The sequence below is a fragment of the Streptococcus caballi DSM 19004 genome, assembly GCF_000379985.1.
Lineage (GTDB): Bacteria > Bacillota > Bacilli > Lactobacillales > Streptococcaceae > Streptococcus > Streptococcus caballi.
The window spans coordinates 1-57671 of record NZ_KB904064.1; the positions used below are offsets into that span (position 1 = coordinate 1).

At 40.8% G+C, this 57671-nt stretch carries 53 protein-coding genes and 2 pseudogenes; 44 read left to right on the forward strand and 11 right to left on the reverse strand.

Annotation, left to right across the window (positions count from 1 at the left end):
• Positions 1–183, reverse strand: a 183-nt coding sequence (locus A3GS_RS0101965; RefSeq protein WP_018363747.1) for a helix-turn-helix domain-containing protein, incomplete at its 3' end; no start/stop codon positions are given.
• Positions 184–366: 183 nt separating this feature from the next.
• On the opposite strand from A3GS_RS0101965, the gene codY reads away from it, so the two are divergent.
• The 5 genes from codY (at position 367) to gatB (ending at position 5142) form a co-directional block, all read left to right on the forward strand.
• The gene (codY, locus tag A3GS_RS0101970) at positions 367–1152 is read left to right on the forward strand and encodes a GTP-sensing pleiotropic transcriptional regulator CodY (protein ID WP_018363748.1); all 786 of its coding nucleotides are present in this window, start codon (positions 367–369) and stop codon (positions 1150–1152) included.
• A gap of 63 nt (positions 1153–1215) precedes the next feature.
• Positions 1216–1767, forward strand: coding sequence for a cysteine hydrolase family protein (locus tag A3GS_RS0101975; protein WP_018363749.1), 552 nt, complete (start codon positions 1216–1218; stop codon positions 1765–1767).
• Between the two features lie 164 nt (positions 1768–1931).
• Positions 1932–2234, forward strand: coding sequence for an Asp-tRNA(Asn)/Glu-tRNA(Gln) amidotransferase subunit GatC (gatC, locus tag A3GS_RS0101980; RefSeq protein WP_026216233.1), 303 nt, complete (start codon positions 1932–1934; stop codon positions 2232–2234).
• The gene (gatA, locus tag A3GS_RS0101985; protein ID WP_018363751.1) at positions 2234–3700 is read left to right on the forward strand and encodes an Asp-tRNA(Asn)/Glu-tRNA(Gln) amidotransferase subunit GatA; all 1467 of its coding nucleotides are present in this window, start codon (positions 2234–2236) and stop codon (positions 3698–3700) included. The genes gatC and gatA overlap by 1 nt, the downstream gene beginning before the upstream one ends.
• On the forward strand, positions 3700–5142 hold the full coding sequence (gene gatB / locus A3GS_RS0101990) for an Asp-tRNA(Asn)/Glu-tRNA(Gln) amidotransferase subunit GatB (RefSeq protein ID WP_018363752.1): 1443 nt from the start codon (positions 3700–3702) through the stop codon (positions 5140–5142). The genes gatA and gatB overlap by 1 nt, the downstream gene beginning before the upstream one ends.
• Positions 5143–5568: 426 nt before the next feature.
• On the opposite strand, the gene A3GS_RS0101995 is transcribed toward gatB, so the two are convergent.
• Genes A3GS_RS0101995 through A3GS_RS0102005 form a run of 3 tightly spaced genes read right to left on the reverse strand, consistent with a single transcriptional unit; the run spans position 5569 to position 8120 of the window.
• On the reverse strand, positions 5569–6441 hold the full coding sequence (locus tag A3GS_RS0101995) for a class C sortase (protein WP_026216234.1): 873 nt from the start codon (positions 6439–6441) through the stop codon (positions 5569–5571).
• Between the two features lies 1 nt (position 6442).
• Entirely contained in the window at positions 6443–7288 is an 846-nt protein-coding gene (locus A3GS_RS0102000; RefSeq protein ID WP_018363754.1) for a class C sortase, read from the reverse strand.
• Entirely contained in the window at positions 7272–8120 is an 849-nt protein-coding gene (locus A3GS_RS0102005) for a class C sortase (protein WP_018363755.1), read from the reverse strand. Before A3GS_RS0102005 ends, A3GS_RS0102000 begins: the two co-directional genes overlap by 17 nt.
• Positions 8121–8496: 376 nt before the next feature.
• On the opposite strand from A3GS_RS0102005, the gene A3GS_RS0102010 reads away from it, so the two are divergent.
• From A3GS_RS0102010 to A3GS_RS0102030, 5 genes are all read left to right on the forward strand, one after another.
• Entirely contained in the window at positions 8497–8769 is a 273-nt protein-coding gene (locus tag A3GS_RS0102010) for a hypothetical protein (RefSeq protein ID WP_026216236.1), read from the forward strand.
• A complete protein-coding gene (gene lepB / locus A3GS_RS0102015; RefSeq protein ID WP_018363757.1) occupies positions 8766–9392 on the forward strand; it encodes a signal peptidase I in 627 nt (208 codons plus the stop codon). The genes A3GS_RS0102010 and lepB overlap by 4 nt, the downstream gene beginning before the upstream one ends.
• A 304-nt stretch (positions 9393–9696) precedes the next feature.
• Positions 9697–14064: a Cna B-type domain-containing protein gene (locus A3GS_RS0102020; protein WP_018363758.1), complete on the forward strand. Its 4368-nt coding sequence runs from the start codon at positions 9697–9699 to the stop codon at positions 14062–14064.
• A gap of 124 nt (positions 14065–14188) precedes the next feature.
• Complete coding sequence (locus tag A3GS_RS0102025) at positions 14189–15682, forward strand: isopeptide-forming domain-containing fimbrial protein (RefSeq protein WP_018363759.1); 1494 nt, start codon at positions 14189–14191, stop codon at positions 15680–15682.
• Between the two features lie 91 nt (positions 15683–15773).
• Positions 15774–16607, forward strand: coding sequence for a class C sortase (locus A3GS_RS0102030; RefSeq protein WP_018363760.1), 834 nt, complete (start codon positions 15774–15776; stop codon positions 16605–16607).
• 103 nt (positions 16608–16710) lie between these two features.
• Here the strand turns inward: A3GS_RS0102030 and treR are convergent, their stop codons facing one another.
• The gene (gene treR / locus A3GS_RS0102035) at positions 16711–17421 is read right to left on the reverse strand and encodes a trehalose operon repressor (RefSeq protein ID WP_018363761.1); all 711 of its coding nucleotides are present in this window, start codon (positions 17419–17421) and stop codon (positions 16711–16713) included.
• A gap of 180 nt (positions 17422–17601) precedes the next feature.
• On the opposite strand from treR, the gene treP reads away from it, so the two are divergent.
• The gene (treP, locus tag A3GS_RS0102040; protein WP_018363762.1) at positions 17602–19617 is read left to right on the forward strand and encodes a PTS system trehalose-specific EIIBC component; all 2016 of its coding nucleotides are present in this window, start codon (positions 17602–17604) and stop codon (positions 19615–19617) included.
• Positions 19618–19745: 128 nt separating this feature from the next.
• Entirely contained in the window at positions 19746–21377 is a 1632-nt protein-coding gene (gene treC / locus A3GS_RS0102045) for an alpha,alpha-phosphotrehalase (RefSeq protein ID WP_018363763.1), read from the forward strand.
• A gap of 234 nt (positions 21378–21611) precedes the next feature.
• On the opposite strand, the gene A3GS_RS0102050 is transcribed toward treC, so the two are convergent.
• Complete coding sequence (locus A3GS_RS0102050) at positions 21612–22232, reverse strand: endonuclease III domain-containing protein (RefSeq protein ID WP_018363764.1); 621 nt, start codon at positions 22230–22232, stop codon at positions 21612–21614.
• 32 nt (positions 22233–22264) lie between these two features.
• Positions 22265–23248, reverse strand: coding sequence for a Gfo/Idh/MocA family protein (locus A3GS_RS0102055; RefSeq protein WP_018363765.1), 984 nt, complete (start codon positions 23246–23248; stop codon positions 22265–22267).
• A 148-nt stretch (positions 23249–23396) separates the two neighbouring features.
• Between A3GS_RS0102055 and A3GS_RS0102060 the strand changes: the two genes are divergently transcribed.
• From A3GS_RS0102060 to greA, 18 genes and pseudogenes are all read left to right on the forward strand, one after another.
• Positions 23397–25292, forward strand: a complete 1896-nt coding sequence (locus A3GS_RS0102060) for a M13 family metallopeptidase (RefSeq protein WP_018363766.1) — start codon at positions 23397–23399, stop codon at positions 25290–25292.
• A 253-nt stretch (positions 25293–25545) separates the two neighbouring features.
• Positions 25546–26385: pseudogene (locus A3GS_RS11335) on the forward strand (Cof-type HAD-IIB family hydrolase).
• 170 nt (positions 26386–26555) lie between these two features.
• A pseudogene (locus A3GS_RS11340) lies at positions 26556–27859 on the forward strand (MATE family efflux transporter).
• Positions 27860–28232: 373 nt separating this feature from the next.
• Entirely contained in the window at positions 28233–28925 is a 693-nt protein-coding gene (locus A3GS_RS0102075) for a protein kinase family protein (RefSeq protein WP_018363767.1), read from the forward strand.
• 370 nt (positions 28926–29295) lie between these two features.
• Positions 29296–29823: a YqeG family HAD IIIA-type phosphatase gene (locus A3GS_RS0102080; protein ID WP_026216238.1), complete on the forward strand. Its 528-nt coding sequence runs from the start codon at positions 29296–29298 to the stop codon at positions 29821–29823.
• Positions 29823–30941 (forward strand): ribosome biogenesis GTPase YqeH, encoded by a 1119-nt coding sequence (gene yqeH / locus A3GS_RS0102085; RefSeq protein ID WP_018363769.1) that lies wholly within the window; start codon positions 29823–29825, stop codon positions 30939–30941. Before A3GS_RS0102080 ends, yqeH begins: the two co-directional genes overlap by 1 nt.
• A 23-nt stretch (positions 30942–30964) precedes the next feature.
• Positions 30965–31282, forward strand: coding sequence for a ribosome assembly RNA-binding protein YhbY (yhbY, locus tag A3GS_RS0102090; RefSeq protein ID WP_018363770.1), 318 nt, complete (start codon positions 30965–30967; stop codon positions 31280–31282).
• A gap of 236 nt (positions 31283–31518) precedes the next feature.
• Complete coding sequence (locus tag A3GS_RS0102095) at positions 31519–32151, forward strand: nicotinate-nucleotide adenylyltransferase (RefSeq protein WP_018363771.1); 633 nt, start codon at positions 31519–31521, stop codon at positions 32149–32151.
• Positions 32148–32744 carry a bis(5'-nucleosyl)-tetraphosphatase (symmetrical) YqeK gene (yqeK, locus tag A3GS_RS0102100; protein WP_018363772.1) on the forward strand — a complete coding sequence of 199 codons (597 nt, stop codon included), beginning with the start codon at positions 32148–32150 and terminating at the stop codon, positions 32742–32744. The genes A3GS_RS0102095 and yqeK overlap by 4 nt, the downstream gene beginning before the upstream one ends.
• On the forward strand, positions 32741–33253 hold the full coding sequence (locus A3GS_RS0102105; protein ID WP_018363773.1) for a cysteine hydrolase family protein: 513 nt from the start codon (positions 32741–32743) through the stop codon (positions 33251–33253). Before yqeK ends, A3GS_RS0102105 begins: the two co-directional genes overlap by 4 nt.
• The gene (rsfS, locus tag A3GS_RS0102110) at positions 33254–33607 is read left to right on the forward strand and encodes a ribosome silencing factor (RefSeq protein WP_018363774.1); all 354 of its coding nucleotides are present in this window, start codon (positions 33254–33256) and stop codon (positions 33605–33607) included.
• An 84-nt stretch (positions 33608–33691) separates the two neighbouring features.
• Positions 33692–34429, forward strand: a complete 738-nt coding sequence (locus A3GS_RS0102115; RefSeq protein ID WP_018363775.1) for a class I SAM-dependent DNA methyltransferase — start codon at positions 33692–33694, stop codon at positions 34427–34429.
• Positions 34430–34678: 249 nt separating this feature from the next.
• Positions 34679–37774, forward strand: coding sequence for a pilus expression-regulating Snf2 family helicase (locus tag A3GS_RS0102120; RefSeq protein ID WP_026216239.1), 3096 nt, complete (start codon positions 34679–34681; stop codon positions 37772–37774).
• Positions 37775–37862: 88 nt separating this feature from the next.
• A complete protein-coding gene (zapJ, locus tag A3GS_RS0102125) occupies positions 37863–38477 on the forward strand; it encodes a divisome accessory protein ZapJ (protein ID WP_018363777.1) in 615 nt (204 codons plus the stop codon).
• 10 nt (positions 38478–38487) lie between these two features.
• On the forward strand, positions 38488–39819 hold the full coding sequence (murC, locus tag A3GS_RS0102130; RefSeq protein WP_018363778.1) for a UDP-N-acetylmuramate--L-alanine ligase: 1332 nt from the start codon (positions 38488–38490) through the stop codon (positions 39817–39819).
• Between the two features lie 93 nt (positions 39820–39912).
• Entirely contained in the window at positions 39913–40407 is a 495-nt protein-coding gene (locus tag A3GS_RS0102135; RefSeq protein ID WP_018363779.1) for a GNAT family N-acetyltransferase, read from the forward strand.
• Positions 40408–40526: 119 nt separating this feature from the next.
• Positions 40527–42182, forward strand: a complete 1656-nt coding sequence (gene mltG / locus A3GS_RS0102140) for an endolytic transglycosylase MltG (RefSeq protein WP_018363780.1) — start codon at positions 40527–40529, stop codon at positions 42180–42182.
• An 86-nt stretch (positions 42183–42268) separates the two neighbouring features.
• Positions 42269–42751, forward strand: a complete 483-nt coding sequence (gene greA / locus A3GS_RS0102145; RefSeq protein WP_018363781.1) for a transcription elongation factor GreA — start codon at positions 42269–42271, stop codon at positions 42749–42751.
• A gap of 126 nt (positions 42752–42877) precedes the next feature.
• Here greA and yidC read toward each other — a convergent pair whose 3' ends face one another.
• Positions 42878–43813 (reverse strand): membrane protein insertase YidC, encoded by a 936-nt coding sequence (gene yidC / locus A3GS_RS0102150; RefSeq protein WP_018363782.1) that lies wholly within the window; start codon positions 43811–43813, stop codon positions 42878–42880.
• Between the two features lie 204 nt (positions 43814–44017).
• The gene (locus A3GS_RS0102155) at positions 44018–44296 is read right to left on the reverse strand and encodes an acylphosphatase (RefSeq protein ID WP_018363783.1); all 279 of its coding nucleotides are present in this window, start codon (positions 44294–44296) and stop codon (positions 44018–44020) included.
• Between the two features lie 32 nt (positions 44297–44328).
• On the opposite strand from A3GS_RS0102155, the gene A3GS_RS0102160 reads away from it, so the two are divergent.
• The 14 genes from A3GS_RS0102160 (at position 44329) to yidD (ending at position 54298) form a co-directional block, all read left to right on the forward strand.
• The gene (locus A3GS_RS0102160; protein WP_018363784.1) at positions 44329–45069 is read left to right on the forward strand and encodes a TrmH family RNA methyltransferase; all 741 of its coding nucleotides are present in this window, start codon (positions 44329–44331) and stop codon (positions 45067–45069) included.
• Positions 45070–45106: 37 nt separating this feature from the next.
• Positions 45107–45610 carry an HD domain-containing protein gene (locus A3GS_RS0102165; RefSeq protein WP_018363785.1) on the forward strand — a complete coding sequence of 168 codons (504 nt, stop codon included), beginning with the start codon at positions 45107–45109 and terminating at the stop codon, positions 45608–45610.
• A gap of 12 nt (positions 45611–45622) precedes the next feature.
• On the forward strand, positions 45623–46312 hold the full coding sequence (locus A3GS_RS0102170; RefSeq protein WP_018363786.1) for a Bax inhibitor-1/YccA family protein: 690 nt from the start codon (positions 45623–45625) through the stop codon (positions 46310–46312).
• A 443-nt stretch (positions 46313–46755) separates the two neighbouring features.
• On the forward strand, positions 46756–48000 hold the full coding sequence (locus tag A3GS_RS0102180) for a diaminopimelate decarboxylase (protein ID WP_018363787.1): 1245 nt from the start codon (positions 46756–46758) through the stop codon (positions 47998–48000).
• Between the two features lie 121 nt (positions 48001–48121).
• Entirely contained in the window at positions 48122–48361 is a 240-nt protein-coding gene (locus tag A3GS_RS0102185) for a YneF family protein (RefSeq protein ID WP_018363788.1), read from the forward strand.
• A 142-nt stretch (positions 48362–48503) separates the two neighbouring features.
• Positions 48504–49319: a glutamate racemase gene (racE, locus tag A3GS_RS0102190; protein ID WP_018363789.1), complete on the forward strand. Its 816-nt coding sequence runs from the start codon at positions 48504–48506 to the stop codon at positions 49317–49319.
• Entirely contained in the window at positions 49316–50326 is a 1011-nt protein-coding gene (locus A3GS_RS0102195; protein ID WP_018363790.1) for a nucleoside-triphosphate diphosphatase, read from the forward strand. The genes racE and A3GS_RS0102195 overlap by 4 nt, the downstream gene beginning before the upstream one ends.
• On the forward strand, positions 50308–50829 hold the full coding sequence (locus A3GS_RS0102200; RefSeq protein WP_018363791.1) for a metallophosphoesterase: 522 nt from the start codon (positions 50308–50310) through the stop codon (positions 50827–50829). The genes A3GS_RS0102195 and A3GS_RS0102200 overlap by 19 nt, the downstream gene beginning before the upstream one ends.
• Positions 50826–51290 (forward strand): cyclic-di-AMP-binding protein CbpB, encoded by a 465-nt coding sequence (gene cbpB / locus A3GS_RS0102205; RefSeq protein ID WP_018363792.1) that lies wholly within the window; start codon positions 50826–50828, stop codon positions 51288–51290. Before A3GS_RS0102200 ends, cbpB begins: the two co-directional genes overlap by 4 nt.
• Entirely contained in the window at positions 51283–52026 is a 744-nt protein-coding gene (gene xerD, locus A3GS_RS0102210; RefSeq protein WP_018363793.1) for a site-specific tyrosine recombinase XerD, read from the forward strand. Before cbpB ends, xerD begins: the two co-directional genes overlap by 8 nt.
• Complete coding sequence (locus A3GS_RS0102215; RefSeq protein ID WP_018363794.1) at positions 52026–52733, forward strand: segregation/condensation protein A; 708 nt, start codon at positions 52026–52028, stop codon at positions 52731–52733. The genes xerD and A3GS_RS0102215 overlap by 1 nt, the downstream gene beginning before the upstream one ends.
• Positions 52730–53335, forward strand: a complete 606-nt coding sequence (scpB, locus tag A3GS_RS0102220; protein ID WP_018363795.1) for an SMC-Scp complex subunit ScpB — start codon at positions 52730–52732, stop codon at positions 53333–53335. Before A3GS_RS0102215 ends, scpB begins: the two co-directional genes overlap by 4 nt.
• A complete protein-coding gene (locus tag A3GS_RS0102225) occupies positions 53325–54050 on the forward strand; it encodes a pseudouridine synthase (RefSeq protein WP_018363796.1) in 726 nt (241 codons plus the stop codon). The genes scpB and A3GS_RS0102225 overlap by 11 nt, the downstream gene beginning before the upstream one ends.
• Positions 54047–54298, forward strand: a complete 252-nt coding sequence (yidD, locus tag A3GS_RS0102230; protein WP_018363797.1) for a membrane protein insertion efficiency factor YidD — start codon at positions 54047–54049, stop codon at positions 54296–54298. The genes A3GS_RS0102225 and yidD overlap by 4 nt, the downstream gene beginning before the upstream one ends.
• Positions 54299–54508: 210 nt before the next feature.
• On the opposite strand, the gene A3GS_RS0102235 is transcribed toward yidD, so the two are convergent.
• On the reverse strand, positions 54509–55948 hold the full coding sequence (locus A3GS_RS0102235) for a TrkH family potassium uptake protein (protein WP_018363798.1): 1440 nt from the start codon (positions 55946–55948) through the stop codon (positions 54509–54511).
• A gap of 3 nt (positions 55949–55951) precedes the next feature.
• A complete protein-coding gene (gene trkA, locus A3GS_RS0102240) occupies positions 55952–57301 on the reverse strand; it encodes a Trk system potassium transporter TrkA (RefSeq protein ID WP_018363799.1) in 1350 nt (449 codons plus the stop codon).
• Between the last annotated feature and the right edge of the window lie 370 nt (positions 57302–57671).

Genomic DNA, 57671 nt, shown 5'->3' on the forward strand with positions numbered 1-57671 from the left:
ATCTTGAACCTGAGAAACACTTCCTCGTTTGATTTCACGACTGATGGTTGAGCGATGACGCCCAAGCAGACGAGCAATCTCAGAGGGGTTCTTGCCCATCTTGAGATAGGCGCTGATTTCTCCGCGTTCAGAGGCTGAAAGGTGTGAATATAACGATTTTTTGGTAGAATGATTAGTGGACATGTTCATCTGCTTTCTATACTGAGTTGGGGAATTCTAGTATATCAGACAAACATGTCTTTTTTGTTGCACTTCATTTTACAACGCGGGAATTGTCAAAAAAATAGATAATTTTCTGATAATTATTTGCAAAAAGCCCTTTCCTTTGTTATAATTGTATCGCAAACTATACGAAGGACGGAGAACATGCCAAATTTATTACAAAAAACAAGAAAAATCACTTCCATTTTGCAGCGTTCTGTGAATAGCTTGGAAGATGAGCTACCATACAACACAATGGCGGCGCAATTGGCAGATATCATTGATTGCAATGCTTGTATTATTAATGGTGGCGGTACTCTTTTGGGTTATGCTATGAAGTACAAAACCAACACTGACCGTGTTGAAGAATTTTTCGAAAGCAAACAATTCCCAGAGTCTTATGTCAAGGCTGCTAGTCGCGTTTATGACACTGAAGCCAACTTGCCTGTCAGCAATGATTTGACGATTTTTCCTGTTGAATCTAAAGATATTTATCCTGATGGTCTGACGACTATCGCCCCTATCTATGGTGGCGGAATGCGCTTAGGGTCGCTGATTATTTGGCGCAATGACCATGAGTTTGACGACGACGATCTGATTTTGGTTGAGATTGCTAGCACAGTAGTTGGTATTCAATTGCTAAACTTGCAAACAGAAAATCTTGAAGAAACCATTCGTAAGCAGACAGCGGTTAACATGGCCATCAATACCCTTTCTTATTCTGAGATGAAGGCTGTTTCAGCTATCTTGGGTGAGCTTGATGGCAAGGAAGGACGCCTGACAGCTTCTGTTATTGCTGATCGTATCGGTATCACTCGTTCGGTGATTGTCAATGCTCTCCGCAAGCTGGAGTCGGCAGGTATTATCGAAAGCCGTTCGCTTGGAATGAAGGGAACTTACCTCAAAGTTATCAACGAAGGTATCTTTGATAAGTTAAAAGAATACAAATAAGATTGACCATCAAAAGAGGCTGAGACGCATTGCCAGCCTCTTTTTCTCTAGAATGGAGGAGACATGACTAAGGCACTGATTTCTATTGACTATACCTATGATTTTGTGGCTGACGATGGTAAGCTGACAGCAGGCAAACCAGCCCAAGCGATCGAAGAGGCTATTGCAGCTATCACACAGAAAGCTTACGGTGACGGGGATTATATTTTCTTCGCCATTGATGGGCATGATGAAGGAGATGAATTTCATCCAGAGACTAAGCTCTTCCCACCTCACAACATTAAAGGAACTAGTGGCCGTGATTTATATGGTAAACTGGCTGATGTTTACGAAAAAATCAAAGATAATTCGCGCGTGTTTTGGATGGACAAGCGTCATTATTCAGCTTTTTCTGGAACAGATTTGGATATTCGTTTGCGGGAGCGTCGTGTGACAACAGTCGTTTTGACTGGTGTATTGACCGATATTTGTGTCCTACACACAGCCATTGATGCCTATAATCTGGGTTATGACATTGAAATCCCAGCTGCAGCGGTTGCCAGCTTGACCAAAGAAAATCACCAATTCGCGCTCGGTCATTTCCAAAATGTCCTTGGGGCAAAAGTGATTGAGTAAATGAGAGAGAAGTTTTCAGTTGAGGCTGGAAACTTTTTCAATTTAGGAAGCTAGTCATGCCTAAGCGCTGAATTTGTGGTATAATCTTAGGGACTATGTAAACTTATAGGAGAAGAAAGGAATTGAACCCAAACGGAGAGTTTGGTGTTCTTGGTATCTTAAACATGAAAATTTCTGAAGAAGAAGTTCGTCATGTCGCGAATTTGTCCAAGTTGTCTTTTTCTGAAGAAGAAACCGCAGAATTTGCGACGACTTTGTCGAAAATCGTTGACATGGTGGAGCTGTTAAACGAAGTGGATACGACGGGTGTGCCCATTACCACGACTATGGCAGATCGCAAGACAGTTATACGTGAAGATGTAGCTGAAAAGGGGACAGACCGCGACCAGCTCTTTAAAAACGTACCACAATCTGAAAATTACTATATCAAGGTACCAGCTATTTTGGAAGACGGAGGAGATGCCTAATGTCATTTAACACCAAATCAATTGATGAGTTGCACGATCTTCTGGTCAAGAAAGAAATCTCAGCAACAGAATTGACTCAAGCAACTCTTGACGATATTAAGGTGCGTGAAGGAGCAGTTGGTTCTTTCATTACTGTTTCTGAAGAAGCTGCACTGGCACAAGCCAAGGCTCTTGATGAAAAAGGGATTGATGCTGATAATGTGATGTCTGGTATTCCTTTGGCGGTCAAGGATAATATCTCAACCAAGGGTATCTTGACCACAGCAGCATCAAAAATGCTCTACAACTATGAGCCGATTTTTGATGCGACGGCGGTTGAAAAGCTTTATAGCAAGGACATGATTGTCATCGGTAAAACCAACATGGACGAATTTGCCATGGGGGGATCAACTGAAACCTCTTTTTTCAAGAAAACTAAAAATGCTTGGAATCAAGATAAGGTTCCTGGTGGGTCATCAGGCGGTTCGGCGACAGCTGTTGCTTCTGGTCAAGTTCGTTTGTCACTAGGTTCTGACACTGGGGGCTCTATCCGTCAACCCGCTTCCTTCAATGGTGTGGTTGGTTTCAAGCCAACCTATGGTCGTGTGTCGCGTTTTGGTCTCATTGCCTTCGGTAGCTCCTTGGATCAAATCGGTCCTCTTTCACAAACGGTTAAGGAAAATGCTCAGCTGCTCAATGTTATTGCAGGGTACGATGCCAAGGATTCTACATCAGCTTTTGGCAAGGATACGGACTTTACAGCCAAACTTGGTCAAGACATTAAAGGCATGAAGATTGCCCTTCCTAAGGAATATCTTGGTGAAGGGATTGACCCTGAGGTTAAGGAAACTATTCTCAAGGCGGCTAAACAGTTTGAAAAATTGGGTGCGACGGTTGAGGAAGTCAGCCTTCCTCATTCTAAGTACGGTGTGGCGGTCTACTACATTATCGCCTCATCTGAAGCTTCTTCAAACTTGCAGCGCTTTGATGGTATCCGCTATGGCTATCGCACGGAAAATTACCAAAACTTGGATGACATCTATATCAATACTCGTTCTGAAGGCTTTGGCGATGAGGTCAAACGTCGTATTATGTTGGGGACCTTCAGCTTGTCATCTGGTTATTACGATGCTTATTTCAAAAAGGCTGGTGCTGTACGTACTTTGATTATCCAAGACTTCGAGAAAGTCTTTGCGGATTACGATTTGATTTTAGGACCAACGGCACCAAGTGTGGCCTATGATTTGGATTCGCTCAATCATGACCCTGTTGCCATGTACTTAGCAGATATCTTGACCATTCCAGTAAACTTAGCTGGACTGCCTGGTATTTCCATTCCTGCTGGTTTTGCCCAAGGCTTGCCAGTTGGTTTACAGTTGATTGGTCCAAAATATTCAGAAAGTACCATTTACCAAGCGGCAGCAGCTTTTGAAGCAACGACTGACTACCACAAACAACAACCTATTATTTTTGGAGGTGACAGGTAATGAATTTTGAAACGATTATCGGACTTGAAGTTCACGTTGAACTTAACACCAATTCCAAAATTTTCTCACCAACTTCTACCCACTTTGGTAACGATCAAAATGCCAATACGAATGTGATTGACTGGTCTTTTCCAGGTGTCTTGCCTGTCATGAACAAGGGTGTTATTGATGCAGGAATCAAGGCTGCGCTGGCACTTAACATGGATATTCACCAGCACATGCACTTTGACCGCAAGAATTATTTCTACCCTGATAATCCTAAAGCTTACCAAATTTCTCAATTTGATGAACCAATCGGTTACAATGGCTGGATTGAAGTGGAGTTAGAGGATGGTTCAACTAAGAAAATTCGCATTGAACGTGCTCATTTGGAAGAAGACGCTGGTAAAAATACTCACGGCACAGACGGTTACTCTTACGTTGACCTCAATCGTCAAGGTGTGCCTTTGATTGAAATCGTATCGGAAGCTGACATGCGCTCACCTGAGGAAGCTTACGCCTACTTAACGGCTCTCAAAGAAGTCATCCAATACACGGGTATTTCTGATGTCAAGATGGAGGAAGGCTCCATGCGCGTGGATGCCAACATTTCCCTACGCCCCTATGGTCAAGAAGAATTTGGTGTTAAAACTGAGTTGAAGAACCTTAATTCCTTCAACAATGTTCGTAAAGGGCTAGAATTTGAGGTGGCTCGTCAGGCTAAAATTCTACGCAGTGGAGGTCAAATTCGTCAAGAAACCCGTCGTTACGATGAAGCTAATAAGGGAACGATCCTCATGCGTGTCAAAGAGGGAGCAGCAGATTACCGTTACTTCCCAGAGCCAGACCTACCACTTTTTGAGGTATCTGATGAATGGATTGAGGAAGTCCGTCAAACTTTGCCTGAATTTCCCAAAGACCGCCGTGCTCGCTATGTGGCTGAGCTTAACTTATCTGCCTATGATGCAAGTCAGTTAACAGCAACTAAAGCAACCTCTGATTTCTTTGAAAAAGCTGTCAGCCTCGGTGGCGATGCTAAGCAAGTTTCCAATTGGCTTCAAGGTGAAGTAGCCCAATTCCTCAACAGTGAATCTAAGACAATTGAACAAATCAGTCTTACACCAGAAAATCTAGTTGAAATGATTGGACTGATTGAGGATGGCACTATCTCATCTAAAATTGCTAAGAAAGTCTTTGTTCACTTGGCTAAGAATGGAGGCTCTGCTCGTGAATATGTTGAAAAAGCTGGATTAGTACAAATTTCAGATCCAGCTGTGCTTATTCCAATCATTCATCAAGTTTTTGCCGAAAATGAAGCAGCGGTCGCCGACTTTAAGTCAGGCAAACGCAATGCTGACAAGGCCTTTACAGGCTTCCTTATGAAAGCCACTAAGGGTCAAGCTAATCCGCAAGTTGCCCTCAAACTCTTGGCACAAGAATTGGCTAAATTGAAAGAAGACTAATAGATAAAATCAGCTTTCGGGCTGATTTTTGTTATGATAGAGAAAATGGAAATATTTGGAGTGAAAAATACTGATCTTATCATTTAATGCTTAGTTTCGGACTCTGTCTAATTTATTTTCGAAAGAATCCCAAATGTCTTTTATGGTTTAATATAATCTCTATTGGCTTAAGCTTTGACTCAACACAAGAGGGCAATCTTATCATAGAAGACGATCAGTGGAAAAATTGGCTTTAGTTAAGGGAGTCATTGACCAAGTTTGGAGATGAAAATGGGGTTGTACTCTGTTTTCTCCTGTTTCAACTAGCTGTGAAGATCAAAAAATTATCAATGGATGAAGAGCTGAGAAGTAAACTCAGCTCTTTTTACCATTTTCAATTTTTGAAGACATAAAAAACAATCGAACCACACGATTGTTTTCATTTGATTATCGAGCATCTTCTTTAGTGCTTTTACTGTGTAATACTTGCCAAAGTTTTCTTCCAAAGAATAGAAGACCAAGAAGACAGATGAGGACAATGAGATAAGGAAGTAATCTTTGGAGCTTGAAGCTAAAGGGAACTTTTTTATTTTTGATAAATTCTCCCAGCCCAGCTGTTGTAGGGTGATTACTTGAATTAGATGTAACACGTTTAGCGTTGACCAGCAAGCGTTGATTATAGCTTGGCGCGTTTACACAAGTCATCAGTGTAATCATGTCCTTATCAGAAATAGGAGCCAGTTTTTCTGTTTCATATTCTCCGATGATTTGACTGTCTGTGACTTCGTATTCCAGGTTTTGATCAAGAATGCTGATATAAATGCGGTCGCCCTTTTTTAAAGATGGTAGGAAATAGAAGGACATGCCATTATAATTAATACGGTGCCCAGCGATGATTGGACGTTGCCCCTTGATACCAAGAGGGGCAGATGTACCAACCAAGGTCGCCACTCCTTTTAGAAGTTTCTCATAATCTGCATCAAGGTAGAGATCAAAATTTTGTCCCAAAACAGGGATAGACATGCGTCCAACCATCTTATTGGTATCAAAGATACTGGAGTAAGGACTAATCTGTTTAGCTGCTTCGGTCTTATCCTGACGAAAGATGTCTTGAACACCGTTAGAAGAAACTTCAGCATCTTCTAGCGCTTGTCGCCTCTTTTCTAATTGACTGGCCTGTCTGCTCTGGTAAATTTGGTAGGCTTTCCCGTTTTTATACTGTGTCCAATCGTCTTTAAGCATGAAACTAAAAGGAGTTGCTAGGATTATAATGCCGGTTAGCAGAATCAGGAGACCAATAACTTGTTTCTTTTTCATCATTCTAAACCTCACTAACCTTTTTCTTACAGACTAAATAGAATACTAGGTAACTGATAATCATGATTAGTAGAATGAGGACAAGAATAATAAACCAACGGTATTGTTGGAAGAAGTGAATCTGTGTTTTTTTCTTAGCTTGCGATTTTGGTAAAGGGATTCGTTCCCCACGAACCAAGAGTCGGTGGGAATTGATCATATAAGGGGTGCAGGTCAAGAGTGTGGCATAATCATGCCCAGGGCTGACCAGGATAGGATTGAAATTATTGGGTTCTACTGTAAGAATCTGATTGACCTTGTAAGCCAAGGTTTCCTTAATATTAGTGATATAAAAGACATCGCCTACTTTTAATTTATCCAGGTCTGTGAACAGTCTGGCTGAAGGCAAACCGCGGTGAGCTGTAATGACAGTGTGAGTACTTTTTCCACCAACAGGAAGACTAGTTCCTTCCAAGTGACCAGCTCCGTCTTGTAAGACGGTTTCACTGGTTCCTGCACGAATGGGGATTTTTTGGTTAATCTTTGGAATGGTGATGTAACCAATCTTTTCCGCCACTTGCAACATGCGCGCATACTCAGCGATGCCTTCTTTTTCCTTAGAGGTAAATGGGTCACCAATTTTGGCAGGTGTTAGGGTGCTGTTGTAAGCTTTAGCCAGTTCAATTCGAGCTTTTATATCTTGTGGCGTTAGCTTGGCGGCATCTTTGTCGAATTGATTGGTTTCTTGTTTGGTGACATACTGATAGTAGATTTGGCTAACAAAAGGGTAAGCTATTGCTAGTAGACCGATGGCGATGAGGAGACGGTAGGTAATTCTCATCAATTTTTTAGATTTATGATTTGCTGACATGGGCTTGTTCTTTCTTTGCTTTGCGATTTTTCCATCTATTCCAAATCGAAATGAGAACAATGATAAGGATAATGGCGAAGACAGCGAGATAAAGCGGTGGAACGGAAATGTGAGTAATTGAGTTGTTTACCTGAGCATCCTTAGCCTTATAAGGAATACGGTGACCACGAACCAAGAGACGGTGGGAATTAATCATGTAGGGGGTACAAGTTAGCAAAGTCACATAATCTTTTTCAGGAACAATGGTCAGCGAGTCGAAATCGGTCGGTTCAATCACGGTAATGGAATCAACCTTATAAGCAATGGTTTCTTTGATGTTTTGGATGAAGAATTTATCTCCCATTTTAACCTTGGTAAGGTCGGTGAAGAGACGTGCACTGGGCAGACCGGTATGCGCTGTTAAAACAGCGTGTGTTGATTTACCACCGATTGGCAGACTGGTGCCTTCCAAATGCCCTACACCTTTTTGCAGGACTTCTTCACTAGAGCCTGCATAGATAGGAAGATTGACATCAATCTTAGGGATGGATATGGTTCCTACCTTTTCATGGACCGTCAACATGCGAGCATATTCAGCTCTCCCTCTCTCCAATTTTTCCTCCGTGTAAGGGTCAGAAATGGAGATGTTCTTAAGTGAGTCGTTATAGTCTTTAGCAAGATTAAAGCGATTTTTAACTTCTTCTGATGTCAATTGCTTGGCAGCCTTACCAAAGTCATTGACATCTTGCTTGGTTTGGTAGTTGTAGTAGACTTGACTGATAACAGGATAGCTAATGACAATAATACCTGCTAGGATGATCAGAGTCGTCAAGTGGTTGATAATCTTTTTCATAGATATTATGCAAGTCCTTTAAACTTTCTTACTTTACTATTTTATAGGATTGGTACGTAAAATACAATAAATAGAATGCTTGTTGGATAAATAAGTTTCTGATAATTTTTAACCTTAGTAAACAATAATAATGAAAAAGTTTATTTTTTTAAAAAAATATTGCATAAAAGATTAATTTGATATAAAATGATAAAAAAGGGTTAAATTACTTTGTAAATTGTATTAGATTTGGGTTTGTTTTCCAAAAGAAAACGTTGTCAAAAGAGTTGTGAGCATTTTATTTTATATTTTCGTAATAAAAGTGTAAAATAAAACAACTATATAGAGAAAAAATAATAAGCAGATATGTAAAGTATGAATGGAATGTGAGGGAGCTGTGAACGAAAAACAATTACGAAAATTACGTCGAACAGATTTGCTAGATTTGCTAGTCTCTCAGGCACAGGAAATTGAGCGCCTTGAAGCAGAGGTCAACTCGCTACGCTCAGCATTAGATGACAAGGAAATAAAGATTGCTAAGGCAGGATCTATCGCTGAGGCCGCTCTGGAGTTGAATGGTATCTTTGAAGCTGCACAAAAGGCAGCTGATCAATATCTAACCAATATTCAGGACTTAAAAAATAAAGAAGACAGGAATTTTTCATCATGAGAACAGAATCTCAGAAGAGTGAAAAAATAAATAATACTAAGCTAACCTTAGCTGACCTCCCTAAAGCTGAAGTCATGTCTAGAGAGTTGGCGAAAATGAAATATCGGCAGCGCTACCGTCGTACTTTAAAGAGTACCGTCTTTACGCTAATCACTGTTGCAGCTGCAGCGGTGCTGATTGCCACTTTATGGTTGCCAGTTCTACAAATTTATGGGAACTCTATGACCCCAACCTTAAAATCTGGGGATATGGTTATATCCGTCAATGCTAAAAAGCTAAAGCGCGGTGACGTCATTGCCTTTTACTATAATAACAAGGTTCTGGTCAAGCGCGTGATTGCTACCTCTGGTCAATGGGTTAATATAGATAAAAAAGGGAACGTCAGTGTAGATGGTAAGAAGATTAAAGAACCTTATCTCTCCAAAGGTGAGAAGGCTTATGGTGAAACCAACATCAAGCTTCCCTACCAAGTTCCTGATGACAAAATTTTTGTCATGGGTGACCACCGCAGTGTTTCCATTGACTCGCGTAATACGGCAGTCGGCACAGTTGGTGATGAGCAGTTGGTTGGTAGATTGACCTTCCGTATCTGGCCATTGACGCGCTGGAGTGTGGTTAAATAGCCCTCCACTTAGTAAGCGACAGTCTGGCAAAAGAGAATACAGGGAACTACAGCTTTAAATACTTTTTTGCCAATGCAGCTGTTAAATATTAAACTTGTAAAGGCTTGTCTGCAAAGTGGACTTGATAAGTTAGTTGGTTAAAGACCATCTGCTAAAGTAGATAAGCTCTAATAGGTTCACTAAGTCATAATAACTTATTCTGTTACCTAAGGACTTATCGTCATTAGTAAAAAGAAAATCTTTGTAAGGTAATGATAATGGTTTTTAATTTTTGTGATTTGAATCTAAGTCAGAAAGGAGAGTTATGAAACGTTTATTAGAAAAGTTAGCTGCTCTGGTTAAGCAGCAAATCAAGGATAATGTTTGGGCAAGGATTGGTTTAGTCTTATCAATCGTAGTTGTCTTTTGTACAACTTATGTTTTGGTACTACCTGCTCTGACCTTGACCTCAAGCTCTAGTAGCTCAGTCATTCAAGAGTCCAGTCCTTCCTCTATTATAACCGAAAGTTCGACAAGTACGACAGAGTCAAGCGCTAGTCCTTCGGCCTCTGTCAGCCAAGACCCCAGTAGTAAAGAAGTTTCAACTCCAGATAGTTCGACTGAGGATGTGACACAGGCTGGTAGTCAGACTGCAGACGCGGATAATGTGACGGTTAAGGTTGACTACGAGGCAGGAACCTTCTCAGAAAAGGTGACCCTTAAGGTTACTCCTATCACGGACAATCAGTCACTCGCAAATAAGATTCAAGATGTCCTAAATGATAGCAAACAAAGCTTACTTTCATCTTATTCTTACGACATTTCTTTTGTCAATGAAGCTGGCGCAGAAGTAGAACCTAGTAAAGAAGTCAAAGTTTCCATGAATTTCAAGAATGCTGTTGAAAGTTCAAACTTACAAGAAGGTTGGAAACTTTATCACTTCAAAGACAATGATGTCAATCAAGTTGAGGATTTAACCTCTGATAAGACTACGGAAATCAAGCAAGACGGTGCAGAGAATGTTACACAAGTCGATTTCCAAACGGCTAGTTTCTCTCCATATACGATTGCTGGAGTAGCTTATGAAGATTTCAAACCCTATATTGTTTCAGGTAGCTTCCAAGGAACTACTACAGAAACACTCCACAGTGATGGTAGCAGAACACTACAAACAGAGTTTAAATTAGATTATGATATTCCAAAGACTGAACTTAATAAGACCAAGTCATATGCCATTGAATTACCTCAAGATACCACTTGGACAAATGTCAACGAAAACCAAGAGTATACCGGTAAAGATGGGGCACGAGATGCCTATAAGTATCGTTTTGTTCAAGAAAATGGGAAGAAATATATTGTCATTAGTTTCCTAGACTCCTACCTTGCCAATGCTGGTGATAAGGTCTATGGTGATTTAAAATATACTGCCACAATCGGTGAAACCTACCGAAAAGAAACAGGTAATTATGAAATTCCATTTACAGACAAGGTGACAATCACGGTTCCTTCGGATAAGATAGAAAAGAAAGAAGAGCCACAACAAGCACAGTATGATGTTTCTAGTAATAAGTGGGGGAATGTCACTTATGATGGTGATAATGCTTACTTAAATTATACTGTTGAAGTTTACTCAAATAAGGGGAGCAAAGATGTTGTCAATCTGACAGACACATTAAAGGTTGATGGGTTCAAGATTGAAAGTTTTGAAAAATCATCTGTCATTCGAACTGATAGTAACGGAATAACAGCTGATCTAACAAATAGTACTAATCTTAATTATTCGAACGGAAAATTCACGACTCAACTTCCTAAACTGAGCGCTAATCAGAAATATAGGATAACTTATCGCTATAAAATTTCAGGTTTCCCAGCAGGTAAATCAACTAATATTGGGAATGGGTTAGATCTCACAACGCCAGATATTCCTAATCAACACAAGGATAACCAACTAGAAGTTTATCGCAATAAAATTAGTAAGTCTGGTTCTTATGATAAAGACACCAACAAGATTAAATGGACCATTACTGTCAATGAAAACAAGAATGATATTGCTGGTGCAGAACTGAAAGACACCATGATTGCTCAGGCAAGTGATGTTAAAATCACGCCAAGCAAAGGAGCGATTAGAACGTCCACAGGCTATCGATTCACGGCGACGGATGGAACTAGAAATACCAATGTCTATACCATTACCTACACGACCGATGCTGGTGAAAAGCCCAACGAATGGGGAGAAGCGGCGAAAACTGTTACCAATACAGCAACGATTACTGATAACGGGGAAAATTCCTCTACTTCGGATACAGTAACAGGTGGTAAAGGTGACACAGGTGGACTGGACAAGAGCTTTGAAAAGATGGAAGCTACTGCGGATTCAAATATCAAGACTCTAACATGGAAGTCAACTATTAAGATGCCTGGAAGTGGAAAAATCCCTGCTGGTGCAGAATTTGAAGATATTTTACGCGGACAAGATAATACCAATAATGGAGAACATTATTTTACCAAAGATCAACTAGATGCTGTCTATGCTAAATTGGTCTCTGCCTTTGGTTCAGGAAATTTTGAGTTTTCCATTTGGGAATCAGGGAATTCTACATGGCAGTACACCCCTTATAGCCAGATTAGTGCAGATAAAACATATAGCAAATATAAGTTTAGACTGTTAAAAGACTATCAAGGATCAAACATTACTCTGGACTACCAGTCAACGATTAACAAGTCCACTGTCATATACTTTACTAATACCATATCAAGTAATGGTTTTACCAAAACAGCTGATTACAAATATGAGGAGACAGGGAAAGTCTTCAAGATGGATGGTGATAAGTATGCATGGGATGGTCAAAATTATGAGTACAGTTTGAACGATACCGAACATGAGATTGAGAGGGGCGGTAATCTTTATTGGATTGTCAAGGTAAAGTTGAATGACGATACGAAGACAGTTACCATTACAGATACGCCACCTGCTGGTTTATCATTGATTGGCTTTAGATATGGTGAAAAAACCTCTAGTTTGAATAGTGGAGATTTCGCAGTCTCCGGTGGAAAAATATATTGGGATAATCCACATTGGGCAGGAGGATATGGAAGTGATATTAGTGTTTCAGGTACTATCGATAGCACTGGGGTGGTTAACGTCACTTTCACAGCTAAAAATGGTAAAACTCTAAAAGAAATCTTGAATAACACAGGTATGCTTTATGCAGGATTCTTCTTTGAAACAGATTTAGCCCCATTAGATAGCCCAATCACCAAGACCTATACAAATAAAGCTTCTGCAACTTTAGATGGTAGTCCTGCTGGTGAAGATGATCATACGCAGAAGATTACTGTCAAACCCGCTCAAAAAATCTCTAAAGGTGGCTCTTGGAGTAATGATAACCGTGAAGTTAACTATAAGCTAGATATTAATCCATATGCTGAGGATTTGGCTGCAGGAAAGGCTAGCTATACAGTTACTGATACGCTAGAATATCAAGAAGACTTGCTAACCAATCTGAGTTATGATTTGAAGCAGGAGTCAGTTAAATTATACGATTCCAATAATCAAGAGGTTGATAAGAGTCAATGGTCTTGGACAGTGGAGAAAACGAAAGATAGTAGTGGTCTTTATAAGAGTGTTCTCAAACTTACTGTTCCTAACAAGCAAAAATTGAGACTAGAGTACAGCTATACTGTTTCAAGAGAAGTTGCCGCAGATGATAAAACGGACCTTTCTGTAAAAAACACTGCTGAAGTTAGTGGCTTCAAGACTGGTGAAACAGAAAACACAGTAAGCTATACCTGGCAAAAAATGTCAACAAGCGGTACCGCACAGACAACAAAGTATTTCAAATTAACCAAGGTTGATTTGGATAACTTTGCCATTGTGTTGCCAAATGCTGTCTTTGAAGTGAGAGAGAATGGTACGGATAAAGTTGTCGCAACTTATAAAACAGCAGCAGATGGAACGCTTCATATCACGAAAGATGGAAAAGAAGCAACAAATACTATTGAACCACTTGAAGATAATAAGTTGTACTATGTGACAGAGGTTCAAGCACCATCGGGATATAAATTACCAACTAATCCTGAACGTTACTATTTCTACTTCTCTGAAACAGGAGCAGCTCCATTAAATCTTGGTAATTTGACGGACTTATCTTCAGCTGTCAATTTAGCGAAACAAAGTAAGTCAGAATATGTGACTAATAAACAATTACCACCTACTACATCAATTACGGTTGATAAGAAATGGCAGAATGCAGATGGTTCGGCTGCTGAACGAACATCAGGCACAGTTACGGTTCATCTGAAACGTGTATCAGATATTGATTCAACGCCAGTTGATATTGAGACAAGAACTATTGCTTACAACGGTGGTAAATGGTCAACGACCTTTGATAATCTACCAACATCGGGTGATGATGAGGAGCATTATTCCTACTTTGTTGAAGAAGACAAAGTTGCAGGTTATGAGGCTACTTACTCAAATAGTGCTGCTAGCTCAGTGAATGCTAGTGATGTAACGGCTACAAGTGGCACAATTACCATTACCAACAAGGCTCAAAAAGAATATAACTTGCCTAAGACAGGTGGTAGTGGTATTGAACGCTTGATGGCAGCGGGTATAGCTCTTGCGGTTACAGCAGCCTATGTATTAGGCTACCAAGCCTTCAGAAAATATCAGTCAGGAGGTCAGCTATGATGACTTCCCAGACTGCTGGTAAAGGTGGTGAGGCTTATAGATAAAGCAGAATACCTTTTATCAACCGTACTCAAAGAAGTGCACACTAATTATCGTTAACAAAATTTATTTAAGGAGACTTAATATGAAAAGATTAAAATTAATCTTGGCGACAATCGTCGCAGTCTTTGCTGCCTTCACAGGTGGTAAAGCCTTGGCTGATGGTTATACTTTAACTATCAACGAACCGGTATCAGGTCATACCTATGAAGCTTATCAAATCTTTACTGGTAGTCTTGGTTCTGATGGACAACTCGGTAATATTCAATGGGGTGCTAATGTTTCTGATGCAGGTAAAACTGCACTTGGAGATGCAAGTACAGTAGCTGAGACATTGTCAAAAGCAACTGACAATTCAACAGAAGCTAAAAACTTTGCTACTAAAATCAATGGTTACCTGACAGGTGCACCAGCAGGTACAGGTTCAGCTTCCATCACTGGTCTTGCAGCTGGTTACTACCTCATCAAAGATAAAAATGATGCTACATCAGCTTATGTTCTTAAAGTTATCAAAGATACTAACATGACTCCTAAGGTTGGTACTCCAACTGTTGTCAAAAAAGTCAAAGATACTAACGACACAACTGGTGTTACTTCAGACTGGCAAGATTCAGCTGACCATGATATCAATGATAAAGTACCATTCCAATTGACTGCTACATTGCCAGATAACTACGATTCTTATAACTCATACTACTTGAACTTCTCAGATGAACTTTCAGCTGGTTTGACTTATAACAAAGATGCTAAAGTTTATGTGGTAAATGGTACTGAACGTACAGAAGTAACTAACTACTTCTACGCAGCAGAAAATGGTTCTTCATTTGCTATTAAAGATTTGAAACAAATCGCTGTTGACGGTGCTGCTACTGTTGATAAAAATTCTAAAATTGTTGTAGAATACACTGCAACTCTTAATGAAAATGCTGTTATCGGTTCAGCTGGTAACCCTAATAAAGTTGAATTGATCTACTCTAACAACCCTAATAACTCAGGTGACGGTAACCAAACACCTGGAACTCCTCCAACAACACCACCAACCACTCCTCCAACACCACCAACTGAAACTGGTAAAACTCCAAAAGATACTGTAATCGTATTTACATACAAAACAGTTGTAAACAAAGTTGACCAAAATAATAAAGCCTTGGCAGGTGCAGGTTTCACACTTTACAAGAAAGTTAATGGTGAATGGAAACAAGTTAAAGTAATCTCTGCTAGTGAAGCAACTTCATTTGAATTTACTGGTCTTGATGATGGTGATTACAAACTTTCAGAAACAACTACACCAAGTGGTTATAACACTATCGCTGATATTACTTTCACTGTAGAAGCAGAACATGATACAGAATCTGATGCTCCACAACTGACTAAGCTTAATGGTGTTGCTGCAAATGGTGAAATCACATTCACTTCGGATAAAAATGCTGGTTCATTGACGACTGAAGTTCAAAATAAGAAAGGTTCTATCCTTCCTTCAACTGGTAGCGTTGGTACTACAATGCTTTACATTGCTGGTGCTATCTTAGTTCTTGGTGCTGGTATCCTTCTTATTACTAAAAAACGTATGGAAGCTTAATCAAGCTTAACAGAAAAATTTCTGTTGTTATAAGGTGAGGGGTAGCCTTGGCTACCTCTTTCTTTTGACAACAGTAAGGAGAGCTCTATTAATGATAGATAAACTAAAACAAAATTGGACCACTTTTTTATTAGTCTTTATATTGCTAATTGGGCTGTCCCTACTGCTGTACCCAACGGTGAGTGATTATTGGAATTCTTTCCACCAGTCAAAAGCTGTCGCAGGTTATGTCGAGAAAGTTGAGGACATGTCCCAAGAAGAGACAGACAAGATGTTGGATGCTGCGCGTGCTTATAATCAGTCCTTGCCGCAAGGAGTTATCCCTGATTTAAATTTGTCAGCTGAGCAGAAGTCTGCCTATAATAAAGTCTTGAATGTCACAGATGCTGGTATTATGGCCTATGTAGAAATCCCCAAGCTCAACACTACAATGCCTATCTATCACGGGACGGACGATGCTATCTTGCAGGTGGCTATTGGGCATATCCCTGGAACGTCTTTGCCAGTTGGTGGTCAGGGCACGCATGCCGTAATCTCTGGACACCGTGGCTTGCCATCGGCCAAGCTTTTTACGGATATTGACCAGCTGGTGGAGGGAGATACCTTCCTCATTCAGGTTATGGATGAGACGCTGACTTATGAGGTCGACCAGATTTTGACCGTAACGCCTGATGACGTGTCGGCGCTAGCGATTGACCCAAATCAAGATTATGTGACCTTGGTTACTTGTACACCTTACGGAGTCAATTCTCATAGGCTCTTGGTACGTGGTCATCGTATTGCTAATAAAGCTAAGACAGCTCGTGTGACATCAGATGCCAGTCAGGTTAAACCAATTTTGGTTTCACCATTTATCGCTGTGCTACTCTTTATACTCTTACTCATCTTCTGGTCTGTTTTCTATCGCTATAGAAGCGAAGACTAATAAATTAAGGCAGGTGCTTTTGAGTTTAACTTGATTATTGATAATGCTTATCAACCAGAATCGAAAGATAAAAATTCTCCCCAACTATAACAGGTTGGGGGTGTTATTTTTTACGGCGGGCAAAGTCTACGAACTTGAATTTTTCCAGCTTGTGGCGGCTTTCCGTGAATTGAAATTGCTGATTGTTTGCCAAATAAACTTTAGATTTGACTGAGACTAGATGGTGCTCGTTACCAAGGTCTAGGAGTAATTTGTCTCGGTCATTAATCTGGTCAATGGTGATTTCCTTTTTGGCATAGGCGATGTCTAAGTGAAGTTGTTTTTCCAGATAATCATAAATGGAATGCTCAGATATTTCTCGAGACATCTGCGGAACAAGTGCCTTATCCAGATAATCTATATCTAGCACGGAAGCCACATTATCAACGACTCTCTGGCGAATGACACGCCAAATGATTTTATTAGCCTCAAAGCCTGTTAAGTTTGCCATTTTTTCATCAACGATTAATTTGTCAATGGCAATAACGTTGGTCTTTGATTGGAGCCCTTGCTGCTGAACCAGCTCTTGGTAGCTTGTTAATTCTGAAACAGGAAAATTAATTTGGTCATGCTTGATTATCTGAGAGCCAGAGCCGTGAATTTTTCGGATGTAGCCAGCTTCGGTTAGGAGTTGGAGAGCTTTTCGAATGGTATCGCGGCTAACCTGATAGCTATCTGTCAATTCTTTTTCGGTGGGGAGATAATCTCCGACCTTGTACTGATTGTTGATTATTTGCTTTTCTAAAGCTTTAAAAATGACTTCATACTTTTTCATTTTAGGAACTCCTTTAAATTTGTTTTTTATTTTGCATACAACTAACTTTATTTTAACAAAAAATCAGCTAAATTCCACCAAACAAGTTGCATACAAATAAAAAATCGCTTACAATAGACTTGTAAATGAAGCTAGCTGATTTTTAATGAATAAAGGAGACGGTTTTTACCGAAAAGTATTATGGGAAAATTTGAAAATGATGCTAAGGAACTGTTGCAAGCAGTTGGTGGCAAAGAAAACATTTCAGCGGTCACTCACTGTGCAACACGCATGCGTTTTGTTTTAAATGATGACAAGAAAGCTGATGTTAAACGAATTGAGAGCCTTTCACCAGTAAAGGGAACATTTACCAATGCCGGTCAGTTCCAAGTTATCATTGGTAACGATGTGCCTATTTTTTACAATGATTTTACAGCTGTATCTGGAATTGAAGGTGTTTCTAAAGAAGCAGCCAAGTCTGCAGCTAAACAAAATCAAAATCCTATTCAACGTGTATTGACCATGTTGGCTGAAATCTTCACGCCAATCATCCCAGCTATCATTGTTGGTGGATTGATTCTCGGTTTCCGTAACATCCTTGAGGGAGTTCCTTTTCAAGCCCTAGGTCAAGCCATGGAGAATGGAAAACCTGTTTTTGATGCCAATGGTGACCCTGTTTACAATACGATTGTTCAGGTTTCTCAATTCTGGAGCGGGGTTAACTCATTCTTGTGGTTACCAGGCCAAGCTATTTTCCATTTCTTACCAGTTGGTATCGTTTGGTCGGTTACTCGTAAGATGGGGACCTCACAAATTCTAGGTATTGTTTTAGGGATTTGTTTGGTATCACCACAACTCTTAAATGCCTATGATGTTGCAAATACTTCATCAGCAGAAATTGCTAAAAACTGGGTCTGGGATTTTGGTTACTTCACTGTTAATAAAATTGGTTACCAAGCTCAAGTTATTCCAGCATTGCTAGCAGGTCTCAGCTTATCGTATCTTGAAATCTTTTGGCGTAAGCATATTCCAGAAGTGGTCTCAATGATTTTTGTACCATTCTTGTCATTGCTTCCAGCTATCATTCTTGCTCATACAGTGCTCGGTCCTATCGGTTGGACAATCGGTAAATGGATTTCAGCTATTGTTCTTGCTGGCTTGACGGGTTCTCTAAAATGGCTCTTTGGTGCAGTTTTCGGTGCTCTTTACGCTCCATTTGTTATTACTGGTCTTCATCATATGACCAATGCTATTGACACACAATTGATAGCTGATACAAGTACTCATACCACTGGTTTGTGGCCGATGATTGCTCTTTCAAATATTGCTCAAGGTTCAGCAGTATTCGGTTATTACTGGATGCACCGTCACGATGAAAAAGAAGCTCAAATTTCACTTCCCGCAACTATCTCAGCTTATCTCGGTGTTACAGAACCAGCCCTCTTTGGGGTCAATGTCAAATACGTTTATCCATTCGTAGCCGGAATGATTGGTTCTGGTATTGCAGGCCTTCTCTCTACAACATTCAATGTTCAAGCTAATGCTATCGGTATTGGTGGTTTGCCTGGTTTTCTATCTATCAACGTGAAATACATGGGTGCTTTCTTCCTTTGTATGGCAGTAGCTATCGTCATTCCATTTGTTTTGACAGTCTTCTTTAAAAAAGCTGGTATTCTTGCTAAGGCGGAAGAAGATGCTGTACTTGATGTTCCACTTCAAGAGCCAGTTGTTGAAGAAAGTGGCTTGGCAGCAGGAGCGGTTGTTACCTTAACTAGCCCGCTTAGTGGTGAAGTTAAAGATCTATCAACTGCAAAAGACCCTGTTTTTGCTCAAGGTGTCATGGGACAAGGAGTTCTCATTGAACCAAGTGAAGGGGAACTGGTTGCTCCAGTTAACGGAACGGTTTCAGTACTCTTCCCAACAAAACACGCAGTTGGTTTAGTCTCGGAAGATGGTGTCGAAATCTTGATGCACATCGGTATGGACACTGTTAGTCTTGATGGTAAAGGTTTTGAAGCCCATGTATCTCAAGGGGATAAGGTTAAAGCTGGTGATAAATTGATTAGCTTTGATATGTCAGCTATTAAGGCAGCAGGTTTTCCAGTTGAAACACCTGTCATCATTACTAATCAAGATAATTTCTTACCAATTGCAGAGAAAGATTTACCAAAAGCTATCAAACGTGGTGAGGACTTGTTCCAAGCACGTAAATTATAGTAAAGTCATCAAGTCCAGTTCACCGTTGCTGGACTTGATACATTTAGGACAGTAAGCAGAAAGTGTGTCAATAAATGGCTCTGCTGACGAGCTTGATGAGTTCATAATACAGAAAAAAGGAGACAAAAATGGCAATCGATAAACGTAAAGTTATTTACCAAATCTATCCAAAATCATATAAAGACACAACAGGTAATGGTGTTGGTGACCTTCGAGGTATCATTGAGAAATTGCCTTATCTTGAAGAATTGGGTATTGATATGATTTGGCTCAATCCATTTTATCCAAGTCCGCAACGTGATAATGGTTATGATGTGTCTGACTACACTGCTGTTAATCCAGATTTCGGAACGATGTCTGATTTTGAGGAAATGATAGCAGTTGGTCGTAAGCACAATATTGATTTTATGCTGGATATGGTGTTAAACCATTGCTCAACAGAACATGAGTGGTTTCAAAAGGCTCTTGCTGGGGACAAATATTATCAAGACTTCTTCATTCTGCGTGACGAACCGACAGATTGGGTTTCGAAATTTGGTGGTAATGCTTGGGCACCATTTGGTGATACGGGAAAATACTATCTTCATCTTTTTGATGTTACTCAAGCAGACCTCAATTGGCGCAATCCTCATGTCCGTGAAGAACTATTTAAAGTTATCAATTTCTGGAAAGATAAGGGGGTTAAGGGCTTCCGCTTTGATGTGATTAACTTAATTGGTAAGGATGAAGTCTTGAAAGATTGCTCGATTAATGATGGTAAACCTGCCTATACAGATCGTCCGATTACTCACGAATATCTTAAGATGATGAATAAGGCGACATTTGGAAAAGAAGAAGGCTTTATGACGGTTGGGGAGATGTCTGCCACAACGATTGAAAACTGTATTCTCTACACTGCTCCTGAGCGTGAGGAGTTGTCTATGGCTTTTAACTTCCATCACTTGAAAGTTGACTACAAAGATGGACAAAAGTGGACGCTCCAATCTTTCGATTTTGAAGAGTTGAAAAAACTCTTCCATACTTGGGGAGAAGGTATGAGTGAGGGCAACGGCTGGTCAGCCCTCTTCTGGAACAATCATGATCAACCACGTGCCCTTAATCGTTTTGTGGATATAAAAAACTTCCGCAATGAAGGGGCAACCATGCTAGCTGCCAGCATTCATTTGTCACGTGGTACGCCTTATATTTATATGGGGGAAGAGATTGGGATGGTTGATCCAGATTATGATTCCATGGCAGACTACGTGGATGTTGAGTCCATCAATGCTTATCAAGAAATGATAGCTGCTGGAAAGTCAGAAACCGAAGCCTTTAGTATTATCAAGGCTAAGTCACGTGATAATGCACGGACCCCTATGCAATGGGATGCTAGCCAAAATGCGGGTTTTACGACTGGAAGACCTTGGCTAAAAGCTGGCAAATCTTATCCAGACATCAATGTAGCTAAGGAGAAAAGTGGTCCAATCTTCACCTTCTATCAAGAGTTGATTAGACTTCGAAAGGAGATGCCCTTGATTGCTCAAGGTGACTACAAGGCCGCTTACAAAGATAATGATAAAGTCTACGCCTTTGAGCGTCAACTTGGTGACGAGAAGCTCCTTGTCCTAAACAACTTCTTTGCTGAAGAAGTAACCCTTGACCTAGCTGATTATGCTTCAGGTCAAGTTCTGATTAGCAACTATAAAGACACTGTTTTAGTAGATCAGATCACCCTCAAACCTTATCAAACCCTTGCTATTTTAAAAAATAAAGAGAACTAAATACATTAAAATACCCAAAAAAGGCTTGAAACCTATGGTTACTATCAAGTAGGTTTTAAGCCTTTTTGTATTAATGATTGTGCAAGCTAGTTGGATAATGATTGGAGGCTAGCTATAAGTGGGCTTTCATGCTTTTGGATCTGCTATGCTATAATCTGTTACATCGTATGAAAATCAGCCTAAAAGACTATAACTTATTATGACTAATATAAAAGTGTGGAGATATTTTTAGCTTCATTGAGAATGAAAAAGGGGATCATTAGTAATGATTCTTTTAGGAGTTAGGTAGGTTTTACCGTAGGTGACAATCAAGGCGTGGAACTCTTGAAATAGCTGGACATCTTGCGGCAACTGAGCCACCACATAGTCTTGAATGAGATTGTAAGTGGTCATCTGGGGATATCCGCATCTGGATAAGAGACGTTTAAGGTAACTATCAACAATAAAAACGGGCCGCTCAAAGCAGTAAAGCAGGATACAATCGCAGGTTTCGGGACCAATACCGCTGATTGATAGTAATTCTCGTCGTAATTCTTCTGTCGTTTTCATTTTCAATTGCTTTTTATCATAGTTATAAGTTTGGAACCATAGCAGGAGATTGCGGATAGTTTGAGATTTACGTGTAAAAAATCCAGCTGGACGAATTTTTTCTATTAGTTCGTCTGATGATAAGTTTAAGATAGCGGCTCCATTAAAGGATTCAAAATTTTTCAGGGCTTTTTCTACGTTAACCCAGCTGGTGTTCTGAACCAATATAGCTCCAATCATCATTTCAAGATCAGAATCTGCAGGCCACCAATGTTGCGGGCCGTAAGTCTGATAAAGTTTTTCGTAGATAATATCAAGCTTAATCATATTTCTTCATAGCTTTTCATCAGTGGATACAGTTATTCTTCTTCTGGATAGACTAGTCCCCAGTCTTTTCTGAGTTTGGTCATGATAGCCATCACATCTTGGCTATAAGCAAGGTGCATCTCATTTTCGATACCAGCGACAGCTTTTTCCATATCTTGGACCTCATAGGAGAGGGCTTGGCCAGTGCTTCCTGCTTCAATGATGTCTTGGTGGCCATCCTCTGTATAGGTGATGATGGCTTTTTGACCACGAGGGTATTCATAAAGTTCAATATAGCCTTTATCGTAGGCAATAGTACCGCGTTTCGGTTGTTTAGCGTGTAAGGTAAGGGCAATAGTAGCCATTTCTCCTTTGGGATTACTTAATAAAATTCCCACCTGTTCATCAACCCCAGTTGGTGCTAACTTTACTTGAGAGCTGATTTGATCAGGCGTTTCAGACATAAACCAGCGAACAAAAGATAGGGCATAAACCCCAATGTCAAGGAGGGCTCCACCAGCTAGATTTCTATTAAAGAAACGATTGGTCATGTCGTAATCTTTATAGCTTCCAAAGTTCATTTGGATCATTTTTAGATCACCTAAGGCCTGTGATTGGACCAGTTCGCGGAGACGGCGGTAAATAGGCATATGGAAAATAGTCATCGCTTCAGCAAGAATGACTTGGTTTTCTTCGGCAAGCGCGATAGCCTCTTCCAGTTCCTCTGAATTGAGCGTGATAGACTTTTCGCAAAAGACGTGCTTTCCTGCTGACAAGGCCTTTCTTAGATAGTTAATATGGGTATTATGAGGGGTTGAGATGTAGATAATATCTACCTCAGGATCTTCAAATACCTCATCAATGGTTTGATAAACTTTTTGAATGCCATATTTTTGAGCGAACGCTAGACCTTTATCATAGGTACGGTTAGCAACGGAGTAGAGGTTGCCGCCTAGTGACTGCAAAGCTTGAGCTAATTCATTAGCAATGACCCCAGTTCCTAGGGTAGCCCATTTGTATTGAACTAAATTTTCCATTCTATTCTCCTTATGAAAGTGCTGTCATTATTATATCAAAAATAAAAAATTGTTTCGAATAAATAAAAACGATAGGAAATAGTCTCAAAAAAGCAATTCTAATATTTTTTTGTTACAATGAAAAAAGACAACAAAAAGGAGTAAAATGATGACACGATATCAAGATGATTTTTACGATGCGGTTAATGGGGAATGGGCTAAGACAGCTGTTATTCCTGATGATAAGCCGCGTACAGGTGGTTTTTCAGATCTCGCTGATGAGATTGAGGATTTGATGCTAAAGACGACTGACCAGTGGTTGGCTGGTGAGAATGTACCCCAAGATGCGGTGCTGCAAAACTTTATCAAATTTCACAAAATGATAGCTGACTACGACAAGCGTGAGACTGTCGGTGTAGAACCGGTGCTGCCTTTGATTGAGGAGTACAGGGGCTTGTCTTCTTTTGCGGAATTTGCTACGCGTATTGCTGACTATGAATTGGCTGGTAAACCAAACGCTATGCCCTTTGGTGTCTCACCAGACTTCATGAATGCTCAACTCAACGTCCTCTGGGCTGAGGCACCAAGCATCATTTTGCCAGATACAACTTATTACGCTGACGATAATGAAAAAGGCAAGGAGCTGCTTAGCCTCTGGCGTGCTCAAGAAGAAAAACTTCTAGCAAAATTTGGCTTTACTGAAGCTGATATCAAAGATATCTTAGACAAGGTTATTGCCCTAGATGCTAAGTTGGCCAAGGTTGTCCTATCCCGTGAAGAAGGTTCTGAATATGTCAAACTTTACCATCCATACGACTGGGCTGATTTCACAAAATTAGCGCCAGAGTTGCCTCTGAATGCTATCTTTGAAAGAATTTTAGGGCAGATTCCTGACAAGGTCATCGTTCCTGAAGAACGTTTTTGGACAGATTTTGCAGCTGAATACTACTCTGAAGACAATTGGGACTTGCTCAAGGCTGATTTGCTTTTGTCAGCGGTAACTTCTTGGAATGCTTACTTGACGGATGATATTCGTATCTTGTCAGGCGAATATGGTCGTGCGCTGTCAGGTACACCGCAGGCTATGGACAAGAAGAAAGCAGCCTTCTATCTAGCGCAAGGACCTTACAGCCAAGCCTTGGGGCTCTGGTATGCAGGCCAAAAATTCTCGCCCGAAGCTAAAGCTGATGTGGAGTACAAGGTTGCGACCATGATTGATGTCTATAAATCTCGCTTGACGAGTGCTGATTGGTTAGCGTCAGCCACTCGTGAAAAAGCTATTATCAAACTTAATAGCATCACACCGCACATCGGCTATCCAGAGAAATTGCCAGAAACTTATGCTAAGAAAATCATTGACGAGAAGCTTTCTTTGATTGAAAATGCACAACGGTTATCAGAAATTTCTATTGCTTACAGTTGGAGCAAGTGGAACCAGCCTGTTGACCGCAGCGAGTGGCACATGCCAGCCCACATGGTCAATGCCTACTATGATCCACAGCAAAACCAAATTGTCTTTCCAGCGGCTATTCTGCAAGCGCCATTTTACAGCTTGGAGCAAAGTTCATCAGCTAACTACGGTGGCATCGGTGCAGTAATTGCTCACGAAATTTCTCATGCCTTTGATACTAACGGAGCATCCTTTGATGAAAATGGTAGTCTCAACAATTGGTGGACTGAGGAAGACTATGCCGCCTTCCAAACACGCACAGACAAGATTGTTGACCAGTTTGACGGCTTGGATTCTTACGGTGCTAAGGTCAATGGTAAGCTCACCGTTTCTGAAAACGTGGCAGATTTGGGTGGTGTGGCCTGTGCGCTGGAAGCTGCCAAGAAAGAAGATGATTTCTCTGCGCGTGACTTTTTCATCAACTTTGCGACTATTTGGCGTATGAAGGCTCGTCAGGAATTCATGCAGATGATGGCAAGTGTTGATGTTCACGCACCTGGCAAGCTCCGCACCAATGTCACCTTGACCAACTTTGATGAATTCCACCAAGAATTTAACATCAAAGATGGGGACCCAATGTGGCGTGCGCCGGAAGATCGTGTTATCATTTGGTGATCTTTGTTAAGTAAAATACGTTAAGAGATAAAGAGAGTAGACGCTCTGCTCTCTTTTTGCTGCTCTCCACATATTTTTTTAAAATCAAAATTTCCTGTTTTGAACCTAATTATTGATAAATCCTTGAAAGAACATTTTGACATTTAGTGAGTGTTGCCATAGGATAGTATCAGAATAACCTTTTATCTGACAAGTTTTTTGCTCTGACTTGTGCTATATTCTAATTAATAAAACAATAAAGGGCGGTAAAGCTATGCGCAAGATTATTTTTTTGGATGTAGATGGCACGCTGGTCAATTATGATAATATTTTGCCAGAGTCTGCTAAGAAAGCAGTGCAGGAAGCACGCAAAATGGGACACTTAGTCTATGTTTGCACAGGACGCAGTAAGGCTGAAATGCCAGCCTTTATCTGGGATGTTGGCTTCGATGGTATGATTGGTGGTAATGGCTCTTATGTCGAACACGACAATCAAGTTATTATGCACCAGCTTATCCCGCTTGATGTTGAAAAGCGTGTAGTGGACTGGCTACATGAGCGCGGCTTGGAATTTTACTTGGAAAGTAATAACGGGCTTTTTGCTAGCAAAAACTTTAAAGAAGCTGCCCGTCCAGTCATACGACTTTATGCCAAAGGTAAAGGGGCGCCAGAAGAAGTGATAGAGACTATGGAGGCAGAAGATGCTCTGCATGGCTTGTTTTATGGGGGGAACTTTACCGGGATGACCTAAATAAAATCAGTTTTATTCTTAATTCGCTGGAAGATTATGAAGCGTCTAAGGAAGCTTTCCCAGAGCTCAAGGCAGGTACTTGGGGTGGCATTGGTGAAAGAGCTCTCTTTGGCGACTTGGGAGTTAAGGATATTACCAAAGCACATGCCATTGATGTGCTCTTAGGGCACATCGGAGCTGATAAAGAGGACACTATAGCCTTTGGCGATGCCAAGGTCGACATTCCTATGCTGGAATACTGCCAAGTTGGGGGTGGCTATGGGAAATGGTGGTCCAGAAATCCTAGCTATGGCTGATATGGTGACAAGTGATGTAGACCAAGATGGTCTATATAATACTTTTAAAAAATTACACTTAATTTAAAGGGTTAGTGGTAGAAAAAGAGAGGACAGCCTGGACGGCAGCCCCTCTTTTTGGTAAACTAACTTGTATTTATACTCCATGAAAATCAAAATGTTAAGCTACTGTAGCTGAATATGGGTGGAAAACTCATTGTTTATTTGGGTTTTCTTAGAGCTTAAAAAGGAGACTAGATGAAAGCAGGTATTGATTTGACCAAGGGACCAGTTTCAAAGGTCATTGCTCTTTTTGCTCTGCCCATAATGATTTAAATATCTTCCAGCAGCTCTACAATACGGCAGATATGGTGATTGTCGGCTTTGCTTTGGGTGTGGGGAAATGGGATGAGTATCGTCATTGCTAGGTACTATGGTGCTAAAAAACATGATATGATTAAAAAGTCAGTAGCGTCTACCTTGATTATCGGCGTCGGAATGAGTCTCTTAGTCATGATGATTGGGGATTTTGGTCTTTCTCCTCTCTTGCATCTGCTAGGAACACCAGCCAATATTATTGAGCAGTCCTATGCTTATATGCCTATTATCATGAATTGTGTGGCGGTGACCTTTGCCTATAATTTCGGAGCGGGCCTGTTGCGAGCTATTGGTGACAGCTTGATGGCACTCTATGTTTTAGTCTTTGCCTCGGTGCTTAATATCGGATTGGATATTCTCTTTATCACCCAGTTTCGCATGGGGGTAGCAGGAGCAGCTGTTGCGACTATTACGGCACAATTTTTATCAGCTCTGCTATGTTTCTTATATATTTTCAAAAAATGCCTCGTCCTGATACCAGAGCGCAGGCATTTCAAGGTGGATAAGGCACTCTACATGGATCTTTTGGGGCAGGGGCTGTCTATGGGATGCATGTCCTCCATCGTTTCGCTTGGCACAGTCATCTTGCAGACGGTCATCAACCATCTAGGCATCCTCATGATTGCTGCTCAGACCACGGCACGTCGTATTCAGGCCTTCTTCATCATGCCGTTGACCGCAACTGCAGCGGGAGTTGCCACCTTTACGTCCCAAAATTTTGGGGCAAGGAAGTTTCACCGTATTCATGAGGGAGTCCGAAAGGCATCCTACCTAGCTATTGCTTGGAGTATGATTGCTATGGTCACTCTCTATCTCTTGGGACCTTTGCTGACGCAAGCTATTTCAGGTTCTGATAACTCAGTGCTCCTGACTGCCAGTACTACCTATCTCAACTGGAATACCCTTTTTACCCTATTCTAGGTATTCTCTTCATCCTTCGTAATAATTTTCAGGGCCTAGGTAGTAAAGTGACACCGCTGATTTCCAGTATCATTGAGCTAGTTGGAAAAAATCTGTTTGTTATTTTTCTCATTCCGTATATGGGCTATTTTGGCGTCATTATCTGCGAACCAGTTATCTGGCTCTTCATGACTAGCCAACTCTACTATTCTTATCGCCACCATCCCATTATCAAACGGGAGATTAACTATGAGAAGGAAGGCAAAACTAATATGACAATTTAAAAAGCTGAGTTGAACTAATATGAATCAAAAAAGTAAAGACGCTAATGGCACTACATCTTATTGGTAGGTCTTGCTTTTTGTCTGTAAAACAAAAACTCAGGCCCTACTAGACAGTAAGATCTGAGTTCGGAGATTTATGAAAAGTTTTAGGATGTTTACAGTATAGTTCGTCCACCTTAAAGAAAGCTAAAATGAGCTAACTTGTTCAGGAAAAACTTGTTGACAGATCAAATTTTGTTAAAATGGGTAGTTCCTTTTACTGGTTTTAGGATGAAAGGAAATGTAATCAGGCAAATGATTAAATGGAAAACAGAAAAGTGATTGATAATATGATAATATATATATTGGCATTTCAAAAAATGAGGTAATAAAAATGAAAGCATCTGGAAAATCACTAGCGAAGAAATTAGCTGTGGTTGTTACTCTGCTGTTTTTTGCACTAGTCGGATTTTTTTGGCTACAATATAAAAAATCTAATGAGATTACGGCGGAATATCGCTTGATTCTCAATAAATTTTCTAAGAAAAGTGAACTAGTCGTAACGGGAGCAACGGTTAATACGACAACTAATAAAAAGTTTAATTCAGATATGACAAAGAATTGGCCTAAATGGACGCGAACTTTTTCGGATCTACTGGTTAGCCGAAAAGTGATTTTGAAAATTCCTGTAAAAACTGACTTTAAATTACAAGTTGGTCAATTATCTCAAAAAGATATTAGCATTCAAAATAATGTCTTGATGTTTAAAAAGCCATTGATAGTCAATGTTGATTCACAGCAAGATGGCCAGTTAGAAATTAAGAAGTCGTCATCAGGGATTGTTGATAAAGTAACTGATTTATTCACGGCGAATAAAAAATCGATGGAATTTCTTGAAGAAAAAAGCCAAGATGCCATCTATCAGACCAGTGAAAAAGTGACAAATAGTCAAGGACGGCAAGAAAAAGTTGCTAAATACGCTGAGGAGTCTTTGGAAAAACTCCTGAATCTAAACTCGAAGAAAAAAATTGATGTCAAAATCAAGCCATCGGACTTGAAATTTGTAAACGTGGATCCTAAAAAGTAGCAAGTATCAATAGTGCAGACCTTTTGGGAAAAGTATTTTGGATAGGAAGGTCATTAACCACACTACCTTTTGGGGGAGGCAAATGAACAATGCCCCCAAAAAATCCATCTGAGCTCATTTTACCTGTGCATTGCCATCAAACAGTATTGAATACTTGAATTTCATAGGTGTATTGATGTCAAGCAGCAGTAAAAGACTATACTGCATTGATGAATCAACACAAACAAAATTAAATGATTAAAGTGATGACTGTTAATGGAGAAGTACTATCATAAGTGCTTCTTTTTCTTCTGCTGTAAAGCTCTGCTATTTTCCAGAAAATATGGTAAAATAAATGGTAAGCTATAAATTTTGGAGTAGAAAATTAAACTTGAGTATAGATGATTATAGGCCGACCTTCGTGGTTGAGGCAGTTTATGATTTAAAAGCGGAAGATTTGTTGCGTCACGGGATTCGTGCGGTCTTAGTAGATTTGGATAATACCTTGATTGCTTGGAATAATCCTGATGGGACGCCTGAGGTGCGAGCTTGGTTGGATGCTATGACTACTGCTGATATTTCAGTAGTGGTAGTGTCTAACAATAAGCATTCGCGTGTGGAACGTGCGGTGGCGCGCTTTGGTGTGGACTTTGTCAGTCGTGCCATGAAGCCTTTTACGCGTGGTATTAGAATAGCCATGAAGCGCTATGGCTTTGAGCCAGAGGAAGTGATTTTGGTGGGTGACCAGCTCATGACTGACATCAGAGCCAGTCATCGTGCGGGCATAAAATCTGTTCTGGTTAAGCCTTTGGTCACCTCTGACGCTTGGAATACTAAGTTTAATCGCTGGCGCGAACGTCGCGTCTGGCGACAAATAGAAGATAAATACGGAAAAATCACATATCAAAAAGGAATTTAATGGAAGAATTATTTTGTATAGGCTGTGGAGCCAAAATTCAAACTGAGGACAAGGAGAAGGCTGGCTTTACACCTAAGGCTGCCTTGGAAAAGGGACTAGAGACAGGCGACCTCTACTGTCAACGTTGTTTCCGACTACGTCATTACAATGACATCACGGATGTCCACATTACCGACGATGAGTTTTTAAAACTTCTTCACGAGGTGGGGGACAGTAAGGCCCTTGTGGTTAACGTTGTGGATATCTTTGACTTTAATGGCTCTGTTATCCCAGGTTTGTCACGCTTTGTCGCTGGTAATGATGTGCTTCTAGTTGGTAACAAGAAGGATATTCTGCCTAAGTCGGTTAAGACAGGTAAAGTAACCCAGTGGTTGACAGAACGTGCTCATGAAGAAGGTTTACGTCCTGTGGATGTTATCCTGACTGCGGCACAAAATCATCAGGCTATCAAGGAACTGATTGACAAGATTGAGAAGCTCAGAAAGGGCCGTGATGTCTATGTCGTTGGTGTGACCAACGTTGGAAAATCAACTCTCATCAATGCTATTATTAAAGAAATCACAGGTGAAAAGGATGTCATTACGACTTCACGTTTTCCAGGAACCACCCTTGATAAGATTGAAATTCCGCTGGATGATGGTAGCTACATTTTTGACACGCCAGGGATTATCCACCGTCACCAGATGGCTCACTACCTGACAGCTAAAAATCTCAAATATGTCAGTCCTAAGAAGGAAATCAAACCTAAGACCTATCAGCTGAATCCTAATCAGACTCTCTTCTTGGGTGGTCTTGGGCGCTTTGATTTTATAGCGGGAGAAAAGCAGGGGTTTACAGCTTACTTTGATAATAACCTGAAACTCCACCGTACCAAGCTTGAAGGAGCTGACGCTTTTTATGACAAACATGTCGGCAGCCTTCTGACACCACCGACAGGTAAGGAAGTTGCAGATTTTCCAAAGCTGGTCCGCCATGAATTTACCATCAAGGATAAGATGGATATTGTCTATTCTGGTTTGGGGTGGATTCGCATCAAGGCTAGTCAGGACAGTCCAGTAACGACAGCTGCTTGGGCACCAGAGGGTGTCGGAGTGGTGATCCGCAAGGCTTTGATTTAATAAGAAAATTAAAAGGAAACATTATGCTTACAAGTAAACAACGTGCTTTTTTGAAATCAGAGGCACATACGATGAAACCAGTCGTTCAGATTGGAAAGAACGGTCTTAATGACCAGATTAAAACCAGTATTCGTCAGGCGCTTGATGCGCGTGAATTGATTAAGGTGACTTTGTTGCAAAATACGGATGAGGATATCCACGAAGTGGCTGACATCTTGGAAGATGAAATCGGCTGTGACACCGTCCTTAAAATCGGACGGATCCTCATTCTCTACAAAGAATCAAGCAAGAAACAAAATCGCAAACTCTCACCAAAAGTGAAAGCTATCAAATCAAACTAAGGCCTGACACAGCTGAGAGACACAAACTCACCGCGCAGCTCTAGCGAACGCAGTGAGCCTAGATAAAGATAGTTTCACCGTAGTAATATGTTTCATAAGAACTTAGTTCTTATGAAAAACGGAACTTTTGAGACTTTGGCTCAAAAGTTAGCAATGGAACCATAGGTTCACTTGCGTCTGACACTAGAGTGAAAACTATCAAAAGAGAAAAAAGATAACTTGTTCATGGAGGGCCTATGGCACTGGAATTGCTAACACCATTTACAAAGGTTGAATTAGAAACGCAAGCAAAAGATCATACTCGCAAGCAGATTGGTATTTTGGGCGGGAATTTTAATCCTGTACATAATGCTCACTTGGTTGTTGCTGATCAGGTCCGCCAACAGCTGGGCTTGGATCAGGTTCTGCTCATGCCAGAGTACCAGCCGCCTCATGTGGATAAAAAAGAAACGATTGACGAAAAGCACCGCCTCAAGATGCTAGAGTTGGCTATTGATGGTGTTGAGGGCTTGGGCATTGAAACCATTGAGCTGAATCGCAAGGGGGTGTCTTACACCTATGACACCATGAAGCTATTGACAGAGAAAAATCCTGATGTGGATTATTACTTTATCATTGGTGCTGACATGGTTGATTACCTGCCTAAGTGGCACCGTATTGACGAGCTTATCGGGCTGGTACAGTTTATCGGTGTGCAGCGTCCTAAGTACAAGGCTGGGACTTCCTACCCTGTCATCTGGGTTGACGTTCCTCTCATGGACATCTCCTCAAGCATGATTCGCCATTTTGTCAAAGAAGGCCGCACGCCTAACTATCTCTTACCCCAAGCTGTTCTAGATTACATCAAGGAAGAAGGACTTTATCAATGACCTACGAAACATATGCGGGACTTTCTCGTGAGGTGCTTTTAGAAAAAGTGCAGAGCGTTATGAGTGACAAGCGTTTCAAGCATGTTTTAGGAGTTGAAAAGGCAGCTATTCACTTGGCAGAGCTTAATGGCTATGATACCGAAAAGGCAGGACTGGCAGGTCTCTTGCATGATTATGCCAAAGAAGTGCCAGACCAAACCTTTCTTGACTTGATTGACAAGTATCAGCTTGACCCTGAACTCAAAAACTGGAACAATAATGTCTGGCATGGCATGGTGGGTATTTACAAAATCCAAGAGGACCTGGGTGTCACCGACAAGGAAATCCTGCACAGCATTGAAACGCATACCGTCGGCAGCACGAGCATGTCGCTCCTAGATAAGATTGTCTATGTGGCGGATTACATTGAACATAACCGCAATTTCCCACTGGTGGAAGAAGCACGTGCGATAGCGGAGCAAGATTTGGACAGGGCAGTGGCTTTTGAAACTGTTCACACCGTTGAGCATCTGGCTCACCAAGCTCTGCCTATTTTCCCACAAACCATCGAAACCTATAATGCTTATGTGGGTTTCATGAGGGAGGATCGATGAAAAGGGCTTTACTGGTGATTGATATTCAAACGCTCTTGGTTGAGGCAAAACCCTTTGTTATTGCTGAGTGTTTGAAGGTTTGGCAAGAGGCGATTACGGGTTGTCGTGAAAAGGGAATTGAAGTGATCTATATTCGTCACAATGATGAAGAACTGATCACGGGAAGTCGTGGCTGGGCAATTGATAAAGCTGTCGCACCGCAAGCAGGCGAGAAGATTTTTGACAAGCACTACAACAGTGCTTTTAAAGAGACTGGTTTGCAGGCTTACTTAGACAGTCAAGAGATTGAGCATGTCATTATGATGGGCATGGCAACCAACTATTGTGTGGATACGACTGTAAAAGTAGCTTTTGAGCTTGGTTATCACGTTTCAGTTATTGAAAATGCAACAACGACCTTTGATGAAGAAGACATGGCAGCAGATCAGCTAGTGAAACACTATAAAAGTATTTGGAATGGACGTTTCGCTCAGGTGGCTGATTTAGAAACGATTTTAAAAGAGGATTAAATGGATAAGAAAGAATTACTAGAATTAGTTGTTAAGGCCGCTGATGAAAAGCGTGCGGAGGATATTGTAGTGTTGGACGTGGCTGGTTTGACTAGCGTGACAGATTACTTTGTCATTGCTTCGGCTATGAACAGCCGTCAGTTAGAAGCCATCGCGGACAATATTCGTGAGAAGGTTAAAGAAGCTGGTGGCGATGCTAGTCATCACGAAGGTGAAAGCAGCACAGGCTGGATTTTGCTGGACTTGAATGATGTGGTGGTTCATATCTTTACAGAAGATGAGCGTGCCCACTATAATCTTGAAAAACTCTGGCACGAAGCCCCAATGGTAGATATGGCAGCACACTTAGCATAAGAGATAACCTTGCCAGATGGCAAGGTTTTTGACAATAGAAAGAAAGGATTAAAAGGCGAACCAAGCTAGCCTTACCTGAAACAAATGAAAAACTATGAAAAATTTGCTGCTGTCTATGACAGTATCATGGATGATTCACTCTACGATTTGTGGACAGACTTTTCGCTCCGCCATTTTCCCAAAAAGAAAGATGCCAAGCTCTTGGAGCTGGCCTGCGGAACAGGTATTCAGTCTATTCGCTTCAAGCAGTCGGGCTTTGATGTGACAGGATTGGACTTGAGTGAGGACATGCTGGACTTAGCGCGCAAACGTGCTGAAGCAGCACATTTGGACATTCCCTTTGTGCAGGGCAACATGCTGGATTTGTCAGCTATTGGCACCTTTGATTTTGTGACCTGCTATTCGGATTCCATTTGCTACATGGAAGATGAGGTGGATGTTGGTGATGTTTTTGCGCAGGTTTACCAGCATCTGAACAGCGGTGGGATCTTTATTTTTGATGTCCATTCGACCTATCAGACAGACGAGGTTTTTCCCGGCTATTCCTATCATGAAAATGCGGAAGATTTTGCCATGGTCTGGGACACTTATGAGGATGAAGCACCGCACTCTGTTGTGCATGAACTAACTTTCTTCATTCAAGACGAAGATGGTCGCTTTACCCGCTATGATGAGGTTCACGAAGAGCGAACCTACGACCTCTTGACCTACGATATTTTGCTGGAGCAGGCAGGTTTTAAAAATGTCAAAGTATACGCCGACTTTGAAGATAAGGAACCGACAGCAACAAGCAAGCGCTGGTTCTTTGTGTGTGGGAAGTAGCGAAAGGCAGGTTGATAGTTAGCTAAAGCTCCCCCACAAAACCTAACCAAGTCTCTCTTTCATCGGAAAGCCTATAAAAAGTTAAACCACTTTGTCTATGGTTGTAGAGGAATTTGTTAGAAGTTAAGTAAGTCTTCCGACGGTGTTTGGGAGGCTTGTTTAACTTTTTCAGGCTTGAAATTCAGATTTTTTAAGAAAAAGCTCAGCCATTTTGCTATAATAAAAGGATAAGGTAAAGGTGGTAGGAAAATGAGTAGAATGATTCCAGGCCGTATTCGCAATCAAGGCATTGAACTTTATGAAGAAGGATTAGTTAAGCTGTTGAGTAGGGAAAGTGACTTCATTCAGGCAGAAGTGGCAGACCATCACGTGCAGTACTCGATTGAAGATGCCAAGACCCGCTGTGACTGTGAGCTTTTTACAAAGAAAAAGTATTGTCAACACTTGGCTGCCCTTGAATATTATCTTAAAAATAATCAAGAGGGCAAGGAAGTGGCAGAGCAAATGGTTTCCAGACAGGAAGATCAACAGGAAACTCAGCAAATCACTTCTTTTGGTAGCCTTTTTTTGGATGGGCTTCAAGTCAATGAGGATGACCGCACTAAGTATCGTTTGTCTGCTCTGGGGAACCAAAGTCCCTACTCGTCTGACTTCTGGTGGAGCTTGAAAATTAATCGTTTGCCAGATGAGCGGAGCTATGTTGTACGCGATATTAAGGCTTTCTTGTCGGTTGTCAAAAAAGAAGGCTATTATCAAATCGGGAAACATTATTTTGAGCCTATTTCATTGATTCAGTTTGATCAGGCCAGTCAGGATTTGATTCATTTTTTGTGGCGCCTTATCCCTGATCAGGCTGGACAGGATTTGGATTACCTTTTGCCTAACCATGGTCGCAACCTCAGCTTTCCGAGTGGCTTTTTTGAAGAAGGTGTCTCGCTATTAAATCAACTTTATGACTTTACTTTTGAAGGTCAGTACCAGACGGTCAATCAGCTCTTTTTCAGAGAACTGGACGGTTCAGAAAATCTGTTTTCATTTAAGGTTGTTGTTCACCGTCGTTTTATTGAATTGATGATTGTTGAAAAGGTTTATCAGGCCTTGTTTGACAATGATTACCTCTTTTACCAAGATACCTTTTACCATCTCAGCCTCAAGCAAAGTAAGATGGTTTCAGCGATTCGCAGCCTGCCTATTGAGGAAGATCTAGCCAAGCATATCCATTTTGGCTTGGACGACCAGGCAAAGTTGGCAGCTAGTTTGCTTGATTTTAGAGAATTAGGGTCGGTTGAGGCACCTAAGAGCTTTGATATTAGGGACTTTGAGGTTAGCTTTTACTTGGACATCAATGACAGTCAAGAAATTCTGCTGGACCTTGTCTTTGATTACGACGGCTTTAAAGTGAACAATCGTAAAGAACTACTGGCCTTGCCTTTTGCTAGTCACTTTAAGCATGAAGAGCGTGTTTTCAAGGTTTTGGAAGATAATGGCTTTTCAGCTGATTTCCATTCTTATCATACGCCGCTGGCGGTCGCAGACCTCTACCATTTCTTTGACCAGACCTTGAAAGAATTGCGGAGCCTAGGTCAAGTCATTCTGTCTGATGACTTAGAGGAGCTTCGTTTGATTGAAAGTCCTCGTGTGGATATTAATGCCAAGGTTGGCTTGCTTGATATTTCTTTTGATTTCTCTAGCATCTATGAGGATGATATTGATCAGGCTTTGACAGCACTCTTTGATAATCAGCCTTACTTTGTTAACAAATCTGGCAAGTTAGTGCTCTTTGACGAGGAAACACAAAAGGTCAGTCAGACTCTTCAGAAGCTCAGAGCTAAGCAGCTTAACAATGGTCATTTACAGTTGAATAGTTTAGCTGCCTTCCAGTTGGCAGATGTTTTTAAGGACAATGATCAGGTCGCTTTTTCTGAAAGTTTTAAAGATTTAGCTCACGACTTAACTCATCCTGAGGAGTTCCAGTTGTCGAATTTCAAGCTTAATGCTGATTTACGGGACTATCAACTAGTTGGCGTGCGTTGGCTGTCTATGCTTGATCACTATGGTTTTGGCGGTGTCTTGGCTGATGACATGGGACTAGGAAAGACCTTGCAGACCATCGCCTTTCTGTCTTCTAAATTAACTGATCAGTCTCGGGTGCTTATTCTATCGCCATCTAGCCTGATTTATAATTGGAAGGATGAGTTTGATAAATTCGCTCCTGACCTAGATGTGGTCGTTTCTTACGGGCTTAAGTCTGTCCGCGATCACATCATTGCAGAGCAGCATCAGATTACCATTACCAGTTATTCTTCTTTCCGTCAGGATTTCGGAGGTTACCAGCAGGAAGCCTTTGATTACTTGATCTTGGATGAGGCCCAGGTCATGAAAAACACTCAGACCAAGATTGCCCAGCACTTGCGCGCTTTTGAGGTCAAAAATTGCTTTGCACTATCAGGAACACCGATTGAAAATAAGCTACTGGAAATCTGGTCCATCTTTCAGATTGTTCTTCCAGGCCTCTTGCCAAATAAAAAAGCTTTTTTGAAAATGGATGCCGAGCAGGTGTCTCGCTATATTAAGCCATTTATCATGCGTCGCCGCAAGGAAGAAGTATTGCCAGAGCTGCCAGATTTGATTGAAATCAATTATTCAAGCGAGCTAGCTGACGGTCAAAAGGCTATTTACCTGGCTCAGCTTCGTCAGATGCAAGATAGCATTCGTCATTCTTCAGACCAGGATATTAATCGCCAGAAAATCGAAATTTTGTCTGGCATTACCCGCTTGCGTCAGATTTGTGATACACCTAGTCTCTTCATGGATTACAAGGGCGACAGTGGTAAATTGGATAGTCTGCGCGATCTACTTCTACAAATCAAGGAAAATGGTCACCGTGCTTTGATTTTCTCACAATTTCGTGGCATGTTGGACATCACGGAAGCAGAGTTGGAAAAATTGGGCCTGACCAGCTACAAGATTACTGGCTCAACACCAGCCAATGAACGTCAGGAAATGACAAGAGCCTTTAATAATGGCGCCAGAGATACGTTCTTAATTTCTTTGAAGGCTGGTGGTGTCGGTCTTAACCTGACTGGTGCGGATACAGTGGTGCTTATTGATCTCTGGTGGAATCCTGCTGTTGAAATGCAGGCCATCAGCCGTGCCCATCGTATCGGTCAGCAAGAAAATGTTGAAGTCTATCGCTTGATTACGCGTGGCACCATTGAAGAGAAAATCTTAGAATTGCAAGAGAGCAAGAAAAACTTGGTGACGACGGTGCTTGACGGCAATGAAACCCGTGCTAGCATGACCATTGATGATATTAAAGACATTTTGGGATTGACTAATAGTTGAGAAATACGTGACTTTGTGAAAAGGAAAACTTTGAAAAATAATAACAATTAGTTTATAATAAGAATGCTTGTAGAAAGGAAGTGTTGCCGTGAAGAAAAATCTAAGATCTTTTCCGCTGATTGCAGACGGTGAGACCGTTATTGAACCGCCTAAACAAATGGCCTTGTATGATAACGAAGATTTAATCACCAACATTCGTGGTCAGTATCAGGATAAGGATTATAATGATGTTACAAAAAATTATGATTTTCTTGATGAAACTGTCACCTCTCGTCAGCAGGCTCCCGATCGTCTAAAGACGCATAATGAAGGCAAGTCTTATGCTAAATTAGCCCGTGAACAGGCCAAGCAAGATATCAAGAAAAAACGTCAAACTTATCTGACTCCAGATATTCAAAAGGCTGTCAAAGCTGATTTTCAAAAGAATAATCAAGTGAGTGGAGTAAATAAAACTAAAAAGGTTCCTCAAAAAGGAAACCATTTAGTCCATCTTGCTGAACAGTTGAGACAGGAAGATTATATCTTGGCTGAATTACCAGTGACTTATCAGAAGCCCAATAACCAAAATAAGCAGAAACCTAAAAAGAATAACTATGATTTCTTGAAGCGAAGTCAGATTTATAATAAAGAGGAAAATCGTGCGCATAGAGAGCGTCAGGTGGCCCAAGAGCTTAACCTAACCCCTTTTAGCGAGCAACATTAGAGGAGAAAACATGTCTAAGGTCTATCATTTTATCGGAATCAAGGGATCAGGAATGAGTGCCCTTGCACTGATGCTCCATCAAATGGGACATAAGGTTCAAGGTAGCGATGTTGAAAAATATTATTTCACTCAACGTGGCCTTGAGCAAGCAGGAATTCCTATCTTGCCATTTTCTGAAGATAATATCACAGAAGATGTTGAGTTAATCGCTGGGAATGCCTTCCGTGAAGACAACAATATCGAAGTGGCTTACGCTATGCACAATGGCTATCAGTTCAAACGTTACCATGAATTTCTTGGTGATTTTATGCGCCAGTTCACTAGCTTTGGTGTGGCAGGTGCTCACGGGAAAACATCAACGACTGGACTTCTTTCTCATGTTCTCAAAAACATTACGGATACCTCTTACCTGATTGGCGATGGTACTGGCCGTGGTTCAGCCAAGGCTAGCTATTTTGTTTTTGAGTCTGATGAATATGAACGTCACTTTATGCCTTACCATCCAGAGTATTCTATTATTACTAATATTGATTTTGACCACCCAGACTACTTTACAGGTATTGATGACGTTTTTGAGGCTTTCAATGACTATGCTAAACAAGTTCAGAAAGGTCTCTTCTTATATGGCGAAGACCCTTATCTCCGTAAAATCACTGCGGATGCGCCAATTTATTATTACGGTTTTGATGATGCGGATGATTTCGTAGCTTATGATATTACACGAACAACCAACGGATCTGATTTCAAGGTAAAACATGGCGATGAAGTTCTTGGTAGTTTCCATGTACCAGCCTTTGGCCGTCACAATATTTTAAATGCAACAGCTGTTATTGCTAATCTTTATGTAGCAGGTTTTGATATGGAGCTGGTAGCGCAGCACTTGAAAACATTCTCAGGTGTTAAACGTCGCTTTACAGAAAAAGTGATTAATGACACTATCATCATTGATGACTTTGCTCATCACCCAACCGAAATTATTGCGACACTGGATGCGGCACGCCAAAAATACCCATCAAAGGAAATTGTGGCTATTTTTCAACCTCACACTTTCACTCGTACCATCGCCTTGTTAGATGATTTTGCTTCGGCGCTTAATGAAGCGGACAGTGTTTACCTAGCTCAAATTTATGGTTCAGCACGTGAAACAGATCACGGTGATGTCAAGGTTGAAGACTTAGCTGAAAAAATTGCTAAGCCAGCTAAGGTCGTTACTGTTGAAAATGTTTCGCCACTCCTTGACCATGACAATGCGGTCTATGTTTTCATGGGAGCTGGTGATATTCAACTTTATGAACGTTCATTTGAAGAACTTTTGGCAAACTTGACTAAAAATACACGTTAAAAGTGAGTACAATTTAGATAGTCGGAGACTAGCTGGCAGACTGAGGGGAGCTTGGCCTGCAGGTTAGCTCCGTCTTCTTTTAGGAGAATGTTGATGTTAATTAGACACGCTAGACCAGATGACTTTGAAGATGTGGTTCGCATTGAGTGGGAGAACTTTTCACCGGCAGAAGCGGCGTCAGAACAAGCCATCAAAGAACGATTAGATATGATTTGCGATACCTTTTTGATTGCAGAAATTGATGGGCGAATTGCTGGTTACATAGAAGGTCCAGTTGTGGCACAACGTTATTTGACAGACGATCTTTTCCATAAGGTGACTAGAAATCCTCATCAAGGCGGATTTATTGCTGTGACAAGTCTTTCTGTGGATAAAAAGTTTAAGGGACAGGGTGTGGGAACAACCTTGATTGCTGCTTTGAAAGATTTAGCTATCGCTCAAGAAAGACAAGGTATTAATCTAACTTGCCACGACTATCTGATTGCTTATTATGAAATGAACGGCTTCCTTGATGAAGGCGAGTCTGAATCTACTCATGGTGGGGCAACTTGGTATAATATGGTTTGGGAAAATCCCCAGTTGTCTTAGAGAAAAGCTTTTGGAATTTGTTTTTCTTTGTTAAAAATAGATAACAAAGGGCCTAATCAGTTGATTTTCCGCCTTTTTTAAGATATAATGGCGGTTGATTAATATGAGGAGGTTGAGCTTTGACCGAACGTAAAGATCATCAACAAAAGGCTCAAGAGGAAAAAAGTTTTAAAGCGCAGATTTTAGCTGACCTGCAAAAGGCCAATCGTGCTCGTGAATTGCGTGAAAAGGAATTACTAGAGCAAGCTGAAGCTGAAAAAAAAGCTCGTCTTGCTGAGAAAAAGCGTCTTGCAGAGGCAAAATTGAAAAAAGAGGTTCAGACACCTGCTGAGCCTCTTGTTCTAACTGACGATAGTATTAGAGAACGTCAGCAGGCTAGTTTGTCAGCTTCTGATGGGTCAAGGGTATTTGTAGCTGGCAAAGAAGTGGCTGAGCGATCTAATCAAGTAGCTCAAGAAGAAAAAGTAGCTGCTTTAGAAAAGAATTCGGCCGAAACAGCTCAGCTATTTTCTGAAAAAGCGCAGGATACTTCTAATCAAGTGGCTAAACCAGTTCCAACAGAGCAAAAAGTCCAACCTTCGCTTGAAGTTGCTCCTGAAAATAGAAAAGTAGAAAAGATGAATAAAAGACGTAGACGTCAAAAGACAGATAATTTAGCTAAACGCATTTCGCTAATTTTAATTTCAGCTATCATTCTTGTTTTATTGATGGCAGGTTTCTTTGGGTACCGATTTGTAAAATCCTCTATCAATCCGCTTGATAAGAATGATACTGACTATGTTCAGGTTGAAATTCCTGAAGGCTCTGGCAATAAGTTGATTGGGCAGATTTTGGAGAAGGCAGGGGTCATCAAGAGTGGCCAAGTTTTTAATTATTATTCAAAGTTTAAAAATTACACTAACTTCCAGAGCGGCTACTACAACCTTCAAAAGAGCATGTCTTTAGATGATATTGCCGCCGCTTTACAAAAGGGTGGCTCTGCACAGCCAACTAAGCCAGTTCTTGGAAAAATTTTGATTACTGAAGGTTATACTATCAAGCAAATCTCAAAGGCTATTGAGAGCAATGCCAATACCAAGAAAACTTCTGATAAAACGCCTTTCAGCTCAAAAGATTTCCTCAAACTCATTCAAAGTGACGATTTTATTGCTAAGATGCAAGCAAAATACCCAAAACTTTTGGCTAATCTTCCAAGCAAGTCGTCGGCTAAATATCAGCTAGAAGGTTATCTTTTTCCAGCGACCTATAACTATTACAAAGAAACGTCCTTGGAATCATTGGCTGAGGAAATGATTTCAACTATGAATCAAAATCTGTCAGATTATTATGATATGATTGCAGCTAAGAATTTAACAGTGAATGAAGTCCTGACCGTGGCTTCATTGGTTGAAAAAGAAGGTTCAACAGACGAAGACCGTCGTAACATTGCCAGCGTCTTCTATAATCGCTTAAATGCAGGGATGCCTCTTCAAAGTAACATTGCTATCCTCTATGCAATGGATAAACTTGGAAGCAAGACAACACTTGCAGAAGATGCCGCTATTGACACATCTATTGATTCACCCTATAATATTTATACCAACACAGGTTTGATGCCTGGTGCGGTTGACAGCCCCGGTCTGTCAGCTATTAAAGCTACTGTAACCCCTGCATCTACAGATTATTACTATTTTGTCGCTGATGTCAAAACAGGTAAGGTCTATTATGCAAAGACTTACGAAGAACATGCTTCAAATGTTGAAAAATATGTTAACAGTCAATTGACAAATGAATAAGGAAAAATAAAAAGCGATCCTTGCAGATTTGCTTTTTCATTGCTCAATTGTTTGATTAAAATTAAAAATTTAGAAAAGAGACTAACATGGCAGAAAAAACTTACCCTATGACACTTGCAGAAAAACAGCAACTGGAAGCAGAACTAGAAGATCTTAAATTAGTTCGCCGTCCAGAAGTTGTTGAACGTATCAAAATTGCTCGTTCATACGGTGACCTTTCAGAAAACTCAGAGTATGAAGCAGCGAAGGATGAGCAAGCTTTTGTTGAGGGTCAAATTCAAATTTTGGAAACTAAAATCCGTTACGCTGAAATCGTTGATAGCGATTCAGTTGCTAAGGATGAGGTTGCCATCGGAAAAACAGTCGTTGTCGAAGAAGTTGGCACAAGTGATAAGGATACTTACCATATCGTTGGTGCTGCCGGAGCAGATATTTTCTCTGGTAAAATTTCAAATGAAAGTCCAATTGCCCAAGCTTTGATTGGCAAGAAAACAGGGGATATCGCTACTATCGAGTCTCCTGCTGGTAGCTACGATGTTAAAATCATCAGCGTTGAAAAAACAGCTTAAAAACAGAGAATAGGAGTTAGTCGATTAGGCTAGCTCTTTTTTAATCCCCTCAAAATAAAACTGTTCAAGAAAAAAAGAGGACTCTAAATCAAGTCATTGACTTGAATATAGAATCCTCTTTTTATGTTAATTATGATTACGCTGTTTGCCAGCGTTGCGACGTTTTTTAGTATTAGTTGTAATAGCAGATGGTACTGACTCAGCCTTGGCAGACTTGGTTACATCTTTACGAGCTTTGCTAGATTTGTAGGCCTTAGGCGGATTCTTTTCGAATTCATCCATAATCTTTTGACGAAGTTTTGGCTTCAAAATGTAGGTTGTTATCAATTGTTGAATAATGGAGAAGATACCACCGACAAACCAATAAAGGGCAACGCTGGCTGGTAGGTTGATGGACATGAAAATCATCATAAGTGGCATCATGTACGTCATTGATTTCATCTGTGCACGTTGTTCCTCGGCTACACTCTTCATTGATAACCATGATTGCAAGTAATAGAGAGCCGCGATAACGATGGTCAGAACAAGACTACGTTGTCCCAAGTCAAAGCCAAGGAAATGACTGCTTGCAACACCATCAGTAAAGCGAGCTGCATAGAAGAGAGCTGAGAAGAAAGGCATTTGGATCAAGAGTGGCAAGCAACCAATACTACCAAGCACGTTGACACCATTTTCCTTTTGAGCTGCCATGAGTTCTGTTTGCGCCGCCAGCTTTTCTTCTTGGGTTGTAGCATTTTTCATGCGCTCGTTGATTGGTTCAAAGACTGGTTTGAGGTAAGCCATCTTTTCAGATTGATAACTTGCCTTCCAAGACTGATAAAGTCCCAAAGGTAAAATGATCAGACGAACAATGATGGTTACTAGGATGATGGCAACACCGAAACCAAGTCCTGCATCGGTTGCAAAGAACTTGATGACGTGCCCCATAGGTTCAACCAGAAGTTTATAAACCCATCCTTCACCTGTTGGCACACCATTTTTTTGTTGTACGCAACCAGATAAGAGAAAGAGCATGGACAGGGCTAAACCTGAGAATAAAACACGATTTAATTTCTTTTTCAATATAATAGTCCTTTTGATTTTAATATACCTTACTATTTTACTGTTTTTTCTTTAAATAAACAATAGTTCTTAAGTCTGAAATTACTAGTCTTTGTAATTCAGACGGGTGAGCTTAGAAAAAAGATTTTCAAGGAGCCTGCCTGTTAAATTTTACCTCAGCAGATTCAGGAGGAATTTCCCATCTCAACTTGATTTTTTGAGTGCTTAGTTAGCCATGCAAAAATCACTGTAGTCTTTAAAATGCCCCACTTTGACATCAACGTAGGTAACTTTAGCCCATTTTGAAGGGCCTTTACGAATTTCTTGGATGAACTTAGCTATTTTAGCTGGGTCGTCGGATTGGGCTAAGATTTCAACGGTACCATCGTCGTTATTCCAAACGCGACCATAGATATCTCCTATTTCAAGCGCTAGCATATAAGTGGAATAACGAAAGCCCACGCCTTGCACGCGTCCCGAGACAATCAGATGTACTTTTTTCATGCAAATCCCTCTTTTCTTGGTATAATGTTCTTATGACTATTATAACCTCAAAATCAAATAATCTCATTAAAAAAACAAAGAAATTATTGCAAAAAAAGCATCGCAAAGCTTCTTACCTAATTGAAGGTTGGCATCTTTTTGAAGAAGCTCAAAAGGCAGGAGCTGTTTTCCTTAATATTTTTGTTTTGGAGGAGATGGCAGAGCCCCTAGCCACTTTTCCTCGGCTAATTCTTGTGACACCAGAGGTCTTAAAAGAATTGACAGACTCACCAACACCACAAGGTATTATTGCAGAAGTTGCTATGCCATCCAATCATCTTGAAGACCTAAAAGGAAGCCGTTTTCTCCTTTTGGAAGATGTGCAGGATCCTGGAAATGTGGGAACTATGGTTAGGCTGGCCGATGCGGCTGGCCTAGATGCCGTTATTATTTCAGAAAAATCAGCAGACATTTACAATCAAAAGACGCTTCGCTCTATGCAAGGCAGTCATTTCCATCTTCCTGTCTATCGAACAAATCTATTTGACCTTTGTCAGCATTTTTCAGAGAAAAATATTCCTCTGATAGTGACTACCTTGTCAAAAGAATCGGTTGATTATAAGAAACTGCCAAAGCAAGACAGTTTTGCTCTTGTTATGGGGAATGAAGGTCAAGGCATTTCCAAAAAAATGGTAGAGCAGGCTGACATCTTAGCTCATATCACTATGCCAGGACAGGCGGAAAGTTTAAATGTAGCCGTAGCAGCAGGTATACTTGTTTTCAGTTTAATTTAAGAAGTTATGCTATAATGGTGCTGAAGAGGTGAATGCCATGGAAAAATATAAGAAAGATCAAGAATTTATGGATTATGTTGGTCATCTGATTGACCATCCGCGTTTTCAACGCTTAGATGACATCGTCCAACATCATCATTCGACCCGATTGGAACATTCCATTCATGTGAGCTATACTAGCTATAAGCTAGCCAAACGATTCGGCTGGGATGCTAAATCTACTGCACGTGGGGGATTGTTGCATGATTTCTTTTATTATGACTGGAGAATAACTAAGTTCAATAAAAGTCATGCTTGGGTTCACCCTAGAATAGCTGTTCGCAATGCGCGAAAGCTGACCAAGCTCAATAAACGCGAGGAAGATATTATTCTTAAGCATATGTGGGGAGCAACCATTGCACCACCGCGTTACAAGGAAGGCTATATTGTTACTATGGTTGATAAGTATTGGGCTATTCGCGAAGCTGCTCGGCCTTTAAAGAAAGTATTGGCCAAACCTCGTCGTTTTAGTCGCAAGTTTTTGAACAGTTACCATCATTAAAAAGGAGTTTAAATGAACGATAATATTATCTATACTGAGACGGATACAGGTCTCAATCGCTTTTTTGCTAAGATTTACGGACTGGTAGGTTTTGGAATAGGCCTGTCAGCCTTTGTTTCTTTCCTTATGCTCTATGTCTTTTCAGATAATATGGTTGCCATCATGACTAGTCATTCTTTGATTTATTATGGTGCCATCATTCTGGAGCTGATTCTTGTTTTTTTAGCTAGTGGTGCAGCGCGTAAGAATACACCAGCTGCTTTACCGCTCTTTTTGACCTACTCTGCTCTTAATGGCTTTACGCTCAGCTTTGTCATCGTGGCTTATGCTCAGACAACTGTCTTACAGGCTTTTCTATCGTCAGCTCTTCTCTTTTTCGTCATGGCTATTATCGGTGCAGTGACTAAGCGAGACTTATCTGGCATGGGTAAGGCTATGTACGCGGCTATCATTGGTATTTTGATTGCTGGCTTGGTCAATCTTTTTATTGGCAGTGGCTTGATGAGTTTAATTATTAGTGTTGTTTCTGTTTTAATTTTCTCAGGCTTGATTGCTTATGATAATCAGATGATTAAGCGTGTCTATGAAGGAACAGGCGGCAATGTGGGGAACGGATGGGCTATTTCAATGGCACTTAGTCTTTATCTGGACTTCATCAATCTTTTCTTGAGTTTGTTGAGAATTTTCGGCAGAAATGATTAATAATCGAATAATAAAGTAAGGGCACTATTGTTAGTGTCCTTTTTCTCATTCCAACTGTTCGTCAAAGCAAAAGAGCTCAAACTTTTCTCCAATTAGATCTCAATGTTGATACTATCAACTATTTTATGTACCTCATTAGTAGAGAGCTCCTGTATTCAATAAGACAAGCTCCCAAGCTTGTCCTGACAGCGACTAAAACCTGTTGCTTTTGGAGCATGCTGACGTGTTGTGCTGCTCAAACTGAATGACGAGTAAAAGATTAAGGGTAACTTTGGCTTTATTTTGAAAAAAACAGATTTCTTCTTGAGTTGGTACTTAATGAGTAAGGTGACATTTTCAATGTTTTTTTATGATTTTAAGAGAATAGACCTTAAAGAACTTTGTCAAAAGGCTGTGCTTTATGCTATAATAGTCCTAATATTTTGAACATTTGAGGTTATCCCATGAAAACACCGTTTATCACAAAAGAAGCCCTAGCAAAGATTACTGCAGAATTTCCGACCCCTTTTCATCTGTATGATGAAAAAGGGATTCGTGAGACAGCACGCGCGGTTAATGCGGCCTTTGCTTGGAATCCAGGCTTTAAAGAATATTTTGCCGTTAAAGCAACGCCAAACCCAACGATTTTGAAAATCTTGCAAGAAGAAGGTTGCGGAGTGGACTGTGCTACTGATGTTGAATTGATGATGAGTCATAAACTTGGTTTCAAGGATATTAGTTTCACTTCCAATGATACTAAGGCTGCGGAATTTGTTTATGCGCGTGAGATCGATGCCATGATTAATTTAGATGCTTATGAACACATTGCTTTTTTAGAAGAAGTGGCTGGTCTGCCTCAAACTGTTTCCCTGCGCTATAACCCTGGCGGCGTATTCTCACTTGGAACAGATATCATGGATCATCCAGAGGAATCAAAATTTGGTATGACCCATGACCAATTGATTCAGGGGTACAAGGACTTGAAAGTCAAGGGTGTTAAATCTTTCGGCCTCCATGCTTTTTTGGCCTCTAATACGGTAACAAATGATTATTATCCAACCTTGGCAGCGCAGCTTTTTAACCTAGCTGTTGAAATCAAAGAGAAAACAGGTGTTAGCCTTGATTTCATCAATTTGTCAGGCGGTGTAGGGATTGATTATAGTCCTGCTAACAAGCAAAATGATATTGCTGTAATCGGTGAAGGGGTGCACCAAGAATTTGATAAGATTTTGGTACCAAATGGTCTGGGTCATATCAAGATTTTCACTGAGTTAGGTCGCTTTATGCTAGCGCCTCATGGTCATTTAGTGACTAAGGTTTTGCATCTTAAGGATACCTACCGTCATTATGTGGGGGTTGACGCTTCTGCAGTTAATTTGCTCCGTCCAGCCATGTATGATGCTTACCATCACATTACTAACATCAGTAACCCTGATGGCAATATAGAAACGGTAGATGTGACAGGTAGTCTTTGTGAAAACAACGATAAGTTTGCTAAAAATCGTGAATTGCCTGAAGCACGTGTCGGGGATACGCTGATTATTCATGATACTGGTGCTCATGGCTTCTCTATGGGCTACAATTACAACGGTCGTTTGCGTTCGGCTGAGATTCTTTATCAGGAAGATGGCGGTGCTCGCATGATTCGTCGTGCAGAAAAACCAGAGGATTATTTCGCAACCCTATATGGTTTTGATTTTGAAAAATAAGGAGAAAGGTGGCAGAAAGCTGATTTGAAAAGGGCTTTTCTAGCTACCTTTTGTAATTGTAAACTCTTTCCATTTTTGCTATAATAGGTACGTTAAAAAAGTTAGGAGAACTGGATAAAAAATGAATACTGTTATTTGGATTTTATTAATTATCGTTGCCTTATTTGGTGGGCTTGTTGGTGGTGCTTTTATTGCTCGTAAACAAATCGAAAAAGAGCTTGGTGAACACCCACGTTTGACACCAGATGCTATTCGAGAGATGATGAGTCAAATGGGGCAAAAGCCTAATGAGGCGAAAGTGCAGCAAACTTATCGCAATATAATTAAACACTCAAAAGCAGCAGCCAAAGCTAAAAAATAGGATCTTCTCGTTTAATTCCTAGAAAGACTGCTTTAGTAGTTTATCGTAAACTAGATTCTGGGGAACAGAGCTCAGAAATGCATGACTCAGTTGGCTCCACCAACTGAGTTTTTTAACAAATCTAGTTTTAGAAAGAAAAAATATGGATAATAGACCAATTGGTTTTTTAGATTCAGGAGTTGGTGGCTTAACAGTCGTTCGTGAACTGATGCGTCAACTACCTCATGAAGAAATTGTTTATATTGGTGATTCAGCTAGAGCTCCTTATGGCCCTCGTCCAGCAGAACAGATTAGAGAGTACACTTGGGAGCTGGTTAATTTTCTTTTGACCAAGAATGTCAAGATGATTGTCTTCGCCTGCAATACAGCGACAGCTGTAGCTTGGGAGGAGGTTAAGGAAAAACTGAAAATTCCTGTTTTGGGTGTTATCCTACCGGGTTCTAGCGCTGCTATTAAATCATCGACTGGTGGGAAAATTGGTGTCATTGGAACGCCTATGACCATTGCTTCTGATATCTATAATGAAAAGATAAAAGCTTTAGCTCCTCAAATGGAGGTCCAAAGCTTAGCCTGTCCTAAGTTTGCTCCGCTGGTGGAGTCTAATCAAATAGCATCTAGTGTTGCCAAGAAGGTTGTTTACGAATCATTGGCGCCATTAGTTGGCAAAGTTGATACCTTGGTCTTGGGTTGCACGCATTACCCTTTGTTACGACCGATTATCCAAAATGTCATGGGTCCACAGGTTACACTAATTGATAGCGGAGCAGAGTGTGTTCGTGATATTTCTGTTTTGCTGAATTATTTCCAAATCAATCGCAGCAGGGATGGAGAAGGTGTGAAGCATCGCTTTTACACCACAGCCAACCCAGAAAGTTTCAAAATGATTGCTATCAATTGGCTGGATCAGGACATTCCTGTAGAACATGCGACCCTGCTGGTTAAGAAAGGTGAAAAATGACTGATAACATTTACGAATATAAGGATGAAAAAAACTGGTTTGTCGGAAAATGGCAGGGTTTTAATACTCTAGCTGGTTTAGGTCAGGTTAGTAACGAGGCTTACCTTAGGTTAAATCATGATTTGGCTAGTTTACTTGACAGTGACAAGGTTGATTCTAAGGACAATCAGAACTGGCGGCCAAACGGCTATGATGTGACGGTTATCAAGAAATCATCTGATTTTCGTTTGATTGCTTTTGTTGTAGACATGATTGCTCAGGAAACAGGTCGTCCTTTAAAAGTCAAACAGCATCAGGGAGCTGTTTTGGTGACTGAAAAGGAAAGACTTTTGCTGGTACATTTGCCAGAAGCTGGTGTCAAACTTGATGACTTTTTTGGCAATAGTGGTGCTGAAAAACTTGGAGATACTATCCTCATTGCGACACGAAATGAAGGTAAAACCAAAGAATTTCGAAAAATGTTTGAGAAACTGGGCATCAAGGTTGAAAATCTTAACGATTACCCTGATTTGCCAGAAGTAGCTGAGACTGGCATGACCTTTGAAGAGAACGCTCGCCTGAAGGCTGAAACTATCTCTGAAATCACCGGTAAAATGGTGCTGTCAGATGATTCGGGACTGAAGGTCGATGTCTTAGGAGGACTGCCTGGGGTTTGGTCGGCCCGTTTTTCTGGGCCAGATGCGACTGATGCTAAAAATAACGCTAAATTATTGCATGAATTGGCCATGGTTTTTGAACTCAAAGACCGTTCAGCCCAATTCCACACAACCTTGGTTGTGGCAGCGCCAGGTAAGGAAAGTCTGGTTGTTGAAGCAGACTGGCCAGGTTACATTGCTACAGAACCCAGAGGTGACAATGGTTTCGGTTACGATCCTCTCTTTTTGGTGGGGGAAACAGGTCGGACAGCTGCGCAGCTATCTGCCCAAGAAAAAAATGAAATCTCTCATAGAGGTCAAGCTGTTAAGAAATTAATGGAGGTATTTCCAGCATGGCAACAAGAACATTAATCGTGATGAGTGATTCCCATGGAGACCGTGAGATTGTCAAAGAGATTAAGGGACGTTATCAAGGTAAGGTTGATGCTATTTTTCATAATGGGGACTCTGAATTATCTAGTAAAGATGATATTTGGGATGGTATCTATGTTGTTGCGGGAAATTGTGACTACGATTCGGGTTATCCTAACCGCTTGATTACGCAATTTCCAGAATTTACCGTGGCTCAAACGCATGGCCATCTTTACAATATTAATTTCACATGGGATCGTCTTGATTTGTTTGCCCAAGAGGCGGATGCAGATATTTGTCTCTATGGACATTTGCATCGTCCAGCTGCTTGGCGTAATGGGAAGACTGTCTTTGTCAATCCAGGTAGTGTTTTACAGCCAAGAGGTGACATCAACGAGAAACTGTATGCTAAAATTACTGTAACGTCTGAAGAGATTAAAGTAGAATACTTTACTCGCCAGCATGAGCTTTACCCAGCATTAACCGAGGTATTTAATAGATGATTGCAAAAGAATTTGAAGACTTTCTGCTCCAGCATTTGGATCATTACCTGATAGCGGCGGATGACTTGGCTATCTTTATTGATAGCCACAATACGGACCATGTCATGTTGCTTCTGGCTAATAATGGCTATTCGCGCGTGCCTGTCATTACCAAGGATAAGAAATATGTCGGAACCATTAGTATTTCAGATATTCTTTCCTACAAAGCCAAACATCAGCTGACGGATTGGGAGATGTCTAAGATGGATATTGCTGAGATGGTCAACACTAAGATTGAAACCATTAGTGATCAGGCTAGTCTGACAGAAACCATGCACAAACTGATTGACTATTCTTTCTTGCCTGTGGTGGATAACCAAGGAACTTTTATCGGTATTATCACGCGCAAATCTATCCTTAAGGCTGTCAACAGTCTTTTGCATGATTTCACAGATTACTACACCATTACACCGCATGATTGAATTAATAAAAGCTTTCATTGACAGTAAGCATTTGTCTGATAATACGAGACAGTCTTATTTCTATGATTTGAAACAGTTTGAAGCGGTAGTTGATCATCGTCTTAGTCAGGAAAGACTGGCACTTTATGAGCAATCCTTATCTGACCTCAAGTTATCAGCTAGAAAACGCAAGATCTCCGCTGTTAATCAATTTTTGTACTATTTGTACAGTCAAGGTAAGGTTGACCGCTTTTATAAACTAACTATCAAGGAAAAATTAGCTGAGAAACCTGTTAATCACAGGCTTTTGGATTTGTCGGTCTTTTATGCAGATAGCCAGCAGACAGCTGGTCAGTTGATTGCCCTATTGATTGTGGAATTAGGTCTGCAAATCAGTGAGATTGCTCAGCTGGAACAAGTTGCGCTGGACCTGGACTTTCTAATTTGTCAGCTGAGGAAGGGCGATTTGGTTAGGATTGTCCGTTTTCCAAGGACAATGTTGCCTTATTTGGAGCAAGTTATGGAAAAAGATGGGACATATTTATTTGAACATGCTGGCAAACCTTATTCAAGGCAATGGTTACTAGCGCAGCTCAAACTGTTTTTGCGTGAGCAAAATTTGCCAGAATTCACAGCTCAGACCTTACGTGAACAGTACATTTTGCATCAAAAAGAAGCAGGCAAGTCCATTTTTGAGGTCAGTCAAAGTTTGGGGTTGCGGAGTCCTGTGACACTGGAGAAGTATTTTAGAAACTAATGGATATAAAATTAAAAGATTTTGAAGGACCTTTAGATTTACTGCTCCATCTGGTGTCCAAGTATCAGGTGGATATCTACGATGTGCCCATTGTTGAGGTGATTGAGCAATATTTGGCTTATATTGAAACCTTGCAGGCCATGAAGTTGGAAGTGGCGGGCGAATACATGGTCATGGCCAGTCAACTCATGCTGATCAAAAGTCGAAAACTACTGCCAAAAGTTGTTGAAATGGCGCCTGAAGAAGATGATCCTGAAGTAGAACTCTTGAGTAAGATTGAAGAATATAAGCGTTTCAAAGAGCTGAGTCAAGAATTTTCTGCTCAGCATGATGAGCGGGCGAAGTTCTTTGCCAAACCCAAGCAGGAATTGATTTTTGACGATGTGACGCTGAATCATGATAAATCTGTCATGGATCTCTTCTTGTCTTTCTCACAAATCATGACTCAGAAGCAAAATCGCTTGCGCCAAAGCCATACGGTCATTGAAAAAGATGATTTTCGTATTGAAGACATGATGGCTAGTCTCAACCAGCGTTTGACAGAAGAGAGAGAAATTAGTCTGTCGGATGTTTTCGCGGATTGCCAGAGTGTGACAGAGATGGTGACCCTTTTCTTGGCAACTTTAGAGCTGATTAAGGTGCATGAGGCAACGGTTGAACAGGAAGAGAATTTTGGACAAATCATTTTAAGAAAGGGAGAGGCATGACTTACTATTTAGCACAGATTGAGGCCCTTCTCTTTGTAGCAGGAGAAGATGGTCTGACGCTGCGCCAGCTGGCTAGTATATTGTCTTTGACACCGACGGCGCTTCAGCAGCAGTTAGAAAAATTAGCTGAAAAATACGCTCAAGATGACAATTCAAGCCTGGCTTTGCTAGAAACTTCAAACAGCTATAAGCTGGTTACCAAGGATAAGTTTGCGGATCTCTTGAGGGATTATGCTAGGGCACCCATTAATCAAAGTTTGTCGCGCGCCAGCTTAGAAGTTCTGTCCATCATTGCTTACAAGCAACCCATTACACGGATTGAAATTGATGATATACGTGGGGTTAATTCTAGCGGAGCAATCAGTAAATTGATGGCCTTTGGCTTAATTGCAGAAGCAGGTAAGAAAGAAGTGATAGGACGTCCCAACCTTTACGCGACAACGGATTATTTTCTTGATTACATGGGGATTAATCATTTGGATGAGCTGGTAGATGCTTCAAATATTGAACTGGTTGATCAAGAAATCAATCTTTTCCATCAAGAAGAAGCCTTCCCAGACCAAGAGCAGACAAAAGAAACGAAAGAAGAAAATGAGAATTAATAAATACATTGCGCACGCAGGGGTTGCCAGCCGCAGAAAAGCAGAAGAATTGATTAAACAAGGTCTAGTGACTATTAATGGGCAAGTGGTGACAGAACTGGCAACGACTGTTAAGTCAGGAGATTTAGTAGAGGTTGAAGGTAGTCCAATCTACAATGAAGAGAAGGTTTACTACCTCCTCAACAAGCCACGCGGCGTGATTTCCAGCGTCTCTGATGAAAAAGGACGTAAGACAGTCATAGACCTCCTGCCCCAAGTCAAGGAGCGCATTTATCCTGTTGGTCGTTTGGATTGGGATACATCTGGTCTTTTGATTTTGACCAATGATGGAGATTTCACGGACAAGATGATTCACCCACGTAATGAGATTGACAAGGTTTATTTAGCGCGTGTCAAAGGCATAGCGACTAAGGAAAATCTGCGTCCACTGACGCGTGGTATCGTTATAGATGGCAAGAAAACCAAGCCGGCTCGCTACAATATCATCAAGGTTGACCCTGACAAGAACCGTTCGCTGGTAGAATTGATTATTCACGAAGGACGCAATCATCAGGTCAAGAAGATGTTTGAAAACGTTGGACTTTTGGTAGACAAATTGTCACGGACACGCTTTGGCAATTTGGATTTGACGGGTCTTCGTCCCGGTGAATTTCGCCGTCTCAATAAAAAAGAAATCAGCCAGTTGCACAACATGGCTATTAATAAGGTCAAATGAAAAGGCTCTTAATAGCATCTGTCCGTTTCTACCAAAAATTTATCTCGCCTGCTTTTCCACCATCCTGTCGTTATCGCCCAACCTGCTCAAATTACATGATTGAAGCCATTGACAAACATGGTGCTAAAGGTGTTCTCATGGGAATTGTTCGTATCATGCGCTGCCATCCCTTTGTCCAGGGTGGGCATGATCCGGTCCCAGACCATTTTAGTTTAAAACGCAACAAAACAAGCGACTCACACCAGTGAATCGCTTGTTTTGTTTCTCAGAGAGTTGGTACAGTATAATAAGCACCTAAAATCATCAGATTTAGCTGCCTTTCAAAGAAACTTGTCTAATCTAATTAGATGAAGGGAATTTTTCAGGTTACCCAGCAGTGGCGCTATTAAAAGATGAGCCATTGTCTTTAAACAAGATAAGCTGACCCTAGAGACAGCTTGTCTTGTAAGTGTTTGTGGTTAGTATTTAGACCAAGTTTTTGGAATGAAGAGTAGGAGCATTGGGTAGATTTCCAAGCGTCCGGCGATCATGGCCAAGGACATGAGAACTTTTGAAAATGGACTAAAGATAGCGAAAGTATCTGATGTTCCCAGCATTGGTCCTATATTGTTGAAGGTTGAGGCAGCTGCACTGACGACTACCATGAAGTTGCTGTTGTCTAGTGATAGAAAAAAAATCAAAGCCAGCATTATCATGACGTAAATGGCTAAATATTTGAGAATGCTATGCTGGGTTTCCTTTTCTAAGGAACTGCCATTGACGTGAATGGTCATAACACGGTTAGGGTAGAGGCTGGAAATGACTTGATTACGGGAAATTTTTCCTAGAATCAAGGCTCGCATGACCTTAATCCCCCCTGCTGTCGATCCCGCAGAGCCCCCAATGAACATGAGCATGAGTAAAATAACTTGTGAAAAGAGTGGCCAGACCGTTAAATCAGTTATGCCAAAACCAGTTGTTGTGATTATGGTTGACACTTCAAAAAAAGAGTATTCTAAGCCCTTGCCTACGCTTGAATAGAGACCGCCAACATTGAGCCAGATGAGGATTGTTGAAATCAAGACGATAGCAAAGTAAGTACGTAGCTCTTCATCTCCGAAAAATGCCTTGAACTTGCGCAATAAGAGAAAGTAGTAGAGGTTAAAATTGACCCCGAAGAGCAGAGTGCCAACCGAAACAATATTGGCAATCAGGGCACTGTGATAATGAGCAATGGAATCATTATAAACTGCAAAACCGCCTGTCCCAGCACCGCCCATTGCCGTCACAATACTGTCAAAGAGAGGCATGCCAGCCCACCAGAGGGCAAGGGCGAAAATGACGAACATGACCAAGTAGATAATGTAGAGAATTTGTGCCGTTTCTTTGAGCTTGGAAACCACCTTACCAAAAATGGGGCCAGGAACCTCGGCTCGCATGACTTCTAAGTGGCTGTTGTTACTATTTTCCATAATGGCTAGCGCAAAAACCAGCACTCCCATCCCACCAATCAAGTGAGCAAAGCTTCGCCAGAAAAGAAGAGAATGAGACAGGACACTTACATCAGGTAAAATAGTTGCACCAGTCGTTGTGAAACCAGAGCTCATCTCGAAGAAGGCGTCAATGATACTAGGAATTTGTTTGGAGAGGACAAAAGGCAATGCACCGAAGAATGACCATAAAAGCCAACAAAGAGCAACAATCAGCATACCTTCCTTAGTATAAACGTGGTAATTCTTAGGCTTAAAGAGCACTCCTAGGCCACCCAGAGCCAGCAAAATGGCCATGGTGATGAGGATGCTGGAAATAACAGTGAAATTTTCTCTGTAAATGAAGGCGACAACCAAAGGTACTAGCAGAAGTGCTGCTTCGATTAACAATAATTTCGATAGGAGGAAACGAATCATACTTTTATTCATGTCTTACCTCGCTAACAAATCTGAAATACGCGTGATGTTTTTGAGCAGAGTCACGACAACGATTTTATCGCCCACATGGAGGACATCCTCGCCAGTTGGAAAGATAGTTTTACCATTACGAATGATAGCAGCGATAACGATATTCTTTTTAAAGGTTAGAGAGGACAAGCTCTTTCCTGCCATCTTATTGGACTCACGAATTTCAAATTGCAGGGTCTCAATATGACCATTTGCCACATGGTGCATAGCATCCAAACTAGAATCCTGAGCATTAACACGACCACGGATAAAGTGCATCATCGAATCCACGGCAATACTTTTTGGTGTGACAATACTTGAAAATTGGCTGGTGTCAATAATTTCAAGTAGACTGGTTCGATTGACCTTGGTGATATTTTTCTGAACACCCAGCGTTTCTAGGAACATAGAAGAAATGATGTTTTCCTCATCAACACCTGTCAAGGTTGCGACACAGTCAAAGTTTTCAACACTTTCTTCCAAGAGAACGTTCTTAGCCGTTCCATCACCCTGAACAACATGGACATGAGGAAATTCTTGACTGAAAAATTCAGCACGCTTAGGATTGACCTCAATCAACTTCACATGGATTTTAGTATGTTTTAGAATATTGAGAAGATAGTAGGCAATCTTACCCGCACCGATAATCATCATATTTTTGACAATCTTAGCCTTGATAAAATTATGAAAGAGAATCATTTCCACACGATTTCCTGTGATGAAGATACGATCCTCCGCCTGAATAACAGCATCACCGTTTGGAATGATGATTTTTCCATCTCGTTCAATAGCGCAGACGACAATGTTACCGAATTTTTTACGGAACTGGCTAAGAGTCATCTGGCAAAGCTTGCTGTCGCTGACAATTTTAAATTCCATCAGCATAACACGACCGTTGACAAAATGTTCAACGGATAGAGCATTTGGAAAATCAATAGAATTGGCAATATAACGAGCTGTCAGCAATTCTGGATTGACCACCAGTGAAAAACCAAGGAAATTCTTGTCCTTAAAATAGGCATTAGAATATTCAGGATTGCGAACACGGACAATGGTTTCTTTTGCTCCCATCTTCTTGGCCAAAACAGCTGAAATCATGTTGACCTCATCCTTATCCGTGATGGCAATGAAAATATCGCAAGAGTTGACATCAGCTTGCTCTAAAATTTTAAAGTTGGCTCCATTGCCCACAATTCCCATAATATCGTTGCGCTTGGTTACTCGCTTTAGAACAGCTTCATTTTCTTCAATCAGAATAACATCGTGATCTTCTTCAACCAGTGAGCGGCAAAGGGCAGTTCCGACCTTACCACCACCTACAACAATTATTCTCATAATAACCTCCAAATTATATAGACTATCATACCTTTTTTTCCCTAAAAATGCACGCCAATAAGTAAAAGTCACTAAAATGAAATCAAAAATTTGAAACTAGCTAATTAAGCTTTGCTATTGAGCTTCTGCCATTATGACACCAGCCTGTCTAGCCCGAATGCTTGAAAAATTTCTTTTTAAGTTGAAACTGAATTTTTGCTAACTTCCTTTTATTCTCAGATTAGAAACGGTAAATAAAAGGATATTTAGATATTATTTGAAAAATAGAGTTAAAGTGATTGACATTACTTTGTAAAGTGTTATAATAATCTACAAGAATTCGTTGGTTTAAATCAAACCTGTTATGATTTAAGTTAATGAATCGCCACCA

What these genes read in the sequence shown, in the direction of transcription:
- treP (WP_018363762.1), top strand. Translation starts at nt 17,602, where the DNA reads ATGGGAAAATTTGAAAATGATGCTAAGGAACTGTTGCAAGCAGTTGGT.
- racE (WP_018363789.1), top strand. Translation starts at nt 48,504, where the DNA reads ATGGATAATAGACCAATTGGTTTTTTAGATTCAGGAGTTGGTGGCTTA.
- A3GS_RS0102030 (WP_018363760.1), top strand. Translation starts at nt 15,774, where the DNA reads ATGATAGATAAACTAAAACAAAATTGGACCACTTTTTTATTAGTCTTT.
- A3GS_RS0101995 (WP_026216234.1), bottom strand. Translation starts at nt 6,441, where the DNA reads ATGATGAAAAAGAAACAAGTTATTGGTCTCCTGATTCTGCTAACCGGC.
- gatC (WP_026216233.1), top strand. Translation starts at nt 1,932, where the DNA reads ATGAAAATTTCTGAAGAAGAAGTTCGTCATGTCGCGAATTTGTCCAAG.
- codY (WP_018363748.1), top strand. Translation starts at nt 367, where the DNA reads ATGCCAAATTTATTACAAAAAACAAGAAAAATCACTTCCATTTTGCAG.
- gatA (WP_018363751.1), top strand. Translation starts at nt 2,234, where the DNA reads ATGTCATTTAACACCAAATCAATTGATGAGTTGCACGATCTTCTGGTC.
- trkA (WP_018363799.1), bottom strand. Translation starts at nt 57,301, where the DNA reads ATGAGAATAATTGTTGTAGGTGGTGGTAAGGTCGGAACTGCCCTTTGC.
- A3GS_RS0101975 (WP_018363749.1), top strand. Translation starts at nt 1,216, where the DNA reads ATGACTAAGGCACTGATTTCTATTGACTATACCTATGATTTTGTGGCT.
- yqeK (WP_018363772.1), top strand. Translation starts at nt 32,148, where the DNA reads ATGACCTACGAAACATATGCGGGACTTTCTCGTGAGGTGCTTTTAGAA.
- xerD (WP_018363793.1), top strand. Translation starts at nt 51,283, where the DNA reads ATGATTGAATTAATAAAAGCTTTCATTGACAGTAAGCATTTGTCTGAT.
- A3GS_RS0102160 (WP_018363784.1), top strand. Translation starts at nt 44,329, where the DNA reads ATGACTATTATAACCTCAAAATCAAATAATCTCATTAAAAAAACAAAG.
- murC (WP_018363778.1), top strand. Translation starts at nt 38,488, where the DNA reads ATGTCTAAGGTCTATCATTTTATCGGAATCAAGGGATCAGGAATGAGT.
- yidD (WP_018363797.1), top strand. Translation starts at nt 54,047, where the DNA reads ATGAAAAGGCTCTTAATAGCATCTGTCCGTTTCTACCAAAAATTTATC.
- A3GS_RS0102185 (WP_018363788.1), top strand. Translation starts at nt 48,122, where the DNA reads ATGAATACTGTTATTTGGATTTTATTAATTATCGTTGCCTTATTTGGT.
- A3GS_RS0102165 (WP_018363785.1), top strand. Translation starts at nt 45,107, where the DNA reads ATGGAAAAATATAAGAAAGATCAAGAATTTATGGATTATGTTGGTCAT.
- A3GS_RS0102020 (WP_018363758.1), top strand. Translation starts at nt 9,697, where the DNA reads ATGAAACGTTTATTAGAAAAGTTAGCTGCTCTGGTTAAGCAGCAAATC.
- A3GS_RS0102200 (WP_018363791.1), top strand. Translation starts at nt 50,308, where the DNA reads ATGGCAACAAGAACATTAATCGTGATGAGTGATTCCCATGGAGACCGT.
- A3GS_RS0102050 (WP_018363764.1), bottom strand. Translation starts at nt 22,232, where the DNA reads ATGATTAAGCTTGATATTATCTACGAAAAACTTTATCAGACTTACGGC.
- A3GS_RS0102075 (WP_018363767.1), top strand. Translation starts at nt 28,233, where the DNA reads ATGAAAGCATCTGGAAAATCACTAGCGAAGAAATTAGCTGTGGTTGTT.
- A3GS_RS0102170 (WP_018363786.1), top strand. Translation starts at nt 45,623, where the DNA reads ATGAACGATAATATTATCTATACTGAGACGGATACAGGTCTCAATCGC.
- A3GS_RS0102105 (WP_018363773.1), top strand. Translation starts at nt 32,741, where the DNA reads ATGAAAAGGGCTTTACTGGTGATTGATATTCAAACGCTCTTGGTTGAG.
- A3GS_RS0102215 (WP_018363794.1), top strand. Translation starts at nt 52,026, where the DNA reads ATGGATATAAAATTAAAAGATTTTGAAGGACCTTTAGATTTACTGCTC.
- yhbY (WP_018363770.1), top strand. Translation starts at nt 30,965, where the DNA reads ATGCTTACAAGTAAACAACGTGCTTTTTTGAAATCAGAGGCACATACG.
- treR (WP_018363761.1), bottom strand. Translation starts at nt 17,421, where the DNA reads ATGAAAAAGTATGAAGTCATTTTTAAAGCTTTAGAAAAGCAAATAATC.
- A3GS_RS0102115 (WP_018363775.1), top strand. Translation starts at nt 33,692, where the DNA reads ATGAAAAACTATGAAAAATTTGCTGCTGTCTATGACAGTATCATGGAT.
- greA (WP_018363781.1), top strand. Translation starts at nt 42,269, where the DNA reads ATGGCAGAAAAAACTTACCCTATGACACTTGCAGAAAAACAGCAACTG.
- A3GS_RS0102135 (WP_018363779.1), top strand. Translation starts at nt 39,913, where the DNA reads ATGTTAATTAGACACGCTAGACCAGATGACTTTGAAGATGTGGTTCGC.
- rsfS (WP_018363774.1), top strand. Translation starts at nt 33,254, where the DNA reads ATGGATAAGAAAGAATTACTAGAATTAGTTGTTAAGGCCGCTGATGAA.
- A3GS_RS0102195 (WP_018363790.1), top strand. Translation starts at nt 49,316, where the DNA reads ATGACTGATAACATTTACGAATATAAGGATGAAAAAAACTGGTTTGTC.
- lepB (WP_018363757.1), top strand. Translation starts at nt 8,766, where the DNA reads ATGAGAACAGAATCTCAGAAGAGTGAAAAAATAAATAATACTAAGCTA.
- A3GS_RS0102055 (WP_018363765.1), bottom strand. Translation starts at nt 23,248, where the DNA reads ATGGAAAATTTAGTTCAATACAAATGGGCTACCCTAGGAACTGGGGTC.
- A3GS_RS0102225 (WP_018363796.1), top strand. Translation starts at nt 53,325, where the DNA reads ATGAGAATTAATAAATACATTGCGCACGCAGGGGTTGCCAGCCGCAGA.
- A3GS_RS0102180 (WP_018363787.1), top strand. Translation starts at nt 46,756, where the DNA reads ATGAAAACACCGTTTATCACAAAAGAAGCCCTAGCAAAGATTACTGCA.
- A3GS_RS0102025 (WP_018363759.1), top strand. Translation starts at nt 14,189, where the DNA reads ATGAAAAGATTAAAATTAATCTTGGCGACAATCGTCGCAGTCTTTGCT.
- A3GS_RS0102060 (WP_018363766.1), top strand. Translation starts at nt 23,397, where the DNA reads ATGACACGATATCAAGATGATTTTTACGATGCGGTTAATGGGGAATGG.
- gatB (WP_018363752.1), top strand. Translation starts at nt 3,700, where the DNA reads ATGAATTTTGAAACGATTATCGGACTTGAAGTTCACGTTGAACTTAAC.
- A3GS_RS0102155 (WP_018363783.1), bottom strand. Translation starts at nt 44,296, where the DNA reads ATGAAAAAAGTACATCTGATTGTCTCGGGACGCGTGCAAGGCGTGGGC.
- A3GS_RS0102120 (WP_026216239.1), top strand. Translation starts at nt 34,679, where the DNA reads ATGAGTAGAATGATTCCAGGCCGTATTCGCAATCAAGGCATTGAACTT.
- yqeH (WP_018363769.1), top strand. Translation starts at nt 29,823, where the DNA reads ATGGAAGAATTATTTTGTATAGGCTGTGGAGCCAAAATTCAAACTGAG.
- A3GS_RS0102005 (WP_018363755.1), bottom strand. Translation starts at nt 8,120, where the DNA reads ATGAAAAAGATTATCAACCACTTGACGACTCTGATCATCCTAGCAGGT.
- scpB (WP_018363795.1), top strand. Translation starts at nt 52,730, where the DNA reads ATGACTTACTATTTAGCACAGATTGAGGCCCTTCTCTTTGTAGCAGGA.
- A3GS_RS0102235 (WP_018363798.1), bottom strand. Translation starts at nt 55,948, where the DNA reads ATGAATAAAAGTATGATTCGTTTCCTCCTATCGAAATTATTGTTAATC.
- A3GS_RS0102095 (WP_018363771.1), top strand. Translation starts at nt 31,519, where the DNA reads ATGGCACTGGAATTGCTAACACCATTTACAAAGGTTGAATTAGAAACG.
- A3GS_RS0102000 (WP_018363754.1), bottom strand. Translation starts at nt 7,288, where the DNA reads ATGTCAGCAAATCATAAATCTAAAAAATTGATGAGAATTACCTACCGT.
- treC (WP_018363763.1), top strand. Translation starts at nt 19,746, where the DNA reads ATGGCAATCGATAAACGTAAAGTTATTTACCAAATCTATCCAAAATCA.
- cbpB (WP_018363792.1), top strand. Translation starts at nt 50,826, where the DNA reads ATGATTGCAAAAGAATTTGAAGACTTTCTGCTCCAGCATTTGGATCAT.